Here is a 55,555-nt window from a genome sequence, read left to right on the forward strand (position 1 = left end):
CTTCGACCACATCACCACAGCCCGCTACTACCGAATGAAGACTTAACCGAAGAGGCCCGGGTGGGTCAGATTTACTTCGGCGGCCCGATGGGAAGGTGGGTCAGGATTAAGTCGGCGTTGACACGCCGCTATTGCGATGCAGCCGTCGGTCAAGTAAATGTATGTCGTGCCAGCCTTTGGACTGGGTGACCATGAATTCACGTTCCCGGCGAAGGCGTGTTCTTGCATGCGCTTGAGGTCCGCGATATGAGAGATGGACTCGACTCCCTTGAACGTGACCGACAGCGCACGACGTGTGCGGTCGTCCGGATGCTGGTACGCATCGAACTCGATGACTATCGTGTTCGATTTGTGGTCGACACGCATGCTCTTTACCAGAGCATCGTGCATCTCGATCGAACTGATCGCTGGCACAGGCAGTTCCTCTTGGACCGGTGTGACTGACAGATTACTGGGCTGCTGCGCCGCCCACTAAGAGGGCGGGCACAGCGACCTGAGGCGCAAGGTGCTCAAGGTGGTGCTGCAGAAGCGGCTGGCCCGACGCCCTTTGGCGACGAGCGCGTTAGGTGCGCAGCTTGCGCTCGTTACCCAGTGGAGTCCGCCCTCTCTTCCCAATACTTGGCCTGCTCGAGATCAGCAGCGAGACCGCCGAATCCTTCCCGATACGCCAGCGAGAGCCACTTTTGCGTATCCCGGTCTCCTGCCTTCGCCAACAGCAGCCAGTCTTCCAGCTCGGCGCGTTGCCTCAGCTTCGAGAATTCGGCTGCCCGGCGTTCGAGTTCGTCGGCGCGGGCACGATCAGGAACGAGCCCCAACTCGCCGTCCCTGAATGCGTATGCCAATCTCTGGAGCGCGAGCGGGTAGCCGTACCCGGCGGCGACCTCATACCAGTGAACGGCTGAACTGTAGTCGACAATGTCGCCGATCTCGCCGTCCTCGAAGGCGAGGCCGATCTGATACGCCGCAAGCGGGACCCCCATTTCCGCCGCCCGGAAAGTCCAATGCAGCTGCCGTGCCTCGTCGAAATGCTGCAGGGAGTCTTGGCCATAGAAAATTGCGAGCCTCATGGCGGCCATCCCGACGCCCATTTTCGCAGCGCGCTCGAGCCATTCAACGCCTTCGGCAGTGACTTCCTCCTTCCCGTCGTCGAGGAGCGTTTCACCCAGCAACCACATAGCACTGGCAACACCATCGCAAGCGCCGCGCCGAAGTAGATCGAGAGTGCGCGCCTCATGGTCAGGAGCGCCGAAGACACCAGAGAACAGCTGCGCCAAAACCTGGTCGGTTTCGGGGGCGTGGTGTTCTCTCGCGAGCCTCAGAAGAGGAAGGTTTTTCACATCGTCCTCATTTCACCGGCAATAGTATGGGCTCAACCGGATAGTGCGGGCACTTGCGGTTGTGAATCAAGATGTTCTCGTTGAACTCCTGAATTTCGTGGCGCGGCGCCAACCCGGTTGCGAGCTTGATGACCATCATGCGACGCGCCTCGAGCTGCCACTTCTGGAGCCTCTTGCAAGGATCGTCCTCGTTTGGTCGGCAGATTGGACGCACATTGTCGTAAGTGGGATCGTTCGCCGCCTGAGCGCCGGGTGGCTTGCCAGTGCTCATCTGAGCCGGCTTGAACAAGTCCCGGCAACCCGAGGACAGCGCACAGCCAACGAGGAGGGCGGGCACGAGGATTGGTAGTGCTTGAGCAGCCCTTCCATCCGGATCCACGTTTGCGAGCGGATTTGCATTCACATAGATGAACTCGTTGATTCCTCCCGCCTTGCCGATCGGATCTGGCTGTGTATACCGGTGCCCGTCTCCCAACAGAGTGCGCTGCAAGTTGTCGGTCAGTCCAGACTCCTTGTCGCGATAGCGGCCGAGCCCTGAGACGTTCACTTCGATTGCAGGCTTTGCCCAGGCAAGTCTCTGTTGGCCCTCATTCATCGTCAACGTTCTCAGAACGCCACTTGGCTCATTCGTGAGGAAAGCCGAGTAAGGCATCTGCCAAACAGGCAGCTTTGCCGAATCGGTGATGAACCGCGGCGTACCGATGTGATCGCTATGGACCGCGTACAGCTTGCCCGCGCGGTACGTCCCGATCGGGACGGCCAGGCCGTCCGCTGTCGGCAGCCACAGGTACTCGCTCGGTCCTTTGCCGCTGGCAGACCCGTTGTCGTACTCACCGAGCATCGCCCACGTGGGAATCTCGCCGTCGCCGTAGAGGAAGGCCTGCCCAAGGCTCGCTTTGCTCTTGCCTTGCGCGAAGAGCCACCCGAAATTCTTTCGAAGCCAGTTCGTGAAGCTGTTGCCCAGCTCCGCTTCGTTCGGCAGCGTCTGCTCCGTCTCCGGCTCGCTCTTGAACACGCGCGCCCCCAGCGCGTTGTGCAGGTACCGCACGCTCGCCGCCTCGCCGTCCTTCACGATCTTGACCTTCGCAAGGCGGTTCATGTCGTCGTACTCGAAGGTCCGCAAACCATCGCTGGTGATTGCGCCGTTCTCGTCGATCGCGTAGTTGACGGTGCTGCTCGTCGTCGAAATCGGCTGCCCGTTCTGCGTGCGTGTCAGCGTCTGGGAGAAACCAAGCAGGCGGTTGCTCGCCGGGTCGATCTTCAACGACTGGTTGGCGGCTTGCGCGAGGTTCGGCTGGTCGAACGTTCCCTCCAGGTCAACATCGCTGCCTTGCGTTTCGACGGACGTGAGCCGGTTCGAGTTCGCGTCATACGTGTAGACGCTCTTCGCCCCATCGCGCTCGAAGGACGCAAGCCGGTTGCGGTTGTCGTACCCCGCTCTCCAGGCGATCGGCGCCTTGTACAGCTCCGTCGTGGTCGTCGTGCCACTCAAGACGGTACGCGTCGCCCACAGGTCCTGCACGATCCCCGTCATGTGGCCCGCCGTGTCGTACGTGTAGCGCGCGAACTCGTTCGACACCATGCGCCCGTCCGCATCGAAGGTTCGGCTCGCGCTGTCGCCGTTGCTCCACGTCCAGCTCCTGGGCTGGCCGAGCGGCGTATGAACGAGGTTGCTGACGAACGCAATGGTGGACTTGTTTTTCCCCGGCTCCAGCACGTCGATGCCCGTGATCTGCCCGACGCTGCGGCGGTAGAACACCTTGAGCCCCGACGCATAGGTCATGCTCGTGAGCTGCCCGCGCGTGTACCCATACGTGATGGTGAAGCGGGTCGGGTTGGAGGGGTTGTCGTTGACCACGACCGTCTTGGTGAGCACGCGCCCTTCCAGGTCGCGCGTGAAGGTCGTGGTGCCGGAGCTGTCCTCGATCTTCGCGACGTACCCCGCGCTGTCGTACGTGAAGGTCGTCGTGCTGCCCGCGTGGTACCGGATCGAAACCGGCCGGCCCAACGTATCGCGCGTGATGCGGGTCACCTGGCCCTTTGCGTCCGTGGTCTCGATGACGTCTCCGTTGGCGTCGCGCTTCAAGGTGAGGGTGCCGATATCCGGCGAGCTCTCGCGCGCCGTCTCGCCGAATGCATTGACGCCGTACGTGGTCTTCACCTGCTTGGGGTCCGTGACCTCCGTCAGCTGGTCCAGTGGCGTCCACGCCTGCCCGACGCTCGCGTTGTCGACGAAGGTGGTGGCGACGGTGCGTCGCAGCGGGTCGAGGGTGTGGCGTGTGGTTTGGTTCAGCGGGTCGGTTTCTGCGACCAACTCGCCGTTGCTGTCGTACGAAAGCTGCGTGCTCGCGCCGCTTGCGCCTTGGATGGCGGCAACGCGGTTGAGCGTGTCGATCGCGCGGCCAGTAACCAGCGCGATATTGCCCGCCGCATCCTTCACCTCTTCGCGGATGCGGTGGCCGCCCGGGCTCAACGTGTAGGTGATGATGGCGCCGCGGTTGTCCGCCGCACCCACCAGCCGGCCTGCGGCATCGTACGAATACGAAACCGCCAGGCCGGTCGGCAGCTCTGCGCTCGCGAGCTGCCCCGAAGCGGTGTACGTGTAGCGGCTGGTCTCGCCCGCACGCGTTTGCGTGAGGAGGTGGCCGCGCGCGTCGAACGTGTTGACCGTCGTCAGCCCGTTCGGCTCCACCTGCGAGAGCACGCGCCCCGCGCCGTCGAAGGTAAATCGCGTTGTGGCGCCCAGCGGGTCCGTGACGCTGGTGCGGTTGCCCGCCGCGTCATGGCCGTACCGCCAGACACCACCGCGCGGGCCCGTCATGCTCGTCGGCAGGTTGTTGGGGCCGTACTCCCAACGCCACGTACGGGCCTCGCCTGTCGCCGTGTCCGTGATCGTCTCCGCAAGCTTGTTGCCCAGCGCGTCGTACTCGTAGGCCGTGGTGCGGCCTGGCTGCGTCACCAGCACCGGCAGGCGGAAGGCAGGGTGCCATTGGATCTGCGTCGCGCGTGCCTGTGGTGTGTTCGCCGCTTCGGTGATCGACGTCTTGAGCTGCCGCGCCGTGTCCCATGTGTACGCCGTCTGCACGCCCATGAAGTCGGTTTCGAGCAGCGGCAGGGCCTCGGCCGAACGGCTCGCGTAGCCGATGCCGCCCGCCGGGCTGCTGCTGCCCACCATGCGCACCTGGCCGTCGCCCCCAACCCACGTGCGCCGCTGCACGCCGTCGGCAGGGTCCTTGATGTCGGCGACTGCGACGAAGAGGCCGGAGTCCACCGGCTCTCGTGTGATGGTTGCGGCGCGCGCTGGCTGCTGGTAAGCGAGGCTGAACTTGTCGGCGCCGCCCGCATGCTCGGTGCCGGTGGCTCGCCCCGCGCTGTCGAAGGTGAAGGTGGCGACGCGCACGCCGCGCTCGTCGCTGATGCCCGTGAGGGCGCTCGGGAACCCGGTGTTCTCGTAGTGATACTGGCGCGTGCAGGCGCCCGGACCGGTTGCGCTGCTCAACTCACCCGCGTGCGTGATGCTCACCACCTGCCCGTCCGGTAACGTCACCCGTACCAGCCGACCATTCGCGTACTCGAAGCCCAGGCTGCGCTGGAAGGCATTGGTGACGCGCGTGAGCTGCCCCGCGGCATCGCGCGTCATGACGTAGCGCCAGCCGTTGCGCGCGGTGATGGACTGCAGCCGCCCGCTGGCGTCGAACTCCCAGCGGCTCTCGTCGTGCTGGCGAATCAGGACCGCGCCGTTTGCGGTGGGCGCGAGCTGGTCGCGCTGGTTGTCCGCGGCCCAGGGTTGGTTGGACGCGCTGCGCGTAAAGAGCACCGTCTCACCCGTACCCAGCACCACGCGAGCCTCATCGCCCGCAATGACCAGAGTGGCGGCCCAGTTGTGCGACCAGCGTGTGCCCAGCCCGTCCTGGTAACTCCGCTGGCTGCCGTAGTGCCGCACGAAGTCCAGCCCGTGCGGCGAAGCGTCGGTGAAGTCCGTCTCGGCCTGCACCTTCTCGCCGTTGCCGCGGATCGGGTTGCCCACGCTCTCGCAGATCTCGCACGGCTCGACGACCACCAACTTCACCGCGGTATTGCTGCAGAAGGTGCACACGGCCGTGAGCGTGTCCTCGGCGCGCACATTGCCCGGCACGTAGGTGAAGCGAAGCTCCGGCCCCCAGTCCGCTGCCACCTGCTTGCCATTGAGCCGGATGTCGATCTCGTTACCCGCGCGCAGGTACGGTTGGCCGTCGCGCGTGACGCGTGCAACGATGGGCAGCGCGGGGCCTGCGGGCAGCGCCTTGGTGCGGCTGCGGCCGATCAGCTCGATGAGGATGGGTGTGCGCGGCTCGCACTGGTCGCCCACCGCGTCGAAGCCCTCGGCGCAGCGGCATGTCGCCTTCGAACGCGTCAGTGGGTCGACCTCCATCGTGGAGTTCGCGGGGCACTGCGGCGGCCCGGGCCACCCGTAGCTGACCCACGGCATCTGCAGCAAGCCGGTGCCCGCGCTGTTGACGCAGTAGTGGTTGCCGCTGCCGTTCAGGCCGCCGGCGAAGATGGTGCCGTTGCCACCCGCCTTGGTGCAGGTCTGCACTTCGGTGCACGCGGCGGTTTGGATGAACTGCCCGAGCTGGTAACCACGCCCCGGGCACTCGACGAATTTCGCCGGGACATAGCCGTCGGCATACACGGCTGGGGCCGCGGCCCACAGCAATGCAAACACAAGCAGTTCAACTAGAACAACAAGCACGCGCGTGCGCGCGCGTTCGTGGCGTGATGCCATGGTGAGCCTCCCTCGCTGGACCGAGGGCGACTCTAAGTTCGGTAGCTCGTCCGCAAGCTCAGACTTGAGTCTCTTTCGTGCCGGACACAACACTCCCCATTTCGAGCACGCACACCTTCACGCTCCTCCCTGAGAAGCTGAGCCGCACCTTCCCATCCAATCCGTCGCGGTTCTCCGACAGCGGCAGCAAGAGGGCCGCCGCAGACTGTTGTTGACCGAACCTCACGGAGAACAACACATGCCTCAACAACAAGACGCCACCGACCTCCTCGACCACGACCACAACGAAGTGATGCGGATGTTCCAGCAGTACAAGGCCGCGCACACGGACAACGAGCGCCGCCCGCTGGCCAGCAGGATCTGCCACGAACTGCTCGTGCACATGCAGGTGGAAGAGGAGATCTTCTACCCCGCGTTCAAGCGCGCGGTGAACGACCAGGAAGTGCTGCAGGACTCGCAGAAGGAGCACGACGAAGCGCGCGAGATGATCGCGAAGATCCAGGCCACGCCCACCGACGCCAAGCTGATGCTCGACCTGGAGGACGCCATCCTCCACCACGTGAACGACGAGCGCGAGAAGATGTTCCCGAAGGCGCGCAAGGCGCAGGGGATGAACCTGATGCAGCTGGGGGAAGAGATCCAGGTGCGCAAGGAAGCGTTGAACGCGGTGCAGCACGCGTAGGGTATTCAGCCCGGACTGGCGGTCTTCTTAAGCACGTCCTCCTCAGGCAGCAAGACCGCCAGCAAGTCCGACGTCGTGCGCAGGATCAGGTCCGCGCCGTGGCGCCGCAATTCCGCCTCGGTGCCGAACCCGCAAAGCACGCCGACGGTCTGCGCGCCGGCAGCTTTGCCGGTGCGGATATCGACCGTCGTGTCGCCGATCATCAGGCACTCGCCCGGCGCAACACCCATCGCCTTGGCCGCAAACAGCAGCGGCTCGGGATGCGGCTTCATGCGGCGCGTCGTCTGCGCGCCCACTACCGCGGTGAACAGATCACGCACGCCATAGTGCTCCAGGAACCGCTCCACGCGCGGCGCACCGCCCGTGGTGATGGTGCACATGGGGTAGTGCTCGCCCAGCTTGCGCAGCATCTCCTGCACGCCGGGCACCATGTCGTGCGGCACCTCGTCGGCCGCCTCGGGGTTGCGCGTGTGGCCCGGGTCCTGCTGCTGGCGCTTCACGTGCCGCGTGCGTGCACGCAGCCGCGCGATGGGTGCGTCCAGGCCAAGTTGGTCGAGCAGGGCATAGGCGCCGTGCACCGGGGTCTCGAGCGCCATCACGGTCTGCCGCGCCAGCCGCTCCGCGCGGCGGCCGCTCACGTGGGGCACTTTGTCGATGGCGGCGGCGAGCTGCGCGACCAGGTGGTCGTCGGTGTCCGAGATGGTGCCGTCGACGTCGAAGCAGAGGGCGCGGATTCGGGGGCGGTCGAGACCCATGGTCCCGTTCACGATAGGCATCCGTGCGGCTCATGCTTGTAGGCAGCCTTTGACAACCCCCGCCGCTTTCGGCCTAAATGCAGCCCATGCATTCCACCGCCGCCCACCTCGACGCCCTCGAAACGCACGGCTACACCATCATCCGCGACTTCCTCAGCCCACAGACCCTCGCACGCGTGCGCGAAGGCCTCGCCCCGCACCTGAGCACGCACACCGGCCGCAACAACTTCGAAGGCTTCAAGACCGAGCGTGTGTACACCCTTGTCGCACGCGGCAAGGTCTTCGAGGAGGTCGCCGAAGACGAGCGCGTGACGAGCCTGCTCGACCAGCTGCTGCAACCCGGCTACCTGCTCACCGCCAGCCAGGCCATCTGCATCTACCCGGGCGAGACACCGCAGCCGATCCACTACGACGACTCGTTCTACCCCATCCCGCGGCCGCGGCCCTCCATCAGCATCAGCACCATCGTGGCCGTGGACGACTTCACCGCGGAGAACGGCGGCACCGAGATCATCCCCGGCAGCCACAAGTGGAGCGACGCGCAGGCGAAGGGCGGCTACGACGGCCACCACCACGACGCACCGGCGCCCAGGACGCTGGAGGAGCAGCTCGTGCCCGTGGTGATGCCGGCCGGCTCTTGCATCGTCTTCCACGGCACGCTCATGCACCGCGGCGGCGCCAACCGCAGCAACGCGCCGCGCCTGGCCTTCAGCAACCAGTACTGCGAGCCGTGGGCGCGCACGCAGGAGAACTTCTTCCTCGGCGTGCCGCCGGAGATCGCGGCCACGATGTCGCCGCGCCTGCAAAGCCTGCTCGGCTACAACATCCACCCGCCTTTCATGGGGCACGTGACGGCGTCGCACCCCACCAAGGTGCTGCGCGAGGGCTACACGAACGTTGTAAAGGCGGGCCGCCGCTCATAATGAGCCGCACCGCCGCATGACCGCCGACACCGCCGCCCACTCCATCTGGTCCCCGCTGCGCCGCCCCGCCTTCCGCGGGCTGTGGACCGGCAGCGCGCTTTACTTCACCGGCAACGCCATGCAGTCCATGGCCGCGTCGTGGCTGATGGTGGAGCGCACCGGCTCCTCCTTCCTCGCGGCGCTGGTGCAGACGGCCGTGTTCCTGCCGATGTTCCTGCTGGCGCTGCCGGCGGGCGTGATGGCCGACACGACGGACCGCGGCCGGCTCATCACCACGGCGCTTGCGGTGCAGGCGGGCATCGTCCTTTTGCTTTCCCTGCTGGCGATGATCGGTTGGGCGGGGCCCGCGACGCTGCTGGTCTTCACGTTCGCGGCGGGCTGCTGCACGGCGCTGTTGTCGCCGGCGTGGAACACCTCGGTGGCCGACGCCGTGCCACGAGAGGAGATGCCGCAGGCGATCACGGCCACGTCGATCGCATGGAACAGCGCACGGGCGCTCGGGCCTTCCATCGCGGGCTTCGTGTTTGCCGCGATGGGCGCAGGCTGGGTGTTCGCGTGCACGGTGCTGACCGTGTTCGCGCTGATGTACGCGGTGCGGCGGCATCCGCCGAAGGCCCACGTGAAGTCCAAGTTGCCGGCGGAGCGGTTGTGGGGCGGCACGCTCGCCGCGCTGCGCTACGCGCGCTACTCGCCGCTGATCCTGGCGCAACTTCTGCGAACGATCGCGTACGCGGGCACCGGCGCGGCGCTGTGGGGCTTGCTGCCGGCGATCGCGGCGCAGCAGCTCAAGATGGGCGCCACCGGCTTCGGCTTCCTCATGGGGTGCCTGGGCACCGGTGCCGTCGCTGCAGGTCTCGTGCTCGGCAAGGTGCGCGCGCGCATGGGGCTCGAGCGTCTCGTCACGACGGGCTGCGTGCTCTTCGCGGTCGCCATGCTCGTGGCGGCGTACGTTCAGGTGCACCTGGTCGTTTATGTCACGTTGGCCGTGGGCGGCGCGGCGTGGATGAGCGTGATGGCCACCTTCAACACGGCCACGCAGTCGAGCGCGCCGCCGTGGGTGCGTTCGCGCGCAGCGGCGCTGCACACGGTCAGCGCGCTGGGCTCGTTCGCCATCGGTTCGGCCTTCTGGGGCGCGATCTCGGGCGTGGCGGGCTTGCCAGCAACCTTGACTCTCGCTGCGCTCGCGATGGTGGCCGGCATCACGCTTGCGCGCTACTTCCCCTTGCGCATCGGCGACGTGCAGGAGGTGACGCCCGGCGCCGCGTGGGAAGAGGTCTACGTGAAGGACGTCCCGCGCCCCGACGACGGGCCGGTGTCGGTGGAGGTGATCTACCGCATCCGCGACGGCGAGGCCGAGGAGTTCCTGCACGCCGTCACGCAGCTGCGCGATTCGCGCCGCCGCGACGGCGCCACACTGTGGCGCGTGTACCGCGACATCGGCGACCCGTCGCGCTATGTGGAGCGCTTCATCGTCGCGAGCTGGGCCGACTACCTGCACCAGCGCGCGCGGGCCACGCTCGCCGACCAGGAGCTCGAGGCGCGCGTGCGCGAGTTCCTGCAGGCGGGCGAGGGCGTGACGATGCAGCACTACATCGCGGAGCGATAACAAGGACAAGCAGTTTGAAAGTCTTCTACGGCTGGCGCCTCGTGGCCGCGGGCGCCATCATCCAGTTCCTCCATGCGGGGCTGCTGCTGCAGGCGTTCGGCGCGTACGTGGCCGTGCTGTCGGACGAGATGGGCTGGAGCAAGACGGCGCTGTCGGGCGGCGCCGCGCTGCAGTCCATCGAAGGCGCGCTGCTCGGCCCGGCACTCGGCTGGATCATGGACCGCTTCGGCGGGCGCGCGATGATGCAGCTGGGCATCGTCGCATTCGGGCTGGGCTTCATGGCGCTCAGCCAGATCGACACAATCGGCGGCTTTTACACGGCCATCCTGATCATCGCCATCGGCAGCAGTTTCTCGGGGTACTTTCCGCTGAGCGTGACGCTGGTGCACTGGTTCCGGCGCAAGCGGGCGAGGGCGTTGTCGACGATGGGGTTGGGGCTGGCGCTGGGCGGGCTGGCGGTGCCGGTGGTGGCTGCGTCGATCGGCGCGTTCGGCTGGCGCGCCACGGCGTTCGGCTCCGGTGTGATTTCCATCGTCGTGGGCTTGCCGTTGGCACGCATGTTCCGCAGGTACCCATCGGAGATCGGCGAGACCGAAGACGGCATGCCGGCCGATGCACCCGTGCCATTGAATGCCGATGCGGGGGATGCGGCCGGTCCGCAACGCCAGTTCACGGCCGCTGAAGCGCTGCGCACGCCCGCCTTCTGGCTGCTGGGTGCGGGGCATGGCATGGCGCTGCTGGTGGTCAGCGCGGTCAACGTGCATGCGATATCGCACATCAAGGAGGGGCTGGGCTATTCGGTGGCGCAGGCTTCGCTGGTGTTCACGCTGCTGACCATTTCGCAGGTGGGTGGGCTGTTGCTGGGTGCGGCGGTCGGCGACAAGTGGGAGAAGCGCAAGGTCGCCGCGGCGTGCATGGTGGCGCATGCGGCGGGGCTCTTGATGCTCGCGTATGCGACGCATCCAGTGATGCTGGCCGCCTTCGCGGTGCTGCATGGCGCCGCGTGGGGATTGCGCGGGCCGTTCATGCAGGCCATTCGCGCGGATTACTTCGGCGTGCAGGCGATCGGGATGATCATGGGGGTGTCGGCGTTCCTCATTGCGGTGGGGCAAGTGGCCGGGCCGCTGGTGGCGGGGGCGTTCAGGGACGCGCATGGGCATTACCAGGTGGGGTTCACGGTGCTGGCGCTGATTGCGGGGGCCGGGTGTGTGGTGTTTGGGATGGCGAGGAAGCCGGGGTGAGCTTCCGCATCCTGCAACCGGAGGAGATCCCCTGTCAGTCCTGACAGGGGGCGCCGTGCAGGTCGGCCCGTTCTCTGGCGTACTGGCGCCAGACTCAAGGAGACGGGGACTGCAATGAAGTGGCCGATCATCATCATGGCGGGCGTGCTCTCGGGCTGCGGCTCGCTGCCCAAGGACCAACAGCAAGTAGTTGACCAGGCGAAGAACCTCTGTTCGGTCGTCAACCTCAACCAGGGGCGCTTGAAGCTGAGCGCCACGATGAAGGTGAACGGCCAGACGACGCCCCAGCAAGTCGTCGACACCAGCAAGATCGGTGCCGTGGGCGAGCGGGCCGTCTTCCAGACGCTGGTGCAGCAGGACCTGTGCATGCTGAGTTACACCATGCCTTCGTTCCCCAGCGACAAGCTCAGTGCGTGGGCGAAGGAGACCAGCCTGGCGTTCGACGCGTGGAAGCCGGTGGTCCCCGCAACGTACGCGGCCGACATCACCGCGCTGCGCAACGCCGAGAACGAGCACCTCGCCAGGATCAAAGGCTGGCAGCCGAGCAAGGGCACCCCCATGAGCTTCGAGCTGTTCAACGCCGCCATTCCGCGCCAGGACTTCCTCACCGTCGTATCGGTCGATGCGGGTTTCCAGTTCGGACCAGCCGCGAAGTTCGAGTTCGTCAAGTTCGACGGCTCGAGTGGAAAGCTGGTGCTGTGCCCCTCCGAGATTTCGGTGGCGATCCGGCCCGCGCTCAACGGCGTGCGGCAGGCGGTGGGCCGCTACGCGATGGGACATTCCTCCGACCGGGACATGGTCAGCGAACTCGTTTCCGCCGTGTACAACGCAGGCGCCACGCGCATCCAGGAGTCGCAGGACGCCGCGAAGGTCAAGCCGGCGGCAACGGCCATCCAGGGCTGCAGCTGACGCGCCGGGGGTCACCTTGTCCTCCGCGCTGGAAGTCATTCTCCCGCTGGCCATCGCCGCCTCATCCGCGTACTCGGACTGGAACCGCTGCACACCCGCGGCGCACAGCGATCCCGTGGCCGAGAGCTTTTGCGGGGACCTGCGCGATTCGCTCGGGAGCGCCTGCACGGCGATGCTGGCGCTGCCCCTGCCGGCAAGCGTGCAGCTGTTCGGGCGGCGAACGGTGACGCCCGTCGCGTTCAGCGAGCTTACCCGGTCATCCATTCGGGAGTCGTACGGCGCTTGCACCGATTACTGGACCGGTGCGATCACTTACGACCAGTACCTGGACCGGCTTGCCGACAAGGTCTCGGTGCTGAACGCCTTGTATCGCAGCCTGCCCCAGGCGCCACAGGGCGGCGCCACCCCTTTCACCGAAGCCGCCAGGGCGCAGAACGTACCCGCCACGAAGCTCGCCCAGGCGGACGAGCGCTCGGGGGCGGGGCAGCCCCCGACAGCGCCGCCCGACGCCGCTGCACCCTGGAAAAAGGACCTCGATGCGCTCGAGGGGCGCCTCGTGCGCAAGCTGGATGAGATGAAACCATCCCCGCAGCCTCCGCCGCCCACGCCGCCGGTGGTGAAATGGCGCCTGCTTTCGGAAGCCAGCTTCGCAACGGGCCAGTGGCGGCTCGCCGGCCGGGAAGCATGCCAAGGGCTCCTTGCGCGCCTCGCGCACGCCGGGCTCAAGGGGCCGGCGACGCCGTTGCGAGTGATCGGATACGCGGATGCGACGGGAACGCCCGCGCGCAACGCCGCCCTGTCGCACCAGCGCGCGCAAGCAGTGGCCGCCTGCCTTGTCGAGTCGGGGGGCATCCAGGCGGTGCACATCGAGGCGACCGGTGCCGGTGTCCTGCCGCTCTCGACACGGGGTTCCGCGCAGGCACGGCGCGTGTCCGTGTTTGCCGCCGACTGAGGCCCTTTGCCCGGTGGAACACTTTTAAGTACATTGCATGGTGGAGGAGGACCTCCCCATGCCCGCCAATGTGTACTGGGGCACCCACGGCGCCCTCGCGCAATCCGCCGCCCCCGCCGTCATGATGATCGGCGACTCCTGGTTCTGGTACCCCTTCGACAACCTCGCTACCGAACTCGGCGGCCTGTTCCCCAACGAGGAGTTCCTCGTCGTGGGCAACAACGGCTCCGAAGCGGCGGAGTGGGCCACCAAGTACCGCAAGGACATCGACTACGCCTTCCGCTTCTACGGCAAGAGCGTCAAGGCCCTGATGCTCAGTGGCGGCGGCAACGACGTCGCGGGCATGAAGGACTTCCTTCGCATCGTCAGGGACGTGTGCAAGGGCGCGAAGGACGTGGACGAGTGCTACCGCCAGAGCGAGCCGGACGCGCTGATGGCGGGCATCATGGGCCACTACCGCACGCTGATCACGAAGTTCCGCGGCTACAACGCGAGCGCGCCGGTCATCCTGCAGCACTACGACTACGCATGGCCCACGGGCGCCGGCGTGTTCGGCCCGGCGGACTGGCTGAAGGAGCCGATGGTGAAGGCGCAGGTGCCCGTGGCTCTGCGGCGCGACCTGTTCCGCGACCTGATCAACCGCCTGCGCAAGGCGCAGATGGAGCTGGCCAAGGACACGAAGAACCTCGGCCCGATCTTCGTCGCCAAGACCGCGGGCACATTGCCCGAGGACGCCGGCTACTGGGCGAACGAGCTGCACCCCACGCCGCAAGGCTTCCACATGATCGCGGCCGGCCCCGTGAAGCAGGCTGTGAAGGCGGCACTGTCATGAGCGCGCAGCTGGCCGGGCGCAACATGTTCATCTGGCGGCTCGCGCCCGTCGTCAAGGCGGAGATCGGCGTGGCCGCGATGGCGCGCAAGGCGGAAGCGGCGGGGCTCTCGGGTGTCTGGATCAAGATCGCCGAAGGCGACGAGCCTTTCGACAACGTGCGGCCCAGGCAGCTGCCGCTGTTCAAGGAAGTGCTGCAGGCACTGCGCGAGAAGAAGGTCTCGGTGTGGGGCTGGCACGTGCCGCACGGGGGCAGCGTGGCGCATGCGGCCGAGGAGGGCGCGGTGGCGGCGCAGATCGCCATCGACCTGGGCATCGATGGCGTGTTGATGGACGCCGAAGGCGGTTCAGGCTATTTCAACGGCGGCGCGGTGGAGGCGGACGCATACGCCTCCGCGCTGCGCAGCAAGCTTTCGGCGGCAAAGCTGGGCATCGCGATGTGCGGCAACGACATCCCGAAGAATTTCCCCGGCTACGCCTTCGATGCGTTCGTCAAGCACGCCCGCTTCAATGCGCCGCAGGTCTACTACGGCGCAAGCCCCAGCGTGAACAACCGGCTGGAGCGTGCGATCAAGGCCAACGCGCACGTGAAGGTGCCGTTTGTGCCCGTGGGCGCCGCGTGGATCGGCACGGGCGACGGAGGATGCGAGACCGCGTCGGCGTGCGCCGAGCGCGCACGCGAGTTCCTGCGCCTCGTCGACGAACATGGGTTCGTGGGCTGCAGCTTCTGGCACTGGATGGGCGCGCCCGCCGCGTTCTGGCAGGTGATGGTGGAGACGGCACAGGCTTAGGCCACGCCCACCGTCGTCACCGCCACCAAGTCCGCATCGACCCGGTCGTTGAACGCCACGGCCACGTTGCCGTACACCGCATCGCTCTCCAGCCCCGCGAGCAGGTTCGTCATGTTCAACACCACCTGCCCGCGCGCATCCGGGTACCACACGAACACGGACGTCACCGCATCCAGCAGCGCGTAGTAGCTCGCCGTCGGGTTGCTCCCGCCCAGCGTCGAGGGCCGCACGCCGAGGTCCTGCAGCACCAGCGACGCGAGCTGGTCCGCGGGCGCCGCCGCGAAGTCATTTGCGAGGTCCTTCGCATACGCAGGCACGCCCTCTACGCCCACGCGCGCGATCAGGTCGCGGGCGTTGTCCGTGCCGGGCGCGACACCGTAGAACGCGCGGTACACCGCAAGCGCCGATTCGGTCTGCAGGGAAGTCGGCTGCCGCCACTGCAGCAGCCAATCGTCCGTGCTGAGGAACGAGAACACCGGATCGCGCACCATGCCCAGGTCCGCCCACGACGAGACGCCGCCGCTGCCGCCGCTCTTCACGCCGAGCACGTAGTAGTCGTTGGTGAACAGCGGCCCGCCGCTGCTGCCCGGGCCCAGCCCGCCGGCCGTGGCCGTGTAAACGCCGTAGGTCGAATTGCGCTCGACGAACACGTCGCCGGTCATCATGCCCGTGCCGTTGTTCGGGTAGCCGATCTCGATGGCCCACTGCGAGAAGTCGCTGCCGGGGTCGATGCCGAACCAGCCGGTGGCGTCACCCACGCGCGTCGACAGGCCGATCACGGCCACGTCGAACTGGCTTTCGGAGAACGACACGCCGGGGTTCGAGTCGCTGAACACCCGGTCCGTGAAGCGCAACGCATCCCACGCAAAGGTGCCGGCCCGCAGCGACCAGCTTTGCGTGCCGGAGTCGAAGCGGTTCGCCGCGCTGTTGAAGTCCACGCCGAAGAACAGGTCGAAGTTCTTCGCGAGGCCGCCGTGCGCAGGGTCGTAGATCACGTGCGTGGCGGTCAGCACGTCGTTCGGGCCCACCATGGACACGGTGCCGCGGGTGACCGTGCCGTCGGCCCAGTAGACCTGGATCAAACCCACGGCGGAATAGGGCGCCGTGGTCAGTTCGGAGTTGGTGACTTCTCTTGTAGCCATGCCTCATGCTTGCGGCTGCCGCCGCACGCCGCTGCCAGCGTGCGCCGCGAAAGCGTGTCGGTCAAGGGCGGCTCAGCAAGCCCAGCACCGCCTCGTTGAAAGCCTCGGCCTGTTCGTATTGCACCCAGTGCCCCGCGCGCGGGATGAAAACGAGCTCGCGTTTGTTGGGCATCGACTCGATCACCGCGGTGAGCTCGGGCATCAGCTCGTCGTACAGCGCATCGTGCTCGCCGTAGACCGCATCGAACCTGCACTGCAGCCGCGGCAGCGTGCGCTTGACGATGTCCGTCATTGCGAGGCTGCGGCGGCGCATGCGGTCGCGGCCCACGTTCTGCGCCTGCAGGTGCACGGCGAGGTCGTCGATGGCCGCGGGGTCGTGCAGCATAAGGATGCCGAGGTTGCGCCGGTGCACTTCGGCGCGCTTGTCCGCGGTGTCGAGGTGGCGCCAGTCGAACAGCTTCAGCCGCTTGTCGCGCAGGCCGAAGCCCGGCGCACCGACGATCACCAGGTGCCGCACCAGCTGCGGGTGCGCAGCGGCGATCATCACCGAGAGCATGCCGCCGAAGGAGAAGCCGACGAGGTCGTGCGGCCCCTCGCCCGCCACGTTGCGCAGGCTCTGCGCCATGGGCTCCACCATGCCGTCGGCATCGCGCACGCCTTCGGGCGCGGCGGAGTCGCCGAAGCCCGGCAGGTCGGGCACCACGACGCGCCGGCCCGCGGCCGCGAATGCCTGCACGTTGCGTATCCAGTGGCTCCAGCTGCCGCTGCCGCCGTGCAGCAGCACGAGCGGCGGTGAGGCGTCGTCGCCCCACACGTGCCGCACGATGCCGTTGTCTTCGACGCGGCGCGCGCCTTCTAGAGCAGTTCGTTGACCAGGTAGAAGGCGTGTTCGCGGATCTTCTTGAGAGGGCTGCGCTTGTTCCATGTGTCCAGGGTGATCTCGTTCGCGCGGGCCACGTACTTCTCGAAGATGCCGTCGAGCCGCTGCGCCGTCGCGGCATCGAGGATACCCAATGTGATCTCGTCGTTCGTCTCGAACGACCGGTCGTCGAAATTCGTGGAGCCCACGGCGCACCACTGGCCGTCCACCGTCATCACCTTCTGGTGCAGCAGCGTGTGCGGATATTCGAACAGGCGCACGCCGCACTTGAGCAGCTTCTCGAAGTTGCGGTGGCCGGCGCGCTGCACCATCGGCGAGTCGGAGCCGGCCGTGGAGGGCATCAGCACGCGCACGTCCACGCCGCGCTTCACGGCTGCACCCATCGCGTCGATGGCTTCGGGCTCGGGGATGAAGTACGGGTTCTGGATCCACAGCCGCTTCTTCGCGATGCACAGGATGCTGTGGTGGAGCACCTTCACCGACGACGCGGAGTTGCTGGGCTTCACGTAGGCGGCATGCATCAGCACATCGCCCGCCGGCTCCAGCTTCGGGAAGTAATCGTCGCCGATGAACAGCTCGCCGGTCTCGCCGATCCAGTTGTCGCAGAAGCAGCCCTGCAGGCTGTGGACGATGGGGCCGCGCACATGGATGCTCACGTCCGCGAAGTGGCAGCCGTCCTGCGCGTCGCCCAGCCAGTCGTCGACGATGCAGTGGCCGCCGACGAAGGCTTCGCGGCCGTCGATCACGCACAGCTTGCGGTGGTCGCGGTCGTTCAGCAGGCCCAGGTTCTGGATGCTGCGCTTGTGGAAGAACTGCAGCTTCACGCCCGCGCCGCGCAGCCTTTGCCGCGTTGCGTCGGCCATCTTCTTGCCGCCCGTGTCGTCCAGCATCACGCGCACGGCCACACCGGCGCGTGCGCGTTCGCACAAGGCGTCGGCCATGCGCGTGGCCAGCACGCCGTCCTTCCAGAGGAAGGTCTCGAAGTTCACCGACTTCTTGGCGGCGCGGATGCGCTCGATGAGCACGTCGAAGAACGCGCCGTTCTCGTGCACCTGCACCGAGTTGCCGGGCACGGGTGTGCTGAGGGTGAGGCCGGCGAGTGATGGGATGACGTCGCAGATCGGCGCCTCGCATTCCACCTGCAGCTTGGGTGCCTTCTGCCGCCGCAGCGACCAGATGGCGATACCCATCGCTGCAATGAGCACGGTGGACAGCACGGCGCCCTTGGACGGGCGCTGCGCGTGCTGGAACGGCATCAGTCGAGCGGACATCCTTTCATCGTAGGAGCGGCAGGCGGCCGAGCGCGTAGGACAAGGCGAGGCCCAGCAGTGCGGCAGTGCCGGTCGCCACCCACGTCAGCTGCCAGCCGCCGGCCACGCTGGCGATCCACGCCACGATCGGCGGGCCGATGAACTGGCCCAATGCGGACCATTGCTGCATCCACCCCACGGTGGTGGAGACGGTGCGCTCGTCGGGCGCGAGGCGCAGCGCGAGCGAGAAGAGCGTGCCGGGGATCAGGCCGCCCACCATCGAGAAGGCGAGCACGGCGGCGAAGCGCAAGGCGAACCATGGCTCGGGCGTGGCAAAGGCCACGATGCCTGCGACGCCCATCGCGACGTAGCCGATGCGGATGAGTGCGACGGGCCGCAGGCCGCGATGCAGCAATCGCCCGGCCGCCACGTTGCCGACGATGTTCACCGCGGCCGCCAGCGCGGTGAGCCAGCCGCGCTTGCCGGGCGGGATGCCGGCGTGTTCATAGATCGTCGGCAGGAAGCCCACGACGGCGAGCCACTGGAACGAGTAGCACGCGAAGGCCAGTGCGAGCAGCCACGGCCCGCGGGTCGCAAGCGTCGTGCGCAGCCGCCGGCCCAGGCCTGCGGCGCGTGCCTGCACGACGTGCGGCGGTGGCGGCGGGATGAAGACGGTGATGGCCGCGGCCATCACCGCGGAGAGTGCGCCGATGGCCCACCACCACGTCTGCCAGTCGTACGCCGCGATCCAGTGGGCGCCGGCCAACATGGCCATTGCCGTGGCGAAGGGCATGTAGGCGCCCCACACGCCCATCATCGTGTTGACGCGGCCCGGGGGCACGAGCGCGCGCACGAGGGCGGGGGCGGGGAGCACGACCATCAGGAAGCCGAAGCCTTCCATCGCACGGGTGGCTAGCAGCATGGCGGGCGTCTTGGCAAAGCCGCCGGCGATGCTTGCTGCGGCGAGCACGGAGAGGCCCGCGACGATGCTTCGCCTGAGACCCAACGTGTCGACCCATGCGCCCATGACCACGGCGGTGGTCATGCCGGCGAGTTGCACCATGGAGAGCAGGAAGCCAGCGTCGACGAGCGAGAGGCCGAGGGACTGCTGCAACGCCGCGACTGCGGGGGGCAGCTTTCCAACATGCAGCGCAGCGGCGACGCCGGCGGAGATGACAAGCAATGCGCGGGGAAGGCTCACGGGCGAGGACTGTAGCCGACCGGCATGACACACTTGCGGACATGCATTCAGCGGACTTCATCGTCATCGGCGCCGGCATCGCAGGCGCATCGGTTTCCTACTTCCTCGCGCCGCACGGCCGCGTGACGCTGCTCGAACGCGAATCGCAGCCGGGCTACCACTCCACCGGCCGCTCCGCGGCGCTGTACCTCGAAAGCTACGGCACGCCGCAAGTGCGCATGCTCACGAAGGCAAGCCGCGCCTTCTTCGAGTCCCCGCCCGAGGGCTTCGCCGAGCACCCGCTCCTCGGCCCGCGCGGCGCGATGGTGATCGCACCACCGGGCACCGAGAAGGAACTGCAGGAACACTGGAATGTCGTCCGCGCGCTGAGCGACAAGGCCCGCATGCTCGACGCCAAAGAGGCACTCGCGCAAGTCCCCGTCCTGCGCCCCGAAAAAGTCATCGGCGCCGTGCTCGAACCCGACGCCTTCGACATGGACGTGCACGCCATCCACCAGGGCTTCCTGCGCGGCGTGCGGCGCGCGGGCGGCAGCATCGTCTGCGACGCGGAGGTCACCGGCCTCACGCGCAAAGGCTCCGTCTGGCAAGTCGCCACGCGCGCAGGCAATTTCGAAGCGCCCATCGTGGTCAACGCCGCAGGCGCCTGGTGCGACGAGGTCGCGAAGCTCGCCGGCCTGCCCACCATCGGCCTGCAACCCAAGCGCCGCTCCGCCTTCGTCTTCCAGCCGCCGATGGACGTGCACGGCTGGCCCGCCACGCTCACGGTCCATGAAGACTGGTACATCAAGCCCGATGCCGGCATGCTGCTCGGTTCCCCCGCCAACGCGGACCCGGTGCCGCCCCACGACGTGCAGCCCGAAGAACTCGACATCGCCACCGCCATCGCCCGCATCGAGGAATACACCACGCTCGCCATCCGCCGCCCCTCGCGCACGTGGGCCGGCCTGCGGTCCTTCGTGCCGGACGGCGACCTCGTTGGCGGCTGGGACGCGCAGGCCGAAGGCTTCTTCTGGGTCGCCGCGCAAGGCGGCTACGGCATCCAGACCTGCGCGGCCATGGGCGAGGCCTGCGCGGCGCTCGCACGCGGAGCCGGCTTGCCGCCACGCATCGCGGCGTTCGGCCTCAGCGAGGCTGCGTTGTCGCCCGCGCGGGCATCCCGGGCCGGTGCTCGGCCATAGTGGGAAAATCGCGCCATGCCCCTGCCACCCCCCGCTGCCCGGCAGCACCTCCACACCCGCGCCGCCACCTACCGCGGCTACCTTCGCGACGACGGCCTCTGGGACATCGAAGCCGAGATGGCCGACACCAAGACCTATGTGCAGCCGCGCGCCGGCGACCAGCTCCGCGAGGCCGGCGAGCCCATCCATGGCATGGCCATCCGCATCACCCTGGACGAGGGCATGACCATCCGCGCCATCGCGGCCTCGATGGACGCCACGCCTTTCGGCGAATGCCGGCAGGGCGAGGACCCGATGCAGAAGATGGTCGGCGTGCGCCTGGGCCCCGGCTGGCGCCAGGCCATCGACGAGCGCCTGGGCGGCGTGCGCGGCTGCACGCACCTGCGCGAGCTGCTCTTCAACATGGCCACGGCCGCGTACCAGACGGTCTTCCCGTACCGGCAGCTGAGCCTGAAGCCCGCCGAGGTGACCCAGCCGCCCCACCACCTCGACCGCTGCATCGCGTGGGACCTGCAGGGGACCGTCGTGCAACGCACCTACCCGCAGTTCGCGCGCAAGGCCGCGTAGCGCCATGGACCGCCGCCGCTTCACCCTCGACGCGCTTGCGCTTGCGGGTGGTGCGGCGGTCGGCGCAGCGGCGCGGGCGCAAGGGGTGCGCCGTATCGGCGTGCTGTCGCCTGCCGTCACTTCGCAGATGCTGCAGTCGTTCCGTGACGGGTTGAGCGACCTGGGCTATGTCGAAGGCCGCACGCTCGTGGTCGAAGTGGCCTCCGCCGAGGGCCGGATCGACAAGCTGCCGGCGCTCGCCGAAGGGCTGGTGAAGTCGCGTGTCGAGGTGATCGTGGTCGCGGGCCCCATCCCGCTGCAGGCGGCGAGGAACGCGACGAGTTCGATCCCCATCGTGATGATGGCCTCCAGCAGCGACCCGCTCGGCGAGGGCGTCGTCCGCACCCTTGCGCGGCCGGGCGGCAACGTGACGGGCCTGACCTACGCGGTGTCGACGGAGCGCTTCGCCAAGCAGCTCGAAGTGCTGAAGGAGGCCGCGCCCGCGACGAAGCGCGTGGCCGTGTGCATGGACATCGGGGTCGACGCCTATCGCAAATCCTGGCAGGCACCGCTGGAGGCCGCCATCCCGCGACTGGGCATGCAGCTGCTCGAACCGGTGCGGCTTTCGGCGAGCTCCGACATGGCCGGGGCGTTCGCCGCGATGCGCCAGCAACGCGTCGACGCGGTGATGGTCGCCATCGGCGGCCTCATCAACACCTTCGCGCGCGAGCTCGCCGCGGCAGCGGTCCAGCACAAGCTGCCGACCATCGCCGCGCAGAAGTCGTTCACGCGCGCCGGCGGGCTCGTGAGCTATGGCCCCGACATCCCGGCGATCTACCGCCGCGCGGCCACGTACGTGGACCGCATCCTCAAAGGCACGCCCGCGGCTGAATTGCCCGTGGAGCTGCCGACGAAATACGAACTCGCGCTGAACACGAAGACCGCTGCCGCGCTCGGCCTTGCGCTGCCGCAGTCGCTCGTGCTGCGTGCGGACGAGGTCTACCAGTAGCCCCGCCGGGCTGCAACGCGCCGCAGTCCTACACCGCGGATGCGTAGCGCAACAGTAGATTCGCACCCATGAACCCCGCTTTGCGCCGCTGGGCGACGTGGATACGCCGTGCCTGGCCCGCCGCCCTCGGCGCCGCGATCCTCTACCCGCTGATGCTGGTGCCGTTCACGCCCAGCGTGGACGACATCCGCCGCGTCAAGACCGAAGCACCGTCGGTGATGATGTCCGCCGACGGCGTGCAGCTTGCCGAGTTCCGCCGGCTCAACCGCCAATGGGTGCCGCTCGCGAAGATATCGCCCAAGGTGGTGGACGCGCTCATCGCCACCGAGGACCGGCGCTTCTACTCGCACTACGGCATCGACCCCGTGCGCACCGTGGGCGCGGGCGTGCGCACGCTGCTGGGCGACCGGCAGGGCGGCAGCACCATCACGCAGCAGCTCGCGCGCAACCTGTACCCGGAGGAGATCGGCCGCTCGATCAGCCTCACGCGCAAGGTGAAGGAAGCCATCACCGCGATGAAGATCGAGCGCGTGTACAGCAAGCAGGAGATCCTGGAGAGCTACCTCAACACGGTGCCCTTCCTCTACAACGCGTTCGGCATCGAGATGGCCGCGCGGACGTACTTCGACAAGTCGGCGAACCAGCTCAATGTGCTCGAAGCGGCGACGCTGATCGGCATGCTCAAGGGCACGAGCTTCTACAACCCGGTGCTCAACCCCGAGCGCGCGCTGGCCCGGCGCAACTTCGTCCTCGCGCAGATGGCCAGGGCGGGCAAGGTCGATCCCGCGACGCTGAAGACGCTGAGCGCCAGGCCGCTGGGCCTGGACTTCGAACGCCAGACCGAGCCGCTGGGCATCGCGCCGCACGCCGCGCAGCAGGTGCGCGGCTGGCTCATCGCATGGGCGGACCGCAAGGGCTACAACATCTATTCCGACGGGCTCGTTGTGCGCACCACCTTGCAGTCGCGCCTGCAGAAGGCGGCGAATGCGGCGGTGACGCGGCAACTGCAGCAGTTGCAAGGCTACGTGCCGCGCCGCAAGGGCGAGGAGGCCGCGGTGCTGCAGGCGGGCTTTCTCGCGCTCGACCCGCGCAACGGCCACGTCAAGGCCTGGGTCGGCAGCCGCGACTACGCCACCGAGCAGTTCGACCACGTGAACCAGGCGCGGCGCCAGCCGGGGTCCACGTTCAAGCCGTTCGTGTACGGCGCCGCGTTCGAAGCGGGCATGTCGCCGTTCGACGTGTTCGTGGACCAGCCGGTCTTCATCCGGCAGGACGGCGGGCCGGTGTGGAGCCCGAGCGACGTCACCCCGCCTTCGGGCCTGCCCACCACGCTGCGCGACGGCCTTGTGTACTCCAAGAACACCATCACCGCGCAGGTGATGATGCGCATCGGCCCGCAGCGCGTGGCGCAGTTCGCGCGCGGCATGGGCATACGCCAGAGCAAGCTGGAGGAGGTGCCTTCGCTCGCGCTGGGCACGAGCCCCGTCACGCTCAAGGAGATGGTGTCCGCCTACGGCAGCATCGCCAACGGGGGGCACTACGTCGAGCCCGTGCTCATCACGCAGATCGAGGACAAGCAGGGCAACGTGCTGGAGACGATCGCGCCCGCGCCGCCCGAGCCGCCGGCGATGTCGCTCGTGCAGTCGCTGCAGCTCGTGAACGTGATGCGAGGCGTGGTGGACGAAGGCACCGGCGTCGCGATCCGCGCGCGCTACGGCATCGAGGCGGACGTCGCGGGCAAGACCGGCACCACGCAGGACAACAGCGACGGCTGGTTCATCCTGATGCATCCGCAGCTGGTCGCGGGCGCGTGGGTCGGCTTCAACGACAACAAGGTCACCATGGGCGACAGCTGGGGGCAGGGCGCCCGCAGCGCATTGCCGATCGTGGGCGAGGTGGTGCAGCAGTCGCTGCGCAACCGCTGGATAGACCCGCGGGTGGAGTGGTCGATCCCGCGGCCCGTGCGCCAGCCGGGGCAAAGGCCGGGGGGCATTCCTGTGCGGCCGCGCCAGGAGGACCCGATCGGGGATGTGTTCAGGAGGCTGTTCAGGATTTTCCAGTAGGCGCGCCACTCACGGCTTGGGGAACCGGGAGCCCTGCGAGGGTTACCCAGCTTCTTCACCCACTCTTGTGAGCCGCTTCGATGCAACCCCGCCTCCCACACGATCGTTCTGTTCGCATGCACTTCACGCCGGAAGGCACGCGGGCCTTGCCCGACCGGATGGTCTCCTTCGGCCACACGGTGGCGCTGCTGGGTGCGCACACGCCGCCGGACGAGTTCGCCGACGCGTTCGGCCAGCTTCACGAGCTGCCGCCAGGCGGGGACCTGTTCAATGCCGCGCTGCTGCTGACCACCTGTTGCGACCGCGCGGACAGCACGGCGATCGTCGGGCCTCGCGACCGCAACCGGTTCGCCGAACTCGTCATCGAACACGCCCACATGGTGCCCGGCACGCCGATGGCGGCGCGTGCAACCGAGACCGCGTTGCGCCATGTCCAGTCGCTCGTGAACGCACTTGCCGCACTTTCGGCCAGCCCGGAGCGGACACGCGAATTCATGCAGCGCCTGCCCGAACTCGTGAAGTGCCTTCGGTTCGCGGCCGAGGCCGCCATCAAGGCCGATAGCTCGGACGCCCAGGTCGACGTTGCGAGCAACGCGGCGATCACCTTGCAGTGCGCGGTGGACGCGGGCGTGCCATGGATGGACCCCGCCATCCCCGAGCTGGCGCAACTTGCGCGCGGCAATCATGTGGAAAATACCTTGGCGCGCGGCGAGTGCGGTGCGTTCCTGACCGGGAAGGTGAGCTCTGCCTGCTTCGCGCAGCCGCCGGCCCGGGTCGATGCCGCGGCGTGGCTGGGCTTGCTGCCGCCCCTGGACGCGGCGTCGGCCAGCGAGTTCGTCCGCACACTCCTGCGCAGCCCCCTCGACCACGCCAGCGCGGCCTATCCTTTGCGAACCGCCCGCGCCGAGGTTGCGGCGCAGGTCGTCCGCTTCTATCCCGTATGCCACGAAGTCGCGGCCAGGTTGCTGGCGCAAGACCTGAAGGTGCATCTTGCGTCGCCGGACGCGCCCGGCCTCGATGCATGCCTCCAGGCGACCAGCACTGCGGCGTTCGAGGCCGCGGCGTGGCTCGAGGACGACAAGCAACGCTGGAACGAGGTGATGGCGCTCGCCATGGCAGCCACGGAATCGGGCTACCCGGAATTGATCGGCGCCTGGCCGATCGCGGAGGAGGCGGCGCGGCTTGCAAACGAATGCCTGAGCAAGGCGCAGTCGATGGTACGCGACGTCGTGGGCCAGGAGGATGAACTGCCAGCCCACCTGCAGCAGGCGGTGGGCCTGCTGTGGGCGGCGGCGGATTTGCACGACCGGCGCGCGAACCTTGCCGGGCGTACGGCACAGCGCGAGCGCGTGCTGGACACGTTCAAATGGCTCGCCTTTTCGCTCGAACCCGCCCACCAGCACTGCAGGTTACGCCCGCGGGTCGCCGCGATGTTTGCCGTGCTCGCCGTGTGCGCGCCGAATGCGCCTCGGACCAACTTGCCCCGCGCGGTGCGCGGGTGCGTCGAAGAGTTCGACAGGGAGCGGATGGGACGTGTCTGCCGCGAGATCGAGGCGAACACGACGTTGCTGCCCGAGCTTGTGCCCATCGTTGCGGCGTACGCCGACCCGATGGTGCTCATGGGCACGCTGCTTGAATGGGCGTTGACACTCGACAAAGGCGACTCGCACACCGGGCCGCATCGACGCGACTGACGCGCGGCCGGTCCGCTGCGGGACAGCGAGCGGGCCGGCGCGATGGAACAATGCCGGTTTTCCAGCCAACGAGGACACCCGCCATGCTGAAACTCCACGGTTTCGCCATCAGCAACTACTACAACAAGGTCAAGCTCGCCCTGCTCGAAAAAGGCATCCCCTTCGAGGAGGTCTACTGCGCGACCAAGAGCACCGACGAGGCCGTGCTGGCCGTGTCGCCGCTGGCCAAGATCCCCTTCCTCACCACGGACGAAGGCGGCCTGTGTGAGAGCCAGGCCATCCTCGAATACATCGAGGCGAAGTACCCCGACAAACCGCTGCTGCCCAAGGACCCGATGCAGGCCGCCAAGGTGAGGGAGCTCGTCACCTTCCTCGACTGGCACCTGGAGATCACCGCGCGGCAGCTTTATGGCATGGCGTTCTTCGGTGCGCCGGCGCTGTCGGAGAGCAACCAGGCGCGCATCCGCAAGGACCTGGAGAAGGACATCGCGGGCTTCAAGCGCCTGGCGAAATTCTCCCCGTACGTGGCGGGCGACACGTTCACCCTGGCGGACTGCAGCGCGTTCGCCAACCTGCCGCTGGTGGCGATGACCACCAAGGCCGTCTACGGCGAAGACCTGCTCGCGGCGGGCGGGATCGACCACAAGGCGTACACGAAGTTCATCGGCGAGCGGCCTTCGGCGCAGAAGGTGGTGGCGGACCGCAAGGCGGCGACGGCAAAGGCGGGCTGAGCTGCCGGAACCGCAGCGCAACGCGTGCTACTCATTCGTGGGCTCGACATGGGCTCGCCAGAATGAAAGCAAGCGATGAGCTCGACCGGCAGAACCCCGGGTGTCACATTCCACGTTCCCGGCCAGGTCGGCGGCCAGGACCGCAAGGCCGCAGCACAGCCGAACCCCTTCCAGGCTGCCGACCCTCTGGCTCGACGCGCGTTGCACGTGCCAGAGCCGGAAGACGTCAATGAACCGGTGCAGACCATCAGCGAGTTCCTGGCCGACTGCGGGGAGCCGCCGACCATCAGCGAGTTCCTGCGCGGCTGCGCGTCCTCGGCCGAGGACGAGCCCGCGCTGCCACCACGAGTCGAGGTGCGCATGGGTTGGGGCGAGCCGTCCGCTCGCGACGACGATTCCGATTCGGACGGCGCCCCCGCCACGCGGACGCCGTGGTTGGACGTCAGCTACTACGACGCCAAGTCCGACATGCCCCTCGGCGGCGTGCTGTATGTGGACCTCGGCCCCGAACACTCCGACGTCGAGCCGTGGAGGCTGGGCCCTCCCAGCATGTTCGGCGGGGTGGCGTCGGCCCAGCAGTTCCGGCATGCGATGGAGGAGTTCGGGCACCGAGCGCCCGGCACCGGTGACGAAGCCCTGGTCAACCTTTGCGCCCTGTGCTGCAAGCAGGCCAACGTCAGGCTGCTTCCAACCAAAGGGGGCGACGCCTATACGAGGCTCGCGATGGACTTCATGCACATGGCGCCGCCAGCGTGCCAGGCGGTCCTGGGCGAGTTCCTGCTCGATTGGGCGGAGATGGCGATGGCCACGCGCGGGGGCAAACTCCAGTCGAATCAGTTGAAGTTCGCCGCCAATCTCCTCAGGGCGGTGGCACAAAACTCCTCGGACCCCGGCCAGCAGACCCGTGCAGCGGAGATGGCCGCCAAGGCGATCGTTCAGCTGGCGTCGTTGTCCCAGCCGAACGGGAGCGGGGGGGGGGGTGCCGGCGCTCGACGCCTTGTCCGCGATGATCCAGGGGCGCCACGACTGCAGTGCCGAAGAAGCGAAGTGCATCGTTGCCGCCCTGCCGAGGAAAAATGCCACGGCTCGCTACCTGCTCGGTGGCGTCCTCCTCGCGCCCTGGCGCCTTGGCGGCACCTGCGGCACCACGCAACTCGGCTGGGTGCATCTATGGAAGGAGGGTTGGCGCTACCTGCGTAATAGCGCTTGCCATGTCATGGAAGTTGCGGCGCTTCATGCGGTCGAGAGTGCGTCCGCCAGCGTGGAACAGTTCAAGGCGATTTGCACCGCAGGGCTCTCGGTGCAGTGGGAACCTCACAATCGCATCGTGCAACTCTGCGTGGATCGAGGCTTGGTCGACATCCTGTGCGACTGCGAAGGCGACGAACTCCAGGCGCGGTACGACTGGTGCGTGCAGCTTGGGCGGTGGGTCGGCTCCCGCATGTCCGTCGAGGCGATCAATCTATATTGGGCGGCAGCAGCCTTGGCGGATCACAGTCACCCCGAGGAGCTGCGCACGCAACGCCGAGAAGAGGTCGGCGCGCGCATCCTGCGCCTACTGGACCATGCCCTGCCGGGGGATCTCTGCGAGGATCACCTGGACAAGGTGGCCGTGCTGGCCTTCGCCGCGGGTGTGAAGGCGGAGCGCCTGATCGAGACCACCGCGTTGCGGCCGCGCGTGGACACGCTCGCCAAGGCATTCGTGGACCCAGCCATCGAGTGCACCCGCGTGACCTTGCTGCTGAGCGCGCTCGCGCAGCAGCGGACCTGCGTCGACGAGAAGCGCGTGCCGTGACGCGGCTGGGACAAGCTGGCCGTGCCGAAGGCAGCTGTCGGTGAAAGCGTTCAGCCGCTCGTACGTCCGGTGGCCATGCTGCTGGACGTCCTGGTGGCCCGACCCGCTCCCGGCATTTCAGGCGAGTCCTGAGCGCCCGCACCCGCGAGGTCGATCGCCCGTCGCAGCGCCGCCAGATGGGCGTCATCGCCCTCCACGGATCCCGGCGACCAATACAACGTGTGCGACAGCAGCCCCAGGCGCGCCTTGGTGCACACCGGTACATCCACCACGCCCGGCCCGAAGAGCGGCGCCAGCGGCCCGCCGATGGCGTCGCCGAACACGAGCGCGCGAGCCGGGAAGTACAGGTTGGTCCACCGCGTCGGCGCGAAGAGCGCCGCCTGGTGCAGCAGCGTGCGCCGCTCGCCGTCGGTGTAGGTGAATCGCAGCCCGCGTGGCGAAGCCTCCAGCGTCGGCGGGCAAGTGGGCAGCTCGCGCTGCTCGAAGCGCCTCTTGAGGTCTTCCGCATCGTTGGCCAGCAGCACCGGCGCATGCGCGAGCGGGCTGCCCAGCGTGACGAAGTCGCTCACGCACCAGCGGCTGCCGTTGTGCCGCAGCTCGTCGAAGCAGGCGTGCTGGCCCTTGCGGAATTCGTCGATGCTGAAGCGGCCATGCTCCGCATGTTCGGCCGCGAGGTTCTCCAGCGCCTCGGTCACCGTGAAATTCTTCGTGCCTTCCCCCGTGTCCTCGGTGTGCCATGCGCCCCACGCGTGCGAGAGGATGTCGTAGCCGATCACCGAGCCCAGGCTGTGGCCCACCACCACGATTCGGTCGTAGCCCTGCTTGTGCAGCGACTTGAGTACCTTGAAGCCCGCGCTGCGGATCGCGTGGCGGCGCTGCACGTTCCGCGGCGACACGTGCAGGTAGCGGGCGGCGTCGCCGACGATGTTGCGGATGACGGCATAGGCGGCCGGCAGCACGACGGCGTTCACGAGCACGGGTACCCACGGCGGCACTTGCGTTCGGTGCAGCGCGAACGCCAGTGCCGCGCCCACGCCGGCAAGGAGCAGCAGCCAGATCAGCACCCAGGCGCCGCGCAACTCCTTCGGCACGCGCGAGGGCTTGCGCCACAACAGCGTCGCGGCCCATGCGACCACGTGGCCCATCGTGGTGCCGTGCATCAGGTGCGCCCAGTAGAACTCGAAGAAGTCGGTGCGGTGGCCCGCGCGGTTCTCGCCGGTCGTGAGGCGCCGCAGCTCGAAGTCCTGCGAGAGCGTGTAGGGCTTGCTCCAGAACGCGCCCGCGTTGGCGCCGGGGCGCTGCACCTCGCGGTCGCGCGTCCACACCGCGTCCACGAACTCGCGCAGCGAGTCCATCGGCCGCTGCTCGCCGATGCCGTGGATCAACAGGACGGCCTGCCTCATTGCGCGGATTGTGGCTTAAGCTGCGGGGATGACCCCCGAAGAACTGCTGCGGCATTACGACGACGGCACCGAATGGCCGGGTGCGTGCGGCACCGATGTGCACACGGCCTACGAGCGCGCGCTGTCGGTGCGCGAGATGCGCATCGCGCGCGGCGAGAAGCCGCTGGGCTACAAGGTGGGTTTCACCAACCGCACCATCTGGCCGCGCTACGGCGTGTTCGCGCCGATCTGGGGGACGGTGTGGGACAGCACGGTGACGTTCTGCGAAGGCGAGGGCGCGTTGTCGCTCGCGCGCACGGCGCATCCGCGCATCGAGCCGGAGTGCGTGTTCGGCATGGCTCGCACGCCGCCGGCGCGGGCGTCGCTGGACGATCTCTTCGACAGCATCGAGTGGATCGCGCCGGGCTTCGAGATCGTGCAGTCGCACCAGGCGTGGAAGTTCGTCGCCGCGGACACGGTGGCCGACGGCGGCTTGCACGCGCGGCTGCTGGTGGGAAAGCGCATTGCGGTGCGCGAGGTGGCGGGCGGCGCGGCGTCGCTGGAAGCCAGGCTCGCCGCGGCGCGCGTGCGGTTGAAGTGCGGCAACGAGGTGAAGGACGAGGGTGCCGGCGCGAGCGTGCTCGATGGGCCGATGCACGCCCTGATGCATTTCCTCGAAGTGCTGCGCGACTACCCCGGGGCGACGGACCTGCAACCCGGCGATGTGGTCACCACGGGCACGTGGACCGATGCGTGGCCGGTGAAGGCAGGCGAGGCGTGGACCGGTGAGTTCGACGCGCCGCTTGCGCGGTTGAGCGTTCGTTTCTCGTGAGCCGTCAGGGCCGGCACAGCTCCACTTGGGGCGCAGTTGCAGGCGCCTGGACGAGCCCGGTCACATAGGCCGCAAAAGCCCCCAGCAGCAACCCCGCGAAGAAGTGCGGCCACCGCAGCGCGCCCTCTCTCGCAGACGTGGCGGGTTCTTCATGCACCTGCGCCGCGCTCCAGCGGTCGATCACCTTCTTCGCCAGGTCGTAATCGGCTTCATCCACCACCACGCGCACCAGCCCCGCCGCCGGCAACCCGCCGACTGCACCCTGCAGGTACTCCCCCTGCACCATGCCCGAGATACCTTCCTGCCGCAGCAGGTCCGCGATCATGTGGGCCTCGACGCCATGGGCTGCTTCGTAAACGGGTTTCATCGGTGTCTCCTGCGTAGCGGTACTGCGGCCTCGCGTCTGCTATGTTGCGGCCATGCAGAACCCGAGTCCAGAGCAATGTATCGCGCCCACGACGCTCGTGGACAGCGCGCACCCGGCCGTCGTGGAATTTGCCCGCGCCCATGCCGAAGGCGCCACGGACCGTGAAAAGGCCGTTTCGCTGTACTACGCCGTGCGCGACGGCTTCCGCTACGACCCCTACCGCGTCGACCTCACGCCCGACGGCATGCGCGCGAGCCGCGTGCTCGCGCTCGGCCACGGCTGGTGCGTGACCAAGGCGGCGCTGCTGGCGGCCGCCTGCCGCGCGCAAGGCATCCCGGCGCGCCTGGGTTTCGCGGACGTGCGCAACCACCTGTCCACCGAGCGCATGCGCCAGACCATGAAGACCGACGTGTTCACCTGGCACGGCTACGCGGACATCTGGCTGGCCGGCGCCTGGCGCAAGGCGACCCCCGCCTTCAACGTCGAGCTGTGCGACAAGTTCGGCCTGCTGCCGCTGGACTTCGACGGCGAGAACGACTCCATCTACCACCCGTTCGACCGCAGCGGCAACCGGCACATGGAATACCTCCTGCAGCGCGGCGCCTACGACGACGTGCCGCTGGCCGAGATGCGCGCCAATTTCGAGGCGACGTACCCCAACTGGAACATCGGCCTGGCGAAGGAAGACTTCGCCGCCGACGTGGAGCGCGAGACGTGATGCAGGTCGCCGGCGTCGACGTGCACGTCGAAGGCGAGGGCGCCGAGACGCTGGTGATGGTGCACGGCTGGCCGGACACCTACCGGCTGTGGGACTCGACGGTCGCCGCCCTGAAGGACCGCTACCGCTGCGTGCGCTTCACGCTGCCCGGCTACGACAACGGCAAGCCCGCTCGCAAGCCGACCCTCGACGAACTCGTCGCGACCTACGCCGCCGTCGTCGATGCCGCCAGCCCCGACGAGCCCGTCACGCTCGTCATCCACGACTGGGGCTGCGTCTTCGGCTACCAGTACGCCATGCGCCACCCGCAGCGCGTCAAGCGCATCGTCGCCGTCGACATCGGCGACACCAACAGCAAGGCTTTCCTCGCGTCGCTCCCGCTCAAGGCCAAGCTCGGCGTCGCCGGCTACCAGCTCTGGCTCGCGCTCGCATGGCTGCTGCGCGGCAACGTGGGCACCGCCATGACGCGCAACATGGCGCGCTGGCTGCGCAGCCCGAGCGACCCCGCGCCGATCACGTGGCAGATGGACTACCCGTACTGGATGGCCTGGACCGGCGGCCTCAAGCCCTCGGTGCGCGTGGCACCGGAGTGTCCCGTGCTTTACATCTACGGCGAGCGCAAGCCCTTCATGTTCCATTCGCCGCAGTGGCCCGATCGCGTCAAGGCCAACCCGGCCAGCAAGGTGGTGGGCCTTCGCACCGGCCACTGGGTGATGCTGCAGCAGCCCGACGCCTTCAATGGCGCGGTGCGGCAATGGCTGGACAACCCGAACGCTTGACCTGAGTCAAGACCGTGGGCCCTGGGTGTCCCTAGAGTGACGCCATGGCCTCCCAAGACGCTGCCGCCCGCCCCATCGACATCGACGCGCCGCTGCCCGCGTTCTCGCAGTGCCATGCCGGCATCCTGGAGACGCTCAAGGCCGCCGAGGACCTGCCCGCGCTGCTGGAAGCCGCGCACCGCGCGCGCTCCGTCACGCGCGAGCTGCTGGAGATGTTCGACCAGGTGGTCATCCCGCACCACGCCGACGAGGAGAACGAGCTGTTCCCGGCGGTGCTGCGCAGCGCCGAGCCCGGCCCCGAGCGCGAACGCATCCAGGGCATGGTGGCCCACCTCGTGCGCGAGCACCGCCAGGTGGAAAAGACCTGGAAGCGCATCGAGCCGTCCGTGCGTACGGCTGCCCGCGGCGGCGACATCTTCGTGGACAAGGACCTGCTGCGCGAGCTGGTGCAGGTGTACATGACGCACGCCCGCTACGAGGAGCAGGAGTTCCTGCCGCTGGCCGAGCGCATCCTCGCGCGCGACAGCAACCACATGGCCGCGCTGGGCATCGCCCTGCATTTGCGTCATGTGCGCATCCCTGTCGGTTACATCTGACACGAAAGCGCCGCGGCGTCCTACGAACCGTTGCAACGGCCCGGCTAGGCTGGGCCCATGCCAGTCGTAGAACCGCCGACCATCGCGATCCCGCTTCGGGTGCGCGACAAGCGCATCGCCGAACGCTTCGAGGCCGGCATGCCGGTGAAGGTGGAGGGCCGCGAGACCGTGACGCACGACCTGAGCACGCACGGCCTGTCCTTCGAGAGCGACCGGCCCTACGCGCCGGGCGACCGCGTCAAGGTGATCATCGACTTCATCATGGACGGCCACTCCTACCCGCTGCATTGCGACGCCATCGTGGCGCGGTGCCTGCGGCACGGCGAGGGCTTCCTGGTCGGCGCGAGCCTGAAGGTGCCGCTGGACGACGGGCGCGAGACATAGCTTCCTTGTAGGCCGGCCTGCGGGCCGTTACCATGGCCCTCGCAGCAGCCTTACGGAGGGGTCCATGCCGCAACTGATCGCGTCGGTGCAAGGCGTCGAAGTCAAGCACGTCCAGCTGTCGAAACCGCGGACCACGCTCGGGCGCAAGCCGGGCAACGACATCGTCCTGGACAACATGGTGGTCAGCGGCGAGCACTGCGTGTTCGAGCTCGAGGGCCTGGCCGACGTGTGGCTGCGCGACCTGGGCAGCACCAACGGCACGTACATCAACGACCACATGGCCAAGGCGCGCGTGCAGCTGCACGACGGCGACATCATCGCCATCGGGCCGTTCCGCATCCGCTACGTGCAGGAGAACGAGCGGCCCGAGAGCCAGTTCGGCGGCACCACCCAGTTCAGCGCATCCGACTTCGCGGTGCTGCAGCAGGCGGCGTTCCAGGTGATGTCCGGCACGTCCGCGGGGCTGACGGTGCCGGTGGTCAAGGCCGTGACCACGTTCGGGCGGCCGGGCGTGTGCGTGGTCTCGGTCTCGCACCGGCGCAACGGGTACTTCGTGTCGCACCTGGCCGGCGAGACCGTGCCGATGCTCAATGGCAAGGCGGTGGCCGACGAGCCCATGCCGCTGGCCGACAAGGACGTCCTGGACCTCGCGGGCACCAAGATGCTGTTCATGCTGGAGGAAATGCCACAATAGCCCGATGGGTTTGCTCAACAAGATCTTCGGCGGCAAGGAAAAGCATTCGGGGCCCCCGAGCCAGCCGGCGACCTCGCAGTTCCAGGAAAGCGAGCAGACCGAGCAGTACGGCAGCAAGAACGCGCCGCGGCGCGAGCTCGTGCAGGTGGTGCTGCGCGACACGATGCGCAAGCACGGCATCCCATCGGACTGGATCGAGATCCGCATCCTCACGGCGGTGAACCGCCGGCAGGTGACCGGCATGCACGTGCAGCTGATCGTCAAGCAGGGGCACGACGACCTGCTCACTTACGTCTACGCCTTCCAGGAAAGCTTCCAGCGCGAGATCGAGAAGTTCGAGCCGCGCGCGGAGGAGTGGCTCATGAGCATCGCGTGGCAGTTCCAGGGCAAGGGCACCGAAGGGCGCGTGATGCCCGAGCCCGCGACATGGACCGGCAACGCGGCGGCGGTGGCGGCCGCGCCGCCGGGCGTGATCGACAAGGACGCGCCCGAGGAGGAACTGCACGACGACGTGGAGGCGGACCTCAAGGCGCTCTTCGCCATCCGCGACGCGGTGCTCAACGAGAAGGACGGCGAGGAGCCGCGCGACTTCCAGCCCACGCAACCGGGCTTCCAGGACAGCGACAAGCCGCGCTGATCGCCTGACCCGTGCTCGCGGCAAGCGCGGGCATGGATGTGGGAATCCGCCTCCTTGCGAGGCGTACTGCCACATCCTAGCTTCGGGGTATGACCACCACCGTCCACAAGAACCTGGTCGTGCTGGCGCGCGTGCTCGAGCGCCTGGAGCGCAGCACGGTCGCCGTCGACCCCGAGCAGTACCGGGCCGTGGTGCAGCACCTGGCCGCCGAGCTGGAGGTCGCGCCGCGCGACATCGCGCTGGAAACCCTGCTCGATGCCTTCCCTGCCACCGCCGAGCTGTACGAGAACCTGCACTTCCGCCACGCCGGCCTTTGCCGCTCGCCGCTCGACGAGGCGCTGTCCGCGGAAGTAGACGCGCGCAGCGTCATCGACAAGGCCAGGCGCTGCGCCCCTCAGCAAAAGCCCGCGAGCGGCTCGTAGCCGCGGCCACCGGGCAGCGTGCGCACGAGGCGGTAGCCCTCGCGCGCGGGCCAGTCCACCTTCGTTGGCGACGGCGGCAGCTTCGCGCCGAACGCCTTGCGCGCGAAGGTGGCGTGCGGCCGGTAGGGGCGCTGCTCCACCGGCAGTTCCAGGCTCCGCAGTCTTTCGGCGAGGCGCGAATGCAACAGCGCCAGGCCGGGCGGGACCTCCGGTGCGGCGAGCACCGCGATGCCCCCGCGCCACACCTGCGGCTGCGACAACTCGAGTGTGAAAGGCTCGAACGGTACCGCGAGGTGGGAGCGCAGCTCATCCAGCCGCGATGCAGGCACGCCGCCGATGAAGTGCAGCGTGACGTGCAGCCGCTCGGCCCGCGTGCGGCTGGTGCCCGCGGGCCAGGACCACTGCGATCGTGCTTCTTCGAGCTGTGCAAGCACGGCTGCCGTGGGCCACAAGCCGAGGAAAATGCGCAGCTCGTCAGCCCCGGGAGGCTGTGTGTCGCGGTACATTTGCCGCAATGTATCTTGTGTGTGCGCGATGAAGGCCGATTTTCCGCCTGAGGTCCGCAGATTCATCCTGACGAGCGTGCCGTCGGTGCCCTTCATGGAGGCACTGCTGCTGCTGCGCAGCCGCTCACAGCCGAGCTGGAATGCACCGGACCTGGCCCACCGTCTTTACCTCCCCGAGCGGCAAGGGGCCGAGCTGCTCGACGCGTTGCGCGACGCGGGCATCGCCGTGGAGCGCGAGGGCAGCTCATTTGCGTACGGCCCGACGCCCGAGCTGGACGCACTGCTCGGCCACGTCGAAGAAGCGTATTCGACCAACCTGGTCGCGGTGACCGACCTGATCCACTCGCGTGTCGACAAGCGGGCCCAGCAGTTCGCCGACGCCTTCCGGCTGCGCAAGGACAACAATTGATGGGGACGACATGGCGGCATTGATCTATTCCCTGTGCGCTCTCACGAGCCTGGCCTGCAGCGTGCTGCTTTGGCGCGCCTGGCGCGGCGCGGGGCACCGGCTGCTGTTCTGGAGTGCGCTGTGCTTCGCGGGCCTCACGCTCAACAACGTGCTGTTGGTTCTCGACAAGGTCGTGTACCCGGTGGAGGTGGACTTGCTCACATGGCGGCTGTGCGCCGCGCTCATCGCCGTGCTGATGCTGCTGTTCGGCCTGGTCTGGGAGGACGAATGAGCCCCGTCGACCAGATGCTCACCGGCGCGATCGCGCTCGCGTCGTTCCTCGCGGGGCTGTTCTTCTTCCGCTTCTGGCGGCAGACGCGCGACACGTTCTTCCTCTACTTCGCGGCTTCCTTCGCCATCGAAGGGCTCAACCGCATCGTGCTGGGGCTCGTGGAGGTGCCGGACGAGAAGGCGCCGCTGTTCTACATCGTGCGGCTGGTGGCCTACGGCCTGATCCTCGTGGCCATCTGGCAGAAGAACCGGCGCTAGCCTTCAGAACTTCGGGATCCGCAGCGTCTTGCTGATCATCAGCGAGCCCGACAGCACGAACAGCAGCACCAGCGGGTGCAGGTCCCACGGGCCGAGCTCGAAGCTGCCGCCCCACAGCTCGGTGCCGATGTCGCCCTTCCACGCGGCGGACGCGAGGATCGCGGTGAGCACCACGCTGGTCGGGATGGGCGTGCCCTCGAAGTACTTCACCTTGTCGCCGCCTTCGGCCAGCTGCTCGGCCGTGACGTTGTAGCGCGCGAGCCGGCTCACGCCGCAGCACACGAAGTAGATGAGCGCCGCGGCGTCCCAGCCGCCCTGCATGCCGGCGGCGAACGCCAGCGCCGCGGGCGCGACGCCGAAGGAGATGACGTCGGAGAGCGAGTCGAGCTCGCGGCCGAGTGCGGAGTGCTGGTGGCGTGCGCGCGCGATGCGGCCGTCGAGCACGTCGAAGACGAAGGCCGCCGGTGCGAGCGCGGCCGCCGCGAAGAAGTGCGCGCGCGATTGCGTGGCCATGTAGAGCATGGCGAGCATCACGGCGCCAACGCCGCACGCGGCGTTGCCGAGGGTGAAGAAATCGGCGAGGTGGAAACCTCGCACCATCGAGAAGTGTCGCGGGCGCGGCGCGGTGCTTTGCATGTCGGTGACCTCTGCAGTCACCATAGGGCGCCGCGCGGCCGCGCTTCGTCGGCGCCCGGCACGCGCCCCTGTAGTCGCCTGCTTACTGGCGGATCTTGCCGGCGCCGCTGATGATGGACAGCTCGACGAACTTGGAACCGTTGCGCTGGTTGGGCTTGAAGCCCACCGCGTAGCCGCCCATGTCGAAGTTGTCGATGGAGTCGAGCGCGGCCACCATGCCCTCGCGCGAGGCCTTGCCGCCCTGGCGCCGTGCCGCCTCGGCGATCACCTTCGCGGCGATGTAGCCCTCGATCATCGAGTAGCTCACGGGCACGTCGAGGTTGCCGGCCTTCGTGACGAGCTCGTTGAACTCCTTGGTCAGGCGCGTGTTCACCTTGTACGGGCTGGGCGTCACCTGCGTGATGGCCACGCCCTGCATCTGCTCTTCCGACAGGCGCTTGGCCATCTGCTCGATGTCGGCGCCGGAATGCGTGAAGAGCTGCGCCGTGCCGCCGCCCGCCTTGTACTGCTCGATGAAGCCGGCCGCCGCGGCGCCGGTGGACACCATGATCACGGCCTGCGGCGCGGCCTTGATGACGGCGTCCACGGCGGGCGTGACGCGCGCCGTGCCGGCCGGGTAGGGGGCTTTCACGGCGATGGAGGCCTTGGCCTTCTTCGCGGCCTCGTCGGCGGCGGTGAGCAGCGCGGGCGCGCCGGGCCCGTCCTCGTAGAACAGCGCCAGCTTGGTGATGCCGATGGTGGCCAGGTGCTGCGTGAGCTTGTCGATCTCGTCCTTCAGGCCGGCGCGCACGTTGTACAGGTACGGCGTCTCGGGGCGGATCTCCGCGGTGCGGTAGCCGACGAGCGCGATCTTCTCCTGCGCGAGGATGCCGGAAGCGACGAGGTCCGCGATGTTCTTGCTGCCGAAATAGCCGGCCAGCACCGTGGGCTTTTCCTCCGCGATCATCGCCTTCGTGATCGACACCGTGTCCTCGGGGCGGCCGCCGTCGTCGCGGCGAACGAGCTTGAAGGTGTTGCCGCCGACACCGCCGGCCTTGTTGACCGAGTCGAAATACAGCTGCATGCCGGCCGCGTACGCGCGGCCCTGGCTGGCCTCGAGGCCCGACATGGGGCCGACCTGGCCCACCACCACCTGCGCGGCCCAAACGGCCGTGCCGCCGAACAGCGCGGCGGCGGCAAGGGCCGCCCGCGCGACGCCTGCGAACTTCTTCATTCCAAATCCTCCTGGGCTGACGCCGTGGATTGGAACATACGCGAGCGGGGGCGAAGGGGCGCTGTGGAAAGCACTTAGCGGATGGGTAACATCCGCGCTGCCGTGAAATCCAACCGCGCCGGCCCCGAAATGATCGAGTCGCCCTATGCATGGCTGCGCCTGGGCGTGTCGCTGCTGCTGATGACGATCGGCGGCTGCGGGATGTATTCCATCACGGTGGTGTTGCCGCGCATCCAGCAGGACTTCGGCGCGGCGCGCGGCGACGCGTCGCTGCCCTACACGTTCACGATGATCGGCTTCGGCATCGGCGGGGTGCTGATGGGCAGGCTGGCGGACCGCGCGGGCGTCATCTGGCCGGTGCTGGTGGGCAGCCTCGGTCTGGGCATCGGCTTCGTCGGCGCCGGGCTTGCGCCGCACCTGGCCGTGTTCGGGCTGTTCCACGGGGTCTTCATCGGGCTGCTCGGCACGAGCGCGACCTTCGCGCCGCTGGTGGCGGACACGTCGCAGTGGTTCGACCGGCGACGCGGTGTCGCGCTGGCCATCTGCATGAGCGGCAACTACGCGGCCGGCGCGCTGTGGCCGCCGGTGATGCAGTACTTCATCGAGGGGTACGGGTGGCGCGCGACGTACGTGGGGATCGGGGTGTTCTGCGTGGTGTCGATGCTGCCGCTGGCGCTCGTGCTTCGCAAGAGGCCGCCCGAAGCCGTGCCTGTGCCGGTGACGCCGGTGCACACCGGTGCGCCCGCCGTGCACGGCGCCGACTCACGGCCGCTCGGCCTGTCTCCGGCTGCGTTCACGGCGCTCCTGTGCGTGGCCGGCGTGTCGTGCTGCGTCGCGATGTCGATGCCGCAGGTGCACATCGTCGCCTACTGTGGTGACCTCGGCTTCGGCCCCGCGCGCGGCGCGGAGATGCTCTCGCTGATGCTGGCGATGGGCGTGCTCAGCCGCCTCGCATCGGGCTGGATCTCCGACCGCATCGGCGGGTTGCGCACGCTGCTGCTCGGCTCGGTGCTGCAGGGCGTGGCGCTCCTGATGTTCCTGCCCTTCAAGGGCCTCGTGTCGCTGTACCTCGTGTCGGCCATGTTCGGCCTGTTCCAGGGCGGCATCGTGCCGGCGTATGCGCTGATCGTGCGCGAGTATTTCCCGCCGGCCGAAGCCGGCGCGCGTGTCGGCACGGTGCTCATGGCGACGCTGCTCGGGATGGCACTGGGCGGCTGGATGTCGGGCGCGGTGTTCGATTGGACGGGCTCCTACCAGGCGGCTTTCGTCAACGGCATTGCGTGGAACCTGCTGAACCTCGCGGTGGTGGGCTTCCTGCTGCACCGCGCGACGCGGCTGCGCACGGCCGCTGCCGGGCAGCCCACGGTGCACGGGATTTCATGACGTTGCCGCAGCGCTTCGTGGCATTCGTGCTGGCCCTGCTGTGCGCCGCGGCGGGCGCGCAGCCCGCAGGGCCGGTCGCCTTGGGCACCGAACCGGGCTACGACCTCAACCGCGCCTTCACCTACCTCGAAGACCCCGAGCGCAAGCTCACGCTGGACGACGTGCTGCAGCCCGCGCGGCAAGCGCAGTTCCGCCCCGTGCCGGCGCGCGGGCCTGCCGCGAATTTCGGCCTCACCACTTCCGCCATCTGGCTGCGCGTGGACCTCGCCACCTTGCCGGGCGCGGACCCGCGCTGGTTCCTCGAGATCGCCTACCCGCCGCTGGACAAGGTGGACGTGTATTCGCCGGGCACGGCCGCCGGCTACATGCGGCAGGCCGGCGGCGACTCGCTGCCGTTCACCTCGCGTCCCATCCCGCACCGCAACCACATCTTCCAGCTGAACCTGCCGCCGGGCACCACCACGCCGCTGTACCTGCGCATCGAGTCCGAGGGCACCGTGTCCGCGCCCGCGAAGCTGTGGCGCTGGGAAGCGCTCAACGGGCACGACCAGGCTTCGTACGCGGCGCTCAGCCTCTACTTCGGCCTGGTGATCGGGCTGATGCTCTACAACCTGCTGCTTTTCAGCAGCGTGCGCGACATCGGCTACCTGATGTACGGCGGCTTCGCGGCGGCGATGGGCATCGGCCTGGCGGCGCTCACCGGGCTCGGCGCGCAGTTCCTCTGGCCCACGTGGGACTGGTGGAACGGCGTGTCGCCGCCCGCGGGCCTGTCGATGGCGGGCATCATGGGCTTCGCCTTCGCGCGCAACTTCCTCTCCAGCGCCGCGCGCATGCCCCGCCTGGACAAGCTGATGCTCGCGCAGATGGCCGGCTGGGTGCTGTGCCTCGTCGTCGCGCTCGCGCTGCCGTATCGCTATTCGTCGTACATGATCACCGTGCTGGCGGTGGTCGGCGTGGTGACGATGGCGGCCATCGCCTACGAGAGCATCCGCCGCGAGTTCGCGGGCGCGAAGCACTTCTTCACCGCGTGGGCCGTGCTGCTGGCAGGGGTGGTCACGCTCGCGCTGCACAACACGGGCGTGATCCCGTCGAACCCGGTCACGTCGAACGCGCTGCTGATCGGCTCCGGGCTGGAGATGGTGCTGCTGTCCTTCGCGCTGGCCGACCGCATCAACGTGGCGCGCCGCTTCAAGGAACAGGCGCAGGCGCGCATCGCCGCGGAGCACGCGATGGTGGAGGCGCTGAAGGAGTCGCAGGGGCGCCTGCGCACGGTGCTGGAGGAGCGCGAGATCATCCTCGAGAGCTCCATCGTCGGCATCGCCTTCCTCACGCCGGCCGGGCGCTTCCGCTGGGCCAACAAGGCGATGATGGACATCTTCGGCACCAGCGGCAAGAACGTGCACTCGATGGAGCCGTTCTACACCTCGCGCGAGGACTACCTGCGCGTGGGTGCGGCGGTGGCGCATGCGGTGGCGCGCGGCGAGATCTACGAGACCGAGCTGCAGATGCAGCGCGTGGACGGCTCGCGCATCTGGGTCTCGCTGTCCGGCAAGGCCGTCAGCCGGCTCGACCTGAGCCAGGGCACGGTGTGGGTGGTGATGAACATCACGCGCCGCAAGGAGCTGGAAGAGCAGCTTCAGAAGACATCGTCGGAGCGAGAGGCGATCCTGAACAACGCGGTGGTCGGCATCGTGCTTTCGGTGAACCGGCGCCACGAGTGGGTGAACGAGAAGTTCGCGCAGATGCTCGGCTACCCGCGGCAGATCCTGATCGGGCAGCCTTCCAACTACATCCATTCGAGCGAAGAGGCGTGGGAACAGTTCGGCGAGGTCGCGCGCGCCTCGCTCATCGCAACGAACTCCTACAACTGCGAGATGCAGCTCAAGCGCCGCAGCGGCGAGCTGTTCTGGGTGGAGATGGGCGGCAGCTGCGTGCGGCCCAACGACCCCGACTCGGGCGTCATCTGGACTTTCCTCGACATCACCGAACGCAAGAAGTCCGAGGCGGACATCCGCGAGGCGCTGGAGCAGCAGAAGGCGCTCAACGAGCTGCGCTCACGCTTCGTGGCGATGACCAGCCACGAATTCCGCACGCCGCTGGCGGCCATCCTGTCGGCCGAGGAGCTGCTGCGGCACTACGGCGACCGCCTGCCGCAGCAGGAGCGGCTGGAGGTGCTGGGCAGCATCGCCGACGGCGTGCAGCGCATGTCGCGCATGATGGACCGCGTGCTGCTGCTCGGAAAGGCCGATGCGCAGATGCTGGAGTACGAGCCGAAGCGGCTGGACCTGCCCGCGCTGTGCCGCCAGCTCGTCGACGAAGCGCGCGCGCAGCACCCCGAGGGCCAGTGCAACGTGACGCTGCACTGGGGGCCCGGCGTGGGCGAGGGCAGCTACGACGAGAAGCTGCTGCGGCACATCTTCGGCAACCTGCTGTCGAATGCGATCAAGTATTCGCCGGGCGGGGGCGAGGTTCGGTTCGAGGTGTCGCTCGAAGACGGGCAGACGGTGTTCCGCGTGCGCGATGAAGGCATCGGCATCCCCGCGGACGAAGTGCCGCACCTCTTCGAGTCGTTCCACCGCGCGAGCAACGTCGGCAACATCCCCGGCACGGGGCTGGGGCTGGCGATCGTGAAGAACGCGGTGGAGATGCACCGCGGGAGCATCGAGGTGGAAAGTGCCGTGGGGCGGGGGACGGAGTTCATCGTGCGACTGCCCGGGTGAGCTCGACGCGCATGAGCGCCGGGCAGGCGCGCGGCTACGGGCGCTCGGGCACGTGGATGCGCACCGGGGCGTCGCCGGGCGCCAGGTTCGCCGTGACCAGATGGAGCCCTGAAGCCAGTGCGGGCTCTTGCGCCAGGAGCGCGCCCGTCATCCTGGCATTGCGCGCTGCCAGCGTACGCAACTGCGGAGGCAGTTCCGCCAGCAGTTCCGCCAGCCGGTCGGCGAACACCCGGTGGCTGCTGCCGGCAAAGTCAAGCACGTTGTGATGCGTCGCGCCCATGCGGCATTCGTTGCGCAGCACGGCGTCCAGGCAGAGCCGCACAGTCTCCAGCACCGGCCGGGGTTGGAGCAATTCGCTGCGAAGAGCGCAAGCGTCCTCTTCGATGGCGTACGCCGCCATGTTGAAAGCATCGCCACGCGGCAAGTCCACAGCGTAGCGCTTGGCCAGGAACCACTGGCCGGCGGCTGCCAGCCCGGCGGGAATCTCCGCCCCGAAGAAAGCGCCGGCTTCCTGCTGCGGGAAACAGCGCACGACGAGCCGGGCCACCTCGAGCTGCAGCTCGTGGGCCAGGTACGTGCCTGCTTGCCGCTGCAGCGTGGCGAGCAGGCGGGACTTCTGCGCACGCGACAGGAACGTCGCACTCTCGGCGAGCTCCTCGACCACCGGCTGCGCCGGCCCCAGCTCGGGGTGGGCAAGTGCCGCCAGGCACTCATCGACCCGCGAGCAAGGCTCCAGCATTCGAGTGAGGCGGGTGGTGGCGGCTTGCGTGCCCGGCGGCAGGTCGTATTGCGCCAATCGCGCCAGCAGCTCGCGCAGGGCATCGCGCTGGCGCGGCGCCAGCTCGTCGAAGTGGTCCGTCAGCAGGTTGGCGAATGCCGCGGCTTCCGGGGTGCACGCGAGCCTGGGGGTCATCAGCACGGCACCACAGGCGTCGAAGGCAGCCCGCGGCCAGGGCGAGCGGCCCCGGCATGCATCGGCGAGCGCGGCCGGCAGGTCGGCCAAAGTGGCCTGCCGGGTCTCGGGCGTGCCCTGTTCGATGACGCGGAATGCCACGTTGCAGGCGGCCTGCAGGTCCTGCGGGCCGGCGATGCGCACGACGCTCGTGGCAAGGCGCAGGCGCTTGTCTTCCAGGGGGTTCCCGGCGTTCACCAGCGCGCATACACGCTCGGAAGGCAGGCCGACGCGCATTCTTGCAAGCACGAACGATGGCGTCGCCCGCTGCACCGGTCCGGACGAGTCCGCGGCCGGCAAATGCAGGTCGCCAACGGCCATCGCGCCCAGCACCGCCATGTGCGCCAGGCCTTCGCGGTCCGGGTGGCCTTCGGGCGTTGCGCTGGACGCGGCGGCCCAGTGGCGGAAGACGTCGATGGCATCGCCCCGATGGTGCTTGACCAGCTTGACCGCAAGGGCGCGTGCGACTGCGGAAGACGGCACCCGCGGCGTATGCGACGTGAGCATGGCCATCAACCGGTCGCGCGACGTGCTGGGCATCTTGTTGTAGTTCTTGCGCAGCACCTCCAGGATCGCGTGGCCGGCCGCCGAGCGCAGCACCGTCGGGTGCAGGGCGCGAGCGACGAGCGTGTCCGCGAGCTGGAACGACCAGTCGTTCTGTTGAAGCTCGCGCGCCCGCCCGGGGAAGGCCCAGAGGCACGCGTCCAGCGCGTTGGGGTCACGGTCGACCTGCGCGAGGGCGGCGTCGAGTTCGCCGATCAGCGAGCTCCACCCGGGGTTGTCCTCGGGCGAGACCGGCGCGAGTGCGGCGGCCAGATGCGCTGCACTGGCGCGTCGGACGCTGGCGGCGGTGTTCGGGCTGAAGGGTTGCATGGCGGGCAGGGGGTGGAGGAGCCCGCATTGTCGGGACGGCCTGCCTGCCTGCCGGCCAGACTGAAGTCTGCGGTCCGGGCTGCTAGGGCCGCACGACCTCGAGCAGCCGGTCCAGCCCGCCCGAGTTGATCGCCACCATCGCCTGCTCGCGCACTTTCGGCTTGGCGTGGTATGCCACCGACAGCCCCGCCTCTCCCATCATCGGCAGGTCGTTCGCGCCGTCGCCCACCGCGATGGCCTGCTTCGGCGGGATGCCCAGCTTCGCGCAGGTCTCGAGCAGCATCTTGCGTTTTTCGGCGCCGTCGCAGATGTCGCCCCATTCCTGGTCGACCATGCGGCCGGTGAGCTCGCCGCAATTGACGCCGGACTTGATCTCCAGCACGTTCGAGCGCGTGTAGTCGATGCCGAGGCGGTCGCGGATGCGGTCGGTGAAGAAGGTGAAGCCGCCCGAGACCAGCAGCACCTTCATGCCGGCGGCCTTGCACGCCTTCACGAGCGTTTCGGCGCCGGGGTTGAGCTGCAGGCGCTCGGTGTAGACCTGCTCCATGTCCGCCACGGTCACGCCGCGCAGCAGCGCCACGCGCTTGCGCAGGCTCTCCTTGTAGTCGGCGATCTCGCCGCGCATCGCGGCCTCGGTGATGGCCGCCACTTCCTCCTTGCGGCCCGCGGCGTCGGCGATCTCGTCCACGCACTCGATGTTGATCAGCGTGGAGTCCATGTCGAACGCGATGAGCTTGAAATCGGACAGATCGAGGGGCGGGGTGAAGCCCTGGATGACGAGGCCGGGGGCGTATTCTGTGACGTGGCTCATGGCCTGATTGTCTCAGGTATTACCGCGCTAGAATCCAGTAAGACTTCCACTCGGAGCACAGCCGTGTCGACCCAACTGACAGTGAAGGGGCAGGTGACCATCCCCAAGCGCATCCGCGACGAGCTGGGGCTCGCGCCCGGCACGTCTGTCGACTTCGCCGTGAACCGCGAAGGGGACGTCGTGCTGCACAAGGTGGCGCCGGCGCGCGGGAAGTCGCGCAAGGCGCCTGCCGATCGCTTCGAAGCAGCGCGCGGCAAGGCCGATGTGAAATGGCGCACGCAGGACCTCATGGCGCTCCTGCGTGGCTGAGCGCCCGCGGCTCGCGGCCGGCGGCACGGTGCTGGTCGACACGAACGTCCTGGTCGACGTATTCGAGAACGACCCGGACTGGGCCGAGTGGTCCCTGGCGCAGTTGCGTGCCCAGGCCCAGGTCCACCGCCTCGTGATCAACCCCGTCATCTACTCCGAACTTTCGCTCGCGTTCAGCATGGTCGAAGTCCTCGACGACGTGCTGGCCGCCCTGGAACTGCCCGTCGAGCAGATCTCCCGGCCGGCGCTGTTCCTGGCCGGCAAGGCTTTCCTCAAATATCGCCGCCAGGGCGGCAACAAGGTGAACGTCCTGGCCGACTTCTTCATCGGTGCGCAGGCCGCGGTGGAGGGCTGGGCCGTGCTGACGCGGGACGTGCGGCGCTACGAGAGCTACTTCCCCACGGTGAGGCTCGTCGCGCCTGATTGACGGCAAGGCGGGTGCATCCGATGATGGCCGCCGCCCGTATAGACGGCATCCCATCACGAGGAAGGGGCGCGACATGACCGCGATCACACCCAGCGAAACCCGAGCCGTCGCCGCACCGGGCCGCCTGCGCGGCTACCACAGCGGCGCGCGCGAGATCGACGAAGCGTCGGTGGAGGTGCGCGGCGAGTTGCCTGGCTGGCTGCGCGGCGGGTTGCTGCTCAACGGGCCGGCGCTGTGGGACCTCCCCGAGGGCGGCTACAAGCACTGGTTCGACGGGCTGGCGATGATGCATCGCGTGAGCATCGATGCCAACGGCGTGCGCTACCGCAGCCGCTTCCAGCAGACGGCGGACTACCGGGCGAGCGTTGCGGCCCGCAAGCCGGCGCTGCCCGGCTTCGCCACGCCGGACCCGCTGGGCTTCTTCGGCCGCATCGGCAAGGAGCGCATCACGGACAACACCGCCGTGGCCATGGCGCGCATCGGCGGGCAATGGGTGGCGCAGACGGAGACGCCGTTCGTGACGGCCTTCGACCCCGTGACGCTGGAGACGCAGGGCCATGTGAACTTCACCGACAAGGAGAAGCTGCACCTGATGTCCGCGCACGGCATCAACGACGCCGACGGCAACTACTGGAACGTCGGCGTGGAGCTCGGGCCGAAGTGCACGTACAAGGTGTTCCGCGTGCGGCCCGGCAGCCTGCAGCGCGAGGTGGTGGGCCGCTGGACCGTGCCGAAGTCCGGCTACCTGCACGCACTGGCGCTCACGCCCACGCACGTGCTGGTGTGGGAGACCGCGCTGCGCGCGCAGCCGCTGAAATTCATCTTCACCGGCAACTCCTACATCGACAATTTCACGTGGACGCCCGAAGCCGGCTCGCGCATCGTGGCCGTGTCGCGGGCGGACGGCAGCATCCGCAGCTGGGATGTGCCGCCGATGGTGGCCTTTCACGCCGTGCAGGCCTATGACGACGGCACGGACATCGTGCTGGAGCTGTGCAACACCGAGCCGTCGATCTTCGGCATGCTCACGCTCGAGCGGCTGCGGGGCGGCAAGCCATTGGACGTCGTCGCGTCGATCGCGCGCTACCGGCTGCAGGCGGGCAAGGGGAGCGCCGAGCCGGAGGTGTTCGTGCCCGACGTCGACCTGCCCATGGTGCACGGCGCTTACTGGACCAACAAGCGCGCGCGGTATGCGTGGCTGGCCGGCGCCGACCCGCAGCGCCGCAACCCGTCGCTGGACCGCACCGTGAAAGTGGACCTCGACGCGAAGCAGGTGTGCGGCACCTACCAGCGGCCGAATGCCGCGCAGCTGGAGCCGCTGTTCGTCGACTGGCCGGGCTCGACCGAGGAGGAGGACGGTGTGCTGCTCGTGCCGACCCTCGCGGACGACGACACCGGCTCCGTGGTTGCGGTGGTGGACCCGGCTTCGATGCAGGCGAGGGCGACGCTGCACCTGCCGCAGGTGGTGCCGTTCGGCTTCCACGCGGCGTGGGACGCGGCTTGAAGCGGGCGGCGCTGCTGCTTCTCCTCGCGTGCGGTATCGCCGCCGCCGCGCAGGCGCCCGGATATTCATCGAAGTCGAACCCGGCCGGTTCGAGATCGTCGCTGCCACGCGCGACGTTTCTGAACTGAAGGGTCTGTTCGGCAAGCGCAAGCGCGTCTCGATCGCGGCCATGAACGCCGCAATAGCGGCGCGCGGCTCGTCGGCGCGGTGATCGGCCTCGACACCAACGTTCTCGCGCGCTACATCGCGCAGGACGACCCGAAGCAATCGCCCAAGGCGAACAAGCTGATCGATTCGCTGTCGGTCGATGAGCCTGGGTTCGTTTCCACTGTCGCCCTGGTCGACGGAACACTGCGTCGCGCGCTCCAGGCTCCTAGGCCGGCTCCGCAACCTTCGGCGTCCCCAGCGACCGCAGCACGTCCCGCACCATCTGCGCCCGGTCCTTGACCTCGACGAGCGACTTCTCGATGCGCAACTTGTCGTTGCCGGCCAGCTTGATGTGCTTGTTCTTCTGCACCAGCTGGATGATGGCCAGCGGCTCCACCGGCGGGTTATGATTGAAGGCGATGTTGATCACCGTCGGCGCGGCGTCGACCTTCACCACGCCATAGGGACGCGCCAGCACGCGCAGCCGGTGCACGTCGATCAGCGTCTGCGCCTGCGGCGGCAGCTTGCCGAAGCGGTCGACGATCTCCTCGAGCAAGCGGTCGATCTGGTCCTCGTTCTTCGCGGTCGCAAGCTTCTTGTAGAACGACAGGCGCAGGTGCACGTCGCCGCAATAGTCGTCGGGGAGCAGGGCGGGCGCATGCAGGTTGATCTCGGTCGTGACCGACAGCGGCGCCAGCAGGTCCGGCTCCTTGCCGGCCTTGAGCGACTTCACCGCTTCGGACAGCATCTCGTTGTAAAGCTGGAAGCCGACCTCCAGCATGTTGCCGCTCTGGTTCTCGCCGAGCACCTCGCCCGCGCCGCGGATCTCGAGGTCGTGCATCGCGAGGTAGAAGCCGGAGCCGAGCTCCTCCATCTGCTGGATCGCTTCGAGGCGCTGCGCGGCCTGTTTGGTCAGGCCCTCGACGTCGGGGACCATGAGGTAGGCATACGCCTGGTGGTGCGAGCGGCCGACGCGCCCGCGCAGCTGGTGCAGCTGCGCCAGCCCGAACTTGTCGGCGCGCGCGATCACGATGGTGTTGGCCGTCGGCACGTCGATGCCGGTCTCGATGATCGTGGAGCACAGCAGCACGTTGAAGCGCTGCGCCACGAAGTCGCGCATGACATGCTCCAGCTGCCGCTCGGGCATCTGGCCGTGCGCGACGGCGATGCGCGCCTCGGGCAGCAGCTGCTCCAGCGACTGCCTGCGGTTCTCGATGGTCTCCACCTCGTTGTGCAGGAAGTAGACCTGGCCGCCGCGCTTGAGCTCGCGCAGCACGGCCTCGCGGATCACGCCGCTGCCTTCATTGCGGACGAACGTCTTGATCGCCAGGCGCCGCTGCGGCGCGGTGGCAATGACGGAGAGGTCGCGCAGGCCTTCGAGCGCCATGCCCAGCGTGCGCGGGATCGGCGTCGCCGTGAGCGTGAGCACGTCGACTTCCGCGCGCATCGCCTTGATCGCTTCCTTGTGGCGCACGCCGAAGCGGTGCTCCTCGTCGATGATCAAGAGGCCCAGGTTCTTGAACTTCGTGGACTGGGACAGCAGCTTGTGCGTGCCGACCACGATGTCGATGCTGCCGTCCTCCAGACCCTTCAGCGCGGCGTTGATCTCCTTGGTGGAGCGGAAGCGGCTCATCTCCGCCACCTTCACCGGCCACTTGGAGAAGCGGTCCACCAGCGTCTGGTAATGCTGCTCCGCCAGCAGCGTGGTCGGCGCGAGGAAAGCCACCTGCTTGCCGCCGGTGACCGCGATGAACGCCGCGCGCAGCGCCACCTCGGTCTTGCCGAAGCCCACGTCGCCGCACACGAGGCGGTCCATCGGGTGCGGCGACACCATGTCCTGGATGACAGCGTGGATGGCCGCGTTCTGGTCCGGCGTCTCCTCGAAGCCGAAGTCGTTGGCGAACTGCTCGTAGTCCTGCGGCGTGAAGCGGAAGGCGTGGCCTTGCCGCGCGGCGCGGCGCGCGTACAGGTTCAACAACTCGGCCGCGGTGTCGCGCACCTGCTCGGCCGCCTTGCGCTTGGCCTTCTCCCACTGGCCCGAACCCAGCTTGTGCAGCGGCGCCTCGTCCGCGCCCACGCCGGTGTAGCGGCTGATCAAATGCAGCTGGCTCACCGGCACGTACAGCGTCGCCTTGTCGGCGTACTGCAGGTGCAGGAACTCGGTGTTGCCCTGGCCGAGGTCGAGGTTCACGAGGCCCTGGTAGCGGCCGATTCCGTGCGCGGCATGCACGACGGGGTCGCCGATGTTCAGCTCCGACAGGTCCTTGATCAGCGCATCGACGTCGCTGACCTGCTCCTGCTTCTTGCGCCGGCGCGTGGTGGGCGTGGCGGCGAAGAGCTCGGTCTCGGTGATGAAGTCGATCGCCTGCTCGACCCAGCTGAAGCCGGTGGCCAGCGGCGCGCTCGCGATGCCGATCTTTTCTTCGGACGCCTGGAACTCGGTGAGCGTGTCGAACGAAGGGGGCGCCAGGTGGCTCGCGCGCAGGAAGTCCAGCAGGCTCTCGCGCCGGCCTTCGCTTTCGGCGAGCAGCAGCAACCGGTGCTGCGTGTTCGCGGCGTACTGCTTCAGGCGCGCGAGCGGGTCTTCCGCGCCGCGCACCACCGACACGTCGTCGAGCTTGGCGAACCACGGGTTGTGGTCCACGTCCTCCACGCCCGCGCGCAACGCGAGCTGCGCGTGCGAGTTCGCGCGCGTGTAGAACTGCTCGGCGGAGAGGAAGAGCGCATCGGGCGGCAGCACGGGCCGCTCGGGGTCGCCCTGCACGAGGCGGTAGCGGTCCTTCGTGTCCTGCCAGAAGCGCTGGAACGCGGGCTCCAGGTCGCCGTGCAACACCACGGTCGCGTCTTCGCCGAAGTAGTCGAACACCGTGGCCGGCTCTTCGAAGAACAGCGGCAGGTAGTACTCGATGCCCGCCGTGGCCACGCCGTTGCCCATGTCCTTGTAGATGCGGCTCTTGGTCGGGTCGCCCTCCAGCAGCTCGCGCCAGCGGCTGCGGAACTTGGCGCGCGCGTCGTCGTCCATCGGGAACTCGCGGCCGGGCAGGAGGCGAACCTCGGGCACCGGAAACAGGCTGCGCTGCGAGTCGGGGTCGAAGGTGCGGATCGAATCGACCTCATCGTCGAACAGGTCCACGCGGTAGGGCACCGTCGAGCCCATCGGGTACAGGTCGATGAGGCCGCCGCGCACCGCGTACTCACCGGGGCTGACCACTTGCGTGACGTGGTTGTAGCCGGCGAGCGTCAGCTGGGCCTTCAGCCGCGCCTCGTCGAGCTTTTGCCGCACCGCAAAGTGGAAGGTGTAGCGCGCGAGGAAACTCGGCGGTGCGACGCGGTAGAGCGCGGTGGTGGCAGGGACCACCACGACATCGGCTTCACGCTGCAGGATGCGCCACAGTGTCGCGAGGCGTTCGCTGATGAGGTCCTGGTGCGGCGAAAACTGGTCGTACGGCAGCGTTTCCCAGTCGGGGAAGAGCGCGCAGCGCAAGTCGGGCGCGAAAAATGCAATCTCTTCGAGCAGCCGCTGCGCGTCCGTGGCGTCGGCCGCGATGATGGCCGTCAACTTCTTCTGCTGCTTGTCGCGCTCGCCGAGGCGCGAAAGCAACAGCGCGTCGGCTGAACCCACGGGGCGGGGCAGGGTAAAGCGTTTGCCGGGGGAAAGCTTGGGGAGTTCCATGAAAATGCAAACACCCCTCGGCCAACTGGCGGGGGGTGTGCAGCGATTCTAGAATGGCTTGAAAGATATGGTGGACTCAGCAACGAATTCCCGTTTCTTCGCGCTCATCCCGTGCGCGGGGCACGGCACGCGCGCCGGCACCACCGGCCCGAAGCAATATGAACGGGTCGCCGGCCAGCCCATGGTGTGGCACACGCTGTCGGCGTTCGCGGGCGTCAAGCGCATCGCGCGCACGTTGGTGGTGGTGGCCGAGGGCGACGGCTTCTTCGAGCGAAACCCCAGTACGTCGGCGCTCGTCGTGCCGGTGGGCGGTGCCACGCGCGCGCAAAGCGTGGCCAACGGCCTGCGCGAGCTGCGCCGCGTCGGCGCGGTCGACAACGACTGGGTGCTGGTGCACGACGCCGCGCGCTGCCTCATCACGCCCGATTTGATCAACCGCCTCATCGACGCCTGCGTGGGCGACGAGGTCGGCGGCTTGCTCGCGCACCCGCTGCCGGACACGCTGAAGGTGGAACGTGACGGCCGCGCGGTGGAGACGATCGAGCGCAATGGCAAGTGGCTGGCGCAGACCCCGCAGATGTTCCGCCTGGGCATGCTGCGGCATGCGCTTGAGGGCGCGGGCGACAGCGCCACCGACGAAGCCAGCGCCATCGAGAAGATGGGGCTCAAGCCCCTGCTCGTGGAGGCCGGGGCGCACAACTTCAAGGTGACTTACCCGGACGACTTCGCGATGGCCGAGGCCGTGTTGAAGTCGCGCCGCTAGCCATGCAGCTGCGTATTGGCGAAGGCTGGGATGTCCACGCGCTCGTCCCGGGGCGCAAGCTGGTGCTGGGGGGCGTGGAGATCCCGTTCGACAAGGGGCTGCTCGGTCACTCCGACGCGGACGCCTTGCTGCATGCCATCACGGACGCGCTCTTCGGCGGGGCCGGCCTGGGGGATATCGGCCGGCACTTCCCGGACACCGACGAAAGCTTCCGCGGGGCCGATTCGATGGCCCTGCTCGTGGAAGCGGCGCGACGGATAGGGGAAAACGGCTGGCAAATCGCCAACGTGGACAGTACGATCATCGCGCAGGCGCCGAAACTGGCGCCGCACATCCCCGCGATGCGCGCCAGGATCGCGCAGGCGCTGGGCCTGCAGGAGGCACAGGTGAACGTGAAAGCGAAGACGGCGGAGAAACTGGGGCCCGTGGGCCAGGGCCAGGGCATCGAAGCGAGAGCGGTAGTCTTGCTCCACGGCCGTGCGTGAGGCCACCGCCGAAGGGCGGATCTTCATCGCGGTGGGCGCGGCACTGTTCGCGCTGCTTTGTGCCGTGGCCGTGAGCGCGAGCACGATGGATGGCGCCATCGGCGAGCTGGCGTCCCCGCGGCGTTGGGTGCTCGTCGCTTTCGGCTTGGGCATCAACCTGGGCACGCTGGCGTTGATGCGCCAGTTCGTCGCGCCGAAGTCGCTGGCCGTGCTGGCGATTTTCGTGGTGCTGGTCGTCGTGTCGCTCGCCTCCGGCTTCCGCTGGATGCAGGTGCAGGTGCCCATCGCTTTCTGGCTGGGCGACATCCTCGTGATGGCCGTGTGCTGCCTCGTCGTGGTGGTGCGTGCGGCCCGGAAGCGCGCGATGCAGCCCGACGTGCAATCGAGCTTCCTCGCGTCGCGCCTCTGGAAATGAACTGTTAGCCCCCACGCTCCCCGCTTCGCGAGGATCGCTGCCCCCCGAGGGGGCTGTTTCGCCTTGGGGCGGCCCGGCGGCGAAACGCTAGCCCGCCTGTTCTTCCGCCTCGCGCATGCGAGGCCACGGGTCGCCGCCTCCCGGCACCGGAGGCATGGCTTTCGGCTTCTGCAGCTTGATGTGCGCCGCCAGCCCGCCCGACGTGGTGTTGGCCAGCGCGAAGATGCCGCCCATGCGCTGTACCGTCTTGTCGACGATGGCCAGGCCCAGGCCGGCACCGGTGGCCGCCGTGCGGGCGGCGTCGCCACGGAAGAACGGTTTCACGAGGTTGGGCAGGGCCTCGGGCGACACGCCCATGCCGTGGTCGCGAACCTTCAGCAGCACCCACTCGTTGCGCGCCTTGGCGCTGATGTCGACGACCGCGATGCCGGTCTCGGGCGTCTTGCCGTAGCGGCGCGCGTTCTCCAGCAGGTTGGCGATGACGCGCGCGAGTTCCACCTCGTCGGCCATCACGTAGAGGTTCTTGCCGATGTCGAGGTTGACGCGGATGTCGCCCTGGTCCTGGATGGCGTAGATGCAGGCCTCGATCACGTCGTTCAGGCACACGGGCTTGAGCTCCGCATGGTCCGGCCGCGCGTAGTCGAGGAACTTGTCGATGATCTTGTCCAGCTGGTCGATGTCCGCCGCCATGTGCTCGCGCGCGTCGGCGTCGGCCACGCTCATCTCGGTTTCCAGGCGCAGGCGCGCCAGCGGCGTGCGCAGGTCGTGCGAGATGCCGGCCAGCATGACGGCGCGGTCCTGCTCGATCTTGGCCAGCTGCTGCGCCATGCGGTTGAAGCCGATGTTGACCTCGCGGATCTCGGAGGTGACGGCCTTCTCGTCGAGCCGGCTGGCGTCGAAGTCACCGTCGCGCACGCGGCTTGCCGCGAACGAGAGTTGCTTCAAGGGCCGGTTGATCAGCCTTGCAATGACCGCAGCGCCCGCCAGCGACAAGCCCGCCGCGGTGATCAGCCACACCAGCCAGGTCCGCCCGCCCACGTTGGAAAAGCGGTTGCGGTCCATGAGCATCCAGTACTGGTCCTGCTCGATGCGAAAACCGATCCACAGCCCCTTCTCGCCGTTGACCGCGCTAGCCATCTGAGCGCCGTTGCCCAGGCGCGCGACGAGTTCGTCGAGGATGCGGCGGTCCAGCGCGCTGGCCGAAAGCGGGTCGAACTTGTCGGTCGGCTCGCGCGGGACGATCCGCACGCCTTCCTGGTCGGCCAGCGTCTTGATCAACGACACGCGCGCGATCGGGTCCGCGTGGACGAGCGCCGCGCGGCTGAGGTTGACGAGGGATGCGATCTGCTGCGCGGTCTGCACGGCGCGCGGCTCGAACTCCAGCTGGCGGAACGTCTGCAGCCACGCCACGATGCTGCCCACGAGCAGCAGCGACAGCAGGAAGAAGGTGCGCCAGAAGAGCGACAGCCCCACGCGCGGGCGCAGCTCCAGTGGCGCGGGCGCGGTTTCGAGCGGTACCGGTCCGGTCGCCTCGATGCTTTGGGTCACGCCTCTGATCACGGCCCCAGTTTATCCCCGGGGTCAGCCTGCACCATCGGGGACGAACACGTAGCCCACGCCCCAGACCGTCTGGATGTAGCGCGGCGATGCCGGGTCGGCCTCGATGAGCTTGCGCAGGCGCGACACCTGCACGTCGAGGCTGCGGTCGAAGGGCTCGAACTCGCGGCCGCGGGCCAGCTGGGCCAGCTTCTCGCGCGACAGCGGCTGGCGCGGGTGGCGCACCAGCGCCTTGAGCATGGCGAACTCACCCGTGGTCAGCGGCAGCTCCTCGCCGTTCTTGCGCAGCGTGCGCGCGCCCAGATCGAAGGCGAACGGGCCGAAGGTGACCACCTCGTTGTCGGAAGAGGGCGCGCCCGGCGCTTCCTGCGCGGGGCGGCGGCGCAGCACGGCATGCACGCGGGCCAGCAGCTCGCGGGGGTTGAAGGGCTTGCCGAGGTAGTCGTCGGCGCCGACTTCGAGGCCGACGATGCGGTCCACGTCCTCGCCCTTGGCGGTGAGCATGATGATGGGGGTGCGGTCGTTCGCGGCGCGCAGGCGCCGGCAGATCGACAGGCCGTCCTCGCCGGGCATCATGAGGTCGAGCACGATCAGGTCGGCCGTTTCACGGAGCATCAGCCGGTTGAGCGCCTTGCCGTCCTCGGCAAGGATGACCTCGAACCCTTCCTGGGTGAGGTAACGGCGCAGCAGGTCACGGATCCGCGCGTCGTCGTCCACCACGAGGATCTTGTCGGTTCGGGCCGTAGCTTGAGTCATAGTGCTCCCAACTGAATTTGTAACAGCGCCGATTCTGAAGCGCTTGTCACCTTTCGTGCGCCCGAAAACGGGCACCATGACACACTGTTACAAGTTTTGCGGCCGCTGGGAACCCGCCGAAGCGGGCCTGTAGCAGGCATTTGGCGACTGTTCAGCTGCGTAGGAGCTGGGGGAGGGCCTTCGCATGCACGGCACCGGGGAAGAGTGCACGCGATGTGCGCTCCGGGTCCAGGCCGAACGCTTGGGAGCACACCGAAGCGACGAGGGCGTCGAGCGCCAGCGTGGGCTTGAGGTCGCGGCCTTCGTAGAGGTTCGCCGATTCCAGACCGGGCCAGTCGGCGACGATGCGGCCGTGCTGGACTGCGCCACCCGCGAGCATCGCGACCGATGCGGTGCCG

The 55,555-nt window shown here is 68.2% G+C and carries 54 protein-coding genes (1 of these 54 cut by a window edge); 36 read left to right on the plus strand and 18 right to left on the minus strand.

All coding sequences use genetic code 11. The features are described 5' to 3' along the window. Positions 1-584: 584 nt before the first annotated feature. Together H8R02_RS06805 and H8R02_RS06810 are read right to left on the minus strand one after the other, a co-directional pair. Complete coding sequence (locus tag H8R02_RS06805) at positions 585-1,337, minus strand: tetratricopeptide repeat protein (RefSeq protein ID WP_187080633.1); 753 nt, start codon at positions 1,335-1,337, stop codon at positions 585-587. 7 nt (positions 1,338-1,344) lie between these two features. Then, positions 1,345-6,102, minus strand: coding sequence for an RHS repeat-associated core domain-containing protein (locus H8R02_RS06810; protein ID WP_187080634.1), 4,758 nt, complete (start codon positions 6,100-6,102; stop codon positions 1,345-1,347). 238 nt (positions 6,103-6,340) lie between these two features. Between H8R02_RS06810 and H8R02_RS06815 the strand changes: the two genes are divergently transcribed. Continuing rightward, the gene (locus H8R02_RS06815; protein ID WP_187080635.1) at positions 6,341-6,784 is read left to right on the plus strand and encodes a hemerythrin domain-containing protein; all 444 of its coding nucleotides are present in this window, start codon (positions 6,341-6,343) and stop codon (positions 6,782-6,784) included. Positions 6,785-6,789: 5 nt separating this feature from the next. Here the strand turns inward: H8R02_RS06815 and H8R02_RS06820 are convergent, their stop codons facing one another. After that, positions 6,790-7,560, minus strand: coding sequence for an HAD family hydrolase (locus H8R02_RS06820; RefSeq protein WP_187080636.1), 771 nt, complete (start codon positions 7,558-7,560; stop codon positions 6,790-6,792). Positions 7,561-7,625: 65 nt separating this feature from the next. Between H8R02_RS06820 and H8R02_RS06825 the strand changes: the two genes are divergently transcribed. The 7 genes from H8R02_RS06825 (at position 7,626) to H8R02_RS06855 (ending at position 14,790) form a co-directional block, all read left to right on the plus strand. After that, complete coding sequence (locus H8R02_RS06825; protein ID WP_187080637.1) at positions 7,626-8,462, plus strand: phytanoyl-CoA dioxygenase family protein; 837 nt, start codon at positions 7,626-7,628, stop codon at positions 8,460-8,462. Positions 8,463-8,478: 16 nt separating this feature from the next. Beyond that, positions 8,479-10,068 (plus strand): MFS transporter, encoded by a 1,590-nt coding sequence (locus H8R02_RS06830; RefSeq protein WP_187080638.1) that lies wholly within the window; start codon positions 8,479-8,481, stop codon positions 10,066-10,068. Positions 10,069-10,082: 14 nt separating this feature from the next. Beyond that, entirely contained in the window at positions 10,083-11,309 is a 1,227-nt protein-coding gene (locus H8R02_RS06835) for an MFS transporter (RefSeq protein ID WP_187080639.1), read from the plus strand. Positions 11,310-11,423: 114 nt separating this feature from the next. After that, positions 11,424-12,218, plus strand: coding sequence for a hypothetical protein (locus H8R02_RS06840; RefSeq protein ID WP_187080640.1), 795 nt, complete (start codon positions 11,424-11,426; stop codon positions 12,216-12,218). Between the two features lie 16 nt (positions 12,219-12,234). Continuing rightward, positions 12,235-13,170, plus strand: coding sequence for an OmpA family protein (locus H8R02_RS06845; RefSeq protein ID WP_187080641.1), 936 nt, complete (start codon positions 12,235-12,237; stop codon positions 13,168-13,170). Between the two features lie 58 nt (positions 13,171-13,228). After that, positions 13,229-14,002, plus strand: a complete 774-nt coding sequence (locus H8R02_RS06850; protein WP_187080642.1) for a hypothetical protein — start codon at positions 13,229-13,231, stop codon at positions 14,000-14,002. Further along, on the plus strand, positions 13,999-14,790 hold the full coding sequence (locus H8R02_RS06855; RefSeq protein WP_187080643.1) for a hypothetical protein: 792 nt from the start codon (positions 13,999-14,001) through the stop codon (positions 14,788-14,790). The genes H8R02_RS06850 and H8R02_RS06855 overlap by 4 nt, the downstream gene beginning before the upstream one ends. Here the strand turns inward: H8R02_RS06855 and H8R02_RS06860 are convergent. From H8R02_RS06860 to H8R02_RS06875, 4 genes are all read right to left on the minus strand, one after another. Next, entirely contained in the window at positions 14,787-15,932 is a 1,146-nt protein-coding gene (locus H8R02_RS06860; RefSeq protein ID WP_187080644.1) for a trypsin-like serine peptidase, read from the minus strand. The genes H8R02_RS06855 and H8R02_RS06860 overlap by 4 nt on opposite strands. 61 nt (positions 15,933-15,993) lie before the next feature. Further along, on the minus strand, positions 15,994-16,755 hold the full coding sequence (locus H8R02_RS06865) for an alpha/beta fold hydrolase (RefSeq protein WP_354004879.1): 762 nt from the start codon (positions 16,753-16,755) through the stop codon (positions 15,994-15,996). A 32-nt stretch (positions 16,756-16,787) separates the two neighbouring features. Further along, entirely contained in the window at positions 16,788-18,083 is a 1,296-nt protein-coding gene (locus H8R02_RS06870) for a phospholipase D-like domain-containing protein (protein ID WP_187080645.1), read from the minus strand. Positions 18,084-18,087: 4 nt separating this feature from the next. Then, positions 18,088-19,263, minus strand: a complete 1,176-nt coding sequence (locus tag H8R02_RS06875) for an MFS transporter (protein WP_354004880.1) — start codon at positions 19,261-19,263, stop codon at positions 18,088-18,090. Positions 19,264-19,304: 41 nt separating this feature from the next. On the opposite strand from H8R02_RS06875, the gene H8R02_RS06880 reads away from it, so the two are divergent. From H8R02_RS06880 to H8R02_RS06915, 8 genes are all read left to right on the plus strand, one after another. Beyond that, positions 19,305-20,441: an NAD(P)/FAD-dependent oxidoreductase gene (locus H8R02_RS06880; RefSeq protein WP_187080647.1), complete on the plus strand. Its 1,137-nt coding sequence runs from the start codon at positions 19,305-19,307 to the stop codon at positions 20,439-20,441. Between the two features lie 15 nt (positions 20,442-20,456). After that, entirely contained in the window at positions 20,457-21,008 is a 552-nt protein-coding gene (locus H8R02_RS06885; RefSeq protein WP_187080648.1) for a DUF2889 domain-containing protein, read from the plus strand. A 4-nt stretch (positions 21,009-21,012) separates the two neighbouring features. Continuing rightward, the gene (locus H8R02_RS06890; protein ID WP_187080649.1) at positions 21,013-21,996 is read left to right on the plus strand and encodes an ABC transporter substrate-binding protein; all 984 of its coding nucleotides are present in this window, start codon (positions 21,013-21,015) and stop codon (positions 21,994-21,996) included. 68 nt (positions 21,997-22,064) lie between these two features. Continuing rightward, positions 22,065-24,059, plus strand: coding sequence for a penicillin-binding protein 1A (locus H8R02_RS06895; RefSeq protein ID WP_187080650.1), 1,995 nt, complete (start codon positions 22,065-22,067; stop codon positions 24,057-24,059). Between the two features lie 116 nt (positions 24,060-24,175). Then, on the plus strand, positions 24,176-25,753 hold the full coding sequence (locus H8R02_RS06900; RefSeq protein ID WP_187080651.1) for a hypothetical protein: 1,578 nt from the start codon (positions 24,176-24,178) through the stop codon (positions 25,751-25,753). An 83-nt stretch (positions 25,754-25,836) separates the two neighbouring features. Next, positions 25,837-26,484, plus strand: coding sequence for a glutathione S-transferase family protein (locus tag H8R02_RS06905; RefSeq protein ID WP_187080652.1), 648 nt, complete (start codon positions 25,837-25,839; stop codon positions 26,482-26,484). Positions 26,485-26,559: 75 nt separating this feature from the next. Then, positions 26,560-27,684 (plus strand): hypothetical protein, encoded by a 1,125-nt coding sequence (locus H8R02_RS06910; RefSeq protein WP_187080653.1) that lies wholly within the window; start codon positions 26,560-26,562, stop codon positions 27,682-27,684. Between the two features lie 61 nt (positions 27,685-27,745). Further along, positions 27,746-28,279 carry a hypothetical protein gene (locus tag H8R02_RS06915; protein WP_187080654.1) on the plus strand — a complete coding sequence of 178 codons (534 nt, stop codon included), beginning with the start codon at positions 27,746-27,748 and terminating at the stop codon, positions 28,277-28,279. A 50-nt stretch (positions 28,280-28,329) separates the two neighbouring features. Here the strand turns inward: H8R02_RS06915 and H8R02_RS06920 are convergent, their stop codons facing one another. Further along, positions 28,330-29,682, minus strand: a complete 1,353-nt coding sequence (locus tag H8R02_RS06920) for a hypothetical protein (protein ID WP_187080655.1) — start codon at positions 29,680-29,682, stop codon at positions 28,330-28,332. A 28-nt stretch (positions 29,683-29,710) separates the two neighbouring features. Between H8R02_RS06920 and H8R02_RS06925 the strand changes: the two genes are divergently transcribed. Continuing rightward, positions 29,711-30,493 (plus strand): 2-keto-4-pentenoate hydratase, encoded by a 783-nt coding sequence (locus H8R02_RS06925; protein ID WP_187080656.1) that lies wholly within the window; start codon positions 29,711-29,713, stop codon positions 30,491-30,493. A gap of 4 nt (positions 30,494-30,497) precedes the next feature. Here H8R02_RS06925 and H8R02_RS06930 read toward each other — a convergent pair whose 3' ends face one another. Next, positions 30,498-30,860 carry a putative signal transducing protein gene (locus tag H8R02_RS06930; RefSeq protein WP_187080657.1) on the minus strand — a complete coding sequence of 121 codons (363 nt, stop codon included), beginning with the start codon at positions 30,858-30,860 and terminating at the stop codon, positions 30,498-30,500. Between the two features lie 52 nt (positions 30,861-30,912). Between H8R02_RS06930 and H8R02_RS06935 the strand changes: the two genes are divergently transcribed. From H8R02_RS06935 to H8R02_RS06965, 7 genes are all read left to right on the plus strand, one after another. After that, positions 30,913-31,578, plus strand: a complete 666-nt coding sequence (locus tag H8R02_RS06935) for a transglutaminase-like domain-containing protein (RefSeq protein ID WP_187080658.1) — start codon at positions 30,913-30,915, stop codon at positions 31,576-31,578. Further along, complete coding sequence (locus tag H8R02_RS06940; protein ID WP_187081099.1) at positions 31,578-32,357, plus strand: alpha/beta fold hydrolase; 780 nt, start codon at positions 31,578-31,580, stop codon at positions 32,355-32,357. The genes H8R02_RS06935 and H8R02_RS06940 overlap by 1 nt, the downstream gene beginning before the upstream one ends. A gap of 44 nt (positions 32,358-32,401) precedes the next feature. Further along, positions 32,402-32,953: a hemerythrin domain-containing protein gene (locus H8R02_RS06945; protein ID WP_187080659.1), complete on the plus strand. Its 552-nt coding sequence runs from the start codon at positions 32,402-32,404 to the stop codon at positions 32,951-32,953. Positions 32,954-33,010: 57 nt separating this feature from the next. Then, entirely contained in the window at positions 33,011-33,337 is a 327-nt protein-coding gene (locus H8R02_RS06950) for a PilZ domain-containing protein (protein ID WP_187080660.1), read from the plus strand. Between the two features lie 64 nt (positions 33,338-33,401). Next, positions 33,402-34,031, plus strand: coding sequence for an FHA domain-containing protein (locus H8R02_RS06955; RefSeq protein WP_187080661.1), 630 nt, complete (start codon positions 33,402-33,404; stop codon positions 34,029-34,031). Positions 34,032-34,035: 4 nt separating this feature from the next. Next, positions 34,036-34,668, plus strand: a complete 633-nt coding sequence (locus H8R02_RS06960) for a hypothetical protein (RefSeq protein ID WP_187080662.1) — start codon at positions 34,036-34,038, stop codon at positions 34,666-34,668. 89 nt (positions 34,669-34,757) lie between these two features. Then, positions 34,758-35,090 (plus strand): hypothetical protein, encoded by a 333-nt coding sequence (locus tag H8R02_RS06965; RefSeq protein ID WP_187080663.1) that lies wholly within the window; start codon positions 34,758-34,760, stop codon positions 35,088-35,090. Here H8R02_RS06965 and thpR read toward each other — a convergent pair. Then, positions 35,063-35,596: an RNA 2',3'-cyclic phosphodiesterase gene (gene thpR / locus H8R02_RS06970; protein ID WP_187080664.1), complete on the minus strand. Its 534-nt coding sequence runs from the start codon at positions 35,594-35,596 to the stop codon at positions 35,063-35,065. The two genes, H8R02_RS06965 and thpR, sit on opposite strands and share 28 nt — an antisense overlap. 28 nt (positions 35,597-35,624) lie before the next feature. On the opposite strand from thpR, the gene H8R02_RS06975 reads away from it, so the two are divergent. The 3 genes from H8R02_RS06975 to H8R02_RS06985 are packed head-to-tail and all read left to right on the plus strand — an operon-like array spanning position 35,625 to position 36,533. Then, positions 35,625-36,005 (plus strand): hypothetical protein, encoded by a 381-nt coding sequence (locus H8R02_RS06975; protein ID WP_187080665.1) that lies wholly within the window; start codon positions 35,625-35,627, stop codon positions 36,003-36,005. A gap of 10 nt (positions 36,006-36,015) precedes the next feature. Continuing rightward, positions 36,016-36,276: a DUF5985 family protein gene (locus tag H8R02_RS06980; RefSeq protein ID WP_187080666.1), complete on the plus strand. Its 261-nt coding sequence runs from the start codon at positions 36,016-36,018 to the stop codon at positions 36,274-36,276. Then, the gene (locus H8R02_RS06985) at positions 36,273-36,533 is read left to right on the plus strand and encodes a DUF5985 family protein (protein WP_255429219.1); all 261 of its coding nucleotides are present in this window, start codon (positions 36,273-36,275) and stop codon (positions 36,531-36,533) included. The genes H8R02_RS06980 and H8R02_RS06985 overlap by 4 nt, the downstream gene beginning before the upstream one ends. Before the next feature lie 3 nt (positions 36,534-36,536). On the opposite strand, the gene H8R02_RS06990 is transcribed toward H8R02_RS06985, so the two are convergent. Together H8R02_RS06990 and H8R02_RS06995 are read right to left on the minus strand one after the other, a co-directional pair. Then, a complete protein-coding gene (locus H8R02_RS06990) occupies positions 36,537-37,169 on the minus strand; it encodes a CDP-alcohol phosphatidyltransferase family protein (RefSeq protein ID WP_187080667.1) in 633 nt (210 codons plus the stop codon). A gap of 82 nt (positions 37,170-37,251) precedes the next feature. Next, complete coding sequence (locus H8R02_RS06995) at positions 37,252-38,382, minus strand: ABC transporter substrate-binding protein (protein ID WP_187080668.1); 1,131 nt, start codon at positions 38,380-38,382, stop codon at positions 37,252-37,254. A gap of 81 nt (positions 38,383-38,463) precedes the next feature. Here H8R02_RS06995 and H8R02_RS07000 point away from each other — a divergent pair, with 81 nt between their 5' ends. Together H8R02_RS07000 and H8R02_RS07005 are read left to right on the plus strand one after the other, a co-directional pair. Next, positions 38,464-39,765: an MFS transporter gene (locus H8R02_RS07000; protein WP_435531263.1), complete on the plus strand. Its 1,302-nt coding sequence runs from the start codon at positions 38,464-38,466 to the stop codon at positions 39,763-39,765. Then, on the plus strand, positions 39,762-42,485 hold the full coding sequence (locus tag H8R02_RS07005) for a 7TM diverse intracellular signaling domain-containing protein (RefSeq protein ID WP_187080669.1): 2,724 nt from the start codon (positions 39,762-39,764) through the stop codon (positions 42,483-42,485). Before H8R02_RS07000 ends, H8R02_RS07005 begins: the two co-directional genes overlap by 4 nt. A 34-nt stretch (positions 42,486-42,519) precedes the next feature. Here H8R02_RS07005 and H8R02_RS07010 read toward each other — a convergent pair whose 3' ends face one another. Together H8R02_RS07010 and serB are read right to left on the minus strand one after the other, a co-directional pair. Then, complete coding sequence (locus H8R02_RS07010) at positions 42,520-44,310, minus strand: hypothetical protein (protein WP_187080670.1); 1,791 nt, start codon at positions 44,308-44,310, stop codon at positions 42,520-42,522. An 82-nt stretch (positions 44,311-44,392) separates the two neighbouring features. Then, positions 44,393-45,121 carry a phosphoserine phosphatase SerB gene (gene serB / locus H8R02_RS07015; RefSeq protein ID WP_187080671.1) on the minus strand — a complete coding sequence of 243 codons (729 nt, stop codon included), beginning with the start codon at positions 45,119-45,121 and terminating at the stop codon, positions 44,393-44,395. Between the two features lie 63 nt (positions 45,122-45,184). On the opposite strand from serB, the gene H8R02_RS07020 reads away from it, so the two are divergent. From H8R02_RS07020 to H8R02_RS07035, 4 genes are all read left to right on the plus strand, one after another. Next, positions 45,185-45,430 (plus strand): AbrB/MazE/SpoVT family DNA-binding domain-containing protein, encoded by a 246-nt coding sequence (locus tag H8R02_RS07020; protein WP_187080672.1) that lies wholly within the window; start codon positions 45,185-45,187, stop codon positions 45,428-45,430. After that, positions 45,423-45,857 (plus strand): type II toxin-antitoxin system VapC family toxin, encoded by a 435-nt coding sequence (locus tag H8R02_RS07025; protein ID WP_222622390.1) that lies wholly within the window; start codon positions 45,423-45,425, stop codon positions 45,855-45,857. The genes H8R02_RS07020 and H8R02_RS07025 overlap by 8 nt, the downstream gene beginning before the upstream one ends. Before the next feature lie 73 nt (positions 45,858-45,930). Continuing rightward, positions 45,931-47,361 (plus strand): carotenoid oxygenase family protein, encoded by a 1,431-nt coding sequence (locus H8R02_RS07030; protein WP_187080673.1) that lies wholly within the window; start codon positions 45,931-45,933, stop codon positions 47,359-47,361. Positions 47,362-47,389: 28 nt separating this feature from the next. After that, a complete protein-coding gene (locus H8R02_RS07035) occupies positions 47,390-47,572 on the plus strand; it encodes a hypothetical protein (RefSeq protein WP_187080674.1) in 183 nt (60 codons plus the stop codon). A gap of 162 nt (positions 47,573-47,734) precedes the next feature. Here H8R02_RS07035 and mfd read toward each other — a convergent pair whose 3' ends face one another. Further along, complete coding sequence (gene mfd / locus H8R02_RS07040) at positions 47,735-51,181, minus strand: transcription-repair coupling factor (protein WP_187080675.1); 3,447 nt, start codon at positions 51,179-51,181, stop codon at positions 47,735-47,737. Between the two features lie 67 nt (positions 51,182-51,248). Between mfd and ispD the strand changes: the two genes are divergently transcribed. From ispD to H8R02_RS07055, 3 genes are read left to right on the plus strand one after another with little or no spacing between them, the layout of a single operon-like run. Next, positions 51,249-51,944, plus strand: coding sequence for a 2-C-methyl-D-erythritol 4-phosphate cytidylyltransferase (gene ispD / locus H8R02_RS07045; RefSeq protein ID WP_187080676.1), 696 nt, complete (start codon positions 51,249-51,251; stop codon positions 51,942-51,944). A gap of 2 nt (positions 51,945-51,946) precedes the next feature. Beyond that, positions 51,947-52,429, plus strand: a complete 483-nt coding sequence (ispF, locus tag H8R02_RS07050) for a 2-C-methyl-D-erythritol 2,4-cyclodiphosphate synthase (protein WP_187080677.1) — start codon at positions 51,947-51,949, stop codon at positions 52,427-52,429. Then, positions 52,422-52,844: a hypothetical protein gene (locus tag H8R02_RS07055; RefSeq protein ID WP_187080678.1), complete on the plus strand. Its 423-nt coding sequence runs from the start codon at positions 52,422-52,424 to the stop codon at positions 52,842-52,844. The genes ispF and H8R02_RS07055 overlap by 8 nt, the downstream gene beginning before the upstream one ends. 87 nt (positions 52,845-52,931) lie before the next feature. Here the strand turns inward: H8R02_RS07055 and H8R02_RS07060 are convergent, their stop codons facing one another. The 3 genes from H8R02_RS07060 to H8R02_RS07070 form a co-directional block, all read right to left on the minus strand. Beyond that, positions 52,932-54,404 carry a sensor histidine kinase gene (locus H8R02_RS07060; protein ID WP_354004881.1) on the minus strand — a complete coding sequence of 491 codons (1,473 nt, stop codon included), beginning with the start codon at positions 54,402-54,404 and terminating at the stop codon, positions 52,932-52,934. Between the two features lie 21 nt (positions 54,405-54,425). Then, positions 54,426-55,157, minus strand: coding sequence for an osmolarity response regulator transcription factor OmpR (ompR, locus tag H8R02_RS07065; RefSeq protein WP_187080679.1), 732 nt, complete (start codon positions 55,155-55,157; stop codon positions 54,426-54,428). Between the two features lie 151 nt (positions 55,158-55,308). After that, positions 55,309-55,555: the 3' portion of a DUF1501 domain-containing protein gene (locus H8R02_RS07070; protein ID WP_435531264.1), read on the minus strand. Its footprint extends 908 nt past the window's final position; 247 of the gene's 1,155 nt are visible here — the last part of the coding sequence; its start codon lies off the right edge, out of view; the stop codon is at positions 55,309-55,311.

It is taken from the genome of Ramlibacter albus, assembly GCF_014297445.1.
GTDB classification, from domain to species: domain Bacteria; phylum Pseudomonadota; class Gammaproteobacteria; order Burkholderiales; family Burkholderiaceae_C; genus Ramlibacter; species Ramlibacter albus.

Excerpts from the sequence above, each read along its gene's own strand:
- H8R02_RS06810 (WP_187080634.1), bottom strand. The coding sequence starts at position 6,102 with ATGGCATCACGCCACGAACGCGCGCGCACGCGCGTGCTTGTTGTTCTA.
- H8R02_RS06815 (WP_187080635.1), top strand. The coding sequence starts at position 6,341 with ATGCCTCAACAACAAGACGCCACCGACCTCCTCGACCACGACCACAAC.
- H8R02_RS06820 (WP_187080636.1), bottom strand. The coding sequence starts at position 7,560 with ATGCCTATCGTGAACGGGACCATGGGTCTCGACCGCCCCCGAATCCGC.
- H8R02_RS06825 (WP_187080637.1), top strand. The coding sequence starts at position 7,626 with ATGCATTCCACCGCCGCCCACCTCGACGCCCTCGAAACGCACGGCTAC.
- H8R02_RS06830 (WP_187080638.1), top strand. The coding sequence starts at position 8,479 with ATGACCGCCGACACCGCCGCCCACTCCATCTGGTCCCCGCTGCGCCGC.
- H8R02_RS06840 (WP_187080640.1), top strand. The coding sequence starts at position 11,424 with ATGAAGTGGCCGATCATCATCATGGCGGGCGTGCTCTCGGGCTGCGGC.
- H8R02_RS06850 (WP_187080642.1), top strand. The coding sequence starts at position 13,229 with ATGCCCGCCAATGTGTACTGGGGCACCCACGGCGCCCTCGCGCAATCC.
- H8R02_RS06855 (WP_187080643.1), top strand. The coding sequence starts at position 13,999 with ATGAGCGCGCAGCTGGCCGGGCGCAACATGTTCATCTGGCGGCTCGCG.
- H8R02_RS06860 (WP_187080644.1), bottom strand. The coding sequence starts at position 15,932 with ATGGCTACAAGAGAAGTCACCAACTCCGAACTGACCACGGCGCCCTAT.
- H8R02_RS06870 (WP_187080645.1), bottom strand. The coding sequence starts at position 18,083 with ATGTCCGCTCGACTGATGCCGTTCCAGCACGCGCAGCGCCCGTCCAAG.
- H8R02_RS06880 (WP_187080647.1), top strand. The coding sequence starts at position 19,305 with ATGCATTCAGCGGACTTCATCGTCATCGGCGCCGGCATCGCAGGCGCA.
- H8R02_RS06885 (WP_187080648.1), top strand. The coding sequence starts at position 20,457 with ATGCCCCTGCCACCCCCCGCTGCCCGGCAGCACCTCCACACCCGCGCC.
- H8R02_RS06890 (WP_187080649.1), top strand. The coding sequence starts at position 21,013 with ATGGACCGCCGCCGCTTCACCCTCGACGCGCTTGCGCTTGCGGGTGGT.
- H8R02_RS06895 (WP_187080650.1), top strand. The coding sequence starts at position 22,065 with ATGAACCCCGCTTTGCGCCGCTGGGCGACGTGGATACGCCGTGCCTGG.
- H8R02_RS06900 (WP_187080651.1), top strand. The coding sequence starts at position 24,176 with ATGCACTTCACGCCGGAAGGCACGCGGGCCTTGCCCGACCGGATGGTC.
- H8R02_RS06905 (WP_187080652.1), top strand. The coding sequence starts at position 25,837 with ATGCTGAAACTCCACGGTTTCGCCATCAGCAACTACTACAACAAGGTC.
- H8R02_RS06910 (WP_187080653.1), top strand. The coding sequence starts at position 26,560 with ATGAGCTCGACCGGCAGAACCCCGGGTGTCACATTCCACGTTCCCGGC.
- H8R02_RS06920 (WP_187080655.1), bottom strand. The coding sequence starts at position 29,682 with ATGAGGCAGGCCGTCCTGTTGATCCACGGCATCGGCGAGCAGCGGCCG.
- H8R02_RS06925 (WP_187080656.1), top strand. The coding sequence starts at position 29,711 with ATGACCCCCGAAGAACTGCTGCGGCATTACGACGACGGCACCGAATGG.
- H8R02_RS06930 (WP_187080657.1), bottom strand. The coding sequence starts at position 30,860 with ATGAAACCCGTTTACGAAGCAGCCCATGGCGTCGAGGCCCACATGATC.
- H8R02_RS06935 (WP_187080658.1), top strand. The coding sequence starts at position 30,913 with ATGCAGAACCCGAGTCCAGAGCAATGTATCGCGCCCACGACGCTCGTG.
- H8R02_RS06940 (WP_187081099.1), top strand. The coding sequence starts at position 31,578 with ATGCAGGTCGCCGGCGTCGACGTGCACGTCGAAGGCGAGGGCGCCGAG.
- H8R02_RS06945 (WP_187080659.1), top strand. The coding sequence starts at position 32,402 with ATGGCCTCCCAAGACGCTGCCGCCCGCCCCATCGACATCGACGCGCCG.
- H8R02_RS06950 (WP_187080660.1), top strand. The coding sequence starts at position 33,011 with ATGCCAGTCGTAGAACCGCCGACCATCGCGATCCCGCTTCGGGTGCGC.
- H8R02_RS06955 (WP_187080661.1), top strand. The coding sequence starts at position 33,402 with ATGCCGCAACTGATCGCGTCGGTGCAAGGCGTCGAAGTCAAGCACGTC.
- H8R02_RS06960 (WP_187080662.1), top strand. The coding sequence starts at position 34,036 with ATGGGTTTGCTCAACAAGATCTTCGGCGGCAAGGAAAAGCATTCGGGG.
- H8R02_RS06965 (WP_187080663.1), top strand. The coding sequence starts at position 34,758 with ATGACCACCACCGTCCACAAGAACCTGGTCGTGCTGGCGCGCGTGCTC.
- thpR (WP_187080664.1), bottom strand. The coding sequence starts at position 35,596 with ATGTACCGCGACACACAGCCTCCCGGGGCTGACGAGCTGCGCATTTTC.
- H8R02_RS06975 (WP_187080665.1), top strand. The coding sequence starts at position 35,625 with ATGAAGGCCGATTTTCCGCCTGAGGTCCGCAGATTCATCCTGACGAGC.
- H8R02_RS06980 (WP_187080666.1), top strand. The coding sequence starts at position 36,016 with ATGGCGGCATTGATCTATTCCCTGTGCGCTCTCACGAGCCTGGCCTGC.
- H8R02_RS06985 (WP_255429219.1), top strand. The coding sequence starts at position 36,273 with ATGAGCCCCGTCGACCAGATGCTCACCGGCGCGATCGCGCTCGCGTCG.
- H8R02_RS06990 (WP_187080667.1), bottom strand. The coding sequence starts at position 37,169 with ATGCAAAGCACCGCGCCGCGCCCGCGACACTTCTCGATGGTGCGAGGT.
- H8R02_RS06995 (WP_187080668.1), bottom strand. The coding sequence starts at position 38,382 with ATGAAGAAGTTCGCAGGCGTCGCGCGGGCGGCCCTTGCCGCCGCCGCG.
- H8R02_RS07000 (WP_435531263.1), top strand. The coding sequence starts at position 38,464 with ATGGGTAACATCCGCGCTGCCGTGAAATCCAACCGCGCCGGCCCCGAA.
- H8R02_RS07005 (WP_187080669.1), top strand. The coding sequence starts at position 39,762 with ATGACGTTGCCGCAGCGCTTCGTGGCATTCGTGCTGGCCCTGCTGTGC.
- H8R02_RS07010 (WP_187080670.1), bottom strand. The coding sequence starts at position 44,310 with ATGCAACCCTTCAGCCCGAACACCGCCGCCAGCGTCCGACGCGCCAGT.
- serB (WP_187080671.1), bottom strand. The coding sequence starts at position 45,121 with ATGAGCCACGTCACAGAATACGCCCCCGGCCTCGTCATCCAGGGCTTC.
- H8R02_RS07030 (WP_187080673.1), top strand. The coding sequence starts at position 45,931 with ATGACCGCGATCACACCCAGCGAAACCCGAGCCGTCGCCGCACCGGGC.
- mfd (WP_187080675.1), bottom strand. The coding sequence starts at position 51,181 with ATGGAACTCCCCAAGCTTTCCCCCGGCAAACGCTTTACCCTGCCCCGC.
- ispD (WP_187080676.1), top strand. The coding sequence starts at position 51,249 with ATGGTGGACTCAGCAACGAATTCCCGTTTCTTCGCGCTCATCCCGTGC.
- ispF (WP_187080677.1), top strand. The coding sequence starts at position 51,947 with ATGCAGCTGCGTATTGGCGAAGGCTGGGATGTCCACGCGCTCGTCCCG.
- ompR (WP_187080679.1), bottom strand. The coding sequence starts at position 55,157 with ATGACTCAAGCTACGGCCCGAACCGACAAGATCCTCGTGGTGGACGAC.